Annotated in this window: 47 protein-coding genes, 5 tRNA genes and 1 pseudogene (2 of these 53 cut by a window edge); 34 read left to right on the top strand and 19 right to left on the bottom strand. The window is 72.8% G+C overall.

The window, feature by feature from the left end; all coding sequences use genetic code 11:
• Together clpB and ABZX96_RS12905 are read left to right on the top strand one after the other, a co-directional pair.
• Positions 1 to 2,576, top strand: partial view of an ATP-dependent chaperone ClpB gene (gene clpB / locus ABZX96_RS12910; protein ID WP_355542392.1) — the 3' portion only. The gene continues 55 nt to the left of window position 1, outside the view; the window shows 2,576 of its 2,631 coding nt (coding positions 56–2,631); its start codon lies beyond the left edge, outside the window; its stop codon occupies positions 2,574 to 2,576.
• 271 nt (positions 2,577 to 2,847) lie between these two features.
• The gene (locus ABZX96_RS12905; RefSeq protein ID WP_355542389.1) at positions 2,848 to 3,384 is read left to right on the top strand and encodes a YbjN domain-containing protein; all 537 of its coding nucleotides are present in this window, start codon (positions 2,848 to 2,850) and stop codon (positions 3,382 to 3,384) included.
• 264 nt (positions 3,385 to 3,648) lie between these two features.
• Here the strand turns inward: ABZX96_RS12905 and ABZX96_RS12900 are convergent, their stop codons facing one another.
• Together ABZX96_RS12900 and ABZX96_RS12895 are read right to left on the bottom strand one after the other, a co-directional pair.
• Complete coding sequence (locus ABZX96_RS12900; RefSeq protein WP_355542386.1) at positions 3,649 to 5,178, bottom strand: glycosyltransferase family 39 protein; 1,530 nt, start codon at positions 5,176 to 5,178, stop codon at positions 3,649 to 3,651.
• Positions 5,179 to 5,607: 429 nt separating this feature from the next.
• Complete coding sequence (locus ABZX96_RS12895; RefSeq protein ID WP_355542383.1) at positions 5,608 to 6,141, bottom strand: VOC family protein; 534 nt, start codon at positions 6,139 to 6,141, stop codon at positions 5,608 to 5,610.
• Positions 6,142 to 6,979: 838 nt separating this feature from the next.
• Here ABZX96_RS12895 and ABZX96_RS12890 point away from each other — a divergent pair.
• Entirely contained in the window at positions 6,980 to 7,219 is a 240-nt protein-coding gene (locus tag ABZX96_RS12890; protein WP_355542380.1) for a hypothetical protein, read from the top strand.
• A 147-nt stretch (positions 7,220 to 7,366) separates the two neighbouring features.
• Here the strand turns inward: ABZX96_RS12890 and ABZX96_RS12885 are convergent, their stop codons facing one another.
• Complete coding sequence (locus ABZX96_RS12885; RefSeq protein ID WP_355542377.1) at positions 7,367 to 8,590, bottom strand: pyridoxal phosphate-dependent aminotransferase; 1,224 nt, start codon at positions 8,588 to 8,590, stop codon at positions 7,367 to 7,369.
• Positions 8,591 to 9,764: 1,174 nt separating this feature from the next.
• On the opposite strand from ABZX96_RS12885, the gene ABZX96_RS12880 reads away from it, so the two are divergent.
• The 13 genes from ABZX96_RS12880 to ABZX96_RS12820 all read left to right on the top strand — a co-directional run bounded on the left by ABZX96_RS12880 (position 9,765) and on the right by ABZX96_RS12820 (position 25,651).
• Positions 9,765 to 10,283, top strand: coding sequence for a DUF2617 family protein (locus ABZX96_RS12880; protein WP_355542374.1), 519 nt, complete (start codon positions 9,765 to 9,767; stop codon positions 10,281 to 10,283).
• A gap of 273 nt (positions 10,284 to 10,556) precedes the next feature.
• Entirely contained in the window at positions 10,557 to 12,335 is a 1,779-nt protein-coding gene (locus ABZX96_RS12875) for a spermidine synthase (protein ID WP_355542504.1), read from the top strand.
• Positions 12,336 to 12,845: 510 nt separating this feature from the next.
• On the top strand, positions 12,846 to 13,703 hold the full coding sequence (locus tag ABZX96_RS12870) for an SRPBCC domain-containing protein (RefSeq protein ID WP_355542371.1): 858 nt from the start codon (positions 12,846 to 12,848) through the stop codon (positions 13,701 to 13,703).
• Positions 13,704 to 13,988: 285 nt separating this feature from the next.
• Entirely contained in the window at positions 13,989 to 14,834 is an 846-nt protein-coding gene (locus ABZX96_RS12865) for an aldose 1-epimerase (protein ID WP_355542368.1), read from the top strand.
• A 102-nt stretch (positions 14,835 to 14,936) separates the two neighbouring features.
• A complete protein-coding gene (gene pyrE / locus ABZX96_RS12860; RefSeq protein ID WP_355542365.1) occupies positions 14,937 to 15,479 on the top strand; it encodes an orotate phosphoribosyltransferase in 543 nt (180 codons plus the stop codon).
• Positions 15,480 to 15,897: 418 nt separating this feature from the next.
• Positions 15,898 to 16,920: a class II fructose-bisphosphate aldolase gene (gene fbaA / locus ABZX96_RS12855; protein ID WP_355542362.1), complete on the top strand. Its 1,023-nt coding sequence runs from the start codon at positions 15,898 to 15,900 to the stop codon at positions 16,918 to 16,920.
• Positions 16,921 to 17,082: 162 nt separating this feature from the next.
• Positions 17,083 to 18,813, top strand: a complete 1,731-nt coding sequence (locus ABZX96_RS12850; RefSeq protein WP_355542359.1) for an MFS transporter — start codon at positions 17,083 to 17,085, stop codon at positions 18,811 to 18,813.
• Between the two features lie 201 nt (positions 18,814 to 19,014).
• Complete coding sequence (locus tag ABZX96_RS12845) at positions 19,015 to 19,428, top strand: DUF3151 domain-containing protein (protein WP_355542356.1); 414 nt, start codon at positions 19,015 to 19,017, stop codon at positions 19,426 to 19,428.
• Positions 19,429 to 20,228: 800 nt separating this feature from the next.
• The gene (locus ABZX96_RS12840; RefSeq protein WP_355542501.1) at positions 20,229 to 21,023 is read left to right on the top strand and encodes a tryptophan 2,3-dioxygenase family protein; all 795 of its coding nucleotides are present in this window, start codon (positions 20,229 to 20,231) and stop codon (positions 21,021 to 21,023) included.
• A complete protein-coding gene (gene kynU, locus ABZX96_RS12835) occupies positions 21,016 to 22,500 on the top strand; it encodes a kynureninase (RefSeq protein ID WP_355542353.1) in 1,485 nt (494 codons plus the stop codon). Before ABZX96_RS12840 ends, kynU begins: the two co-directional genes overlap by 8 nt.
• 146 nt (positions 22,501 to 22,646) lie before the next feature.
• Positions 22,647 to 23,528 carry an alpha/beta hydrolase fold domain-containing protein gene (locus ABZX96_RS12830; protein WP_355542498.1) on the top strand — a complete coding sequence of 294 codons (882 nt, stop codon included), beginning with the start codon at positions 22,647 to 22,649 and terminating at the stop codon, positions 23,526 to 23,528.
• 171 nt (positions 23,529 to 23,699) lie between these two features.
• Positions 23,700 to 24,998: a histidine kinase gene (locus tag ABZX96_RS12825; RefSeq protein WP_355542495.1), complete on the top strand. Its 1,299-nt coding sequence runs from the start codon at positions 23,700 to 23,702 to the stop codon at positions 24,996 to 24,998.
• Between the two features lie 8 nt (positions 24,999 to 25,006).
• On the top strand, positions 25,007 to 25,651 hold the full coding sequence (locus ABZX96_RS12820; protein WP_355542492.1) for a response regulator transcription factor: 645 nt from the start codon (positions 25,007 to 25,009) through the stop codon (positions 25,649 to 25,651).
• A 94-nt stretch (positions 25,652 to 25,745) separates the two neighbouring features.
• Here ABZX96_RS12820 and ABZX96_RS12815 read toward each other — a convergent pair whose 3' ends face one another.
• Positions 25,746 to 25,988, bottom strand: a complete 243-nt coding sequence (locus ABZX96_RS12815) for a hypothetical protein (protein WP_355542350.1) — start codon at positions 25,986 to 25,988, stop codon at positions 25,746 to 25,748.
• Positions 25,989 to 26,033: 45 nt separating this feature from the next.
• Positions 26,034 to 26,750, bottom strand: a complete 717-nt coding sequence (locus ABZX96_RS12810; RefSeq protein WP_355542347.1) for a DUF6082 family protein — start codon at positions 26,748 to 26,750, stop codon at positions 26,034 to 26,036.
• 201 nt (positions 26,751 to 26,951) lie between these two features.
• Here ABZX96_RS12810 and ABZX96_RS12805 point away from each other — a divergent pair, with 201 nt between their 5' ends.
• Complete coding sequence (locus tag ABZX96_RS12805; RefSeq protein WP_355542345.1) at positions 26,952 to 28,175, top strand: cytochrome P450; 1,224 nt, start codon at positions 26,952 to 26,954, stop codon at positions 28,173 to 28,175.
• A gap of 305 nt (positions 28,176 to 28,480) precedes the next feature.
• Here the strand turns inward: ABZX96_RS12805 and ABZX96_RS12800 are convergent, their stop codons facing one another.
• A complete protein-coding gene (locus ABZX96_RS12800; RefSeq protein WP_355542342.1) occupies positions 28,481 to 30,121 on the bottom strand; it encodes an ABC transporter permease in 1,641 nt (546 codons plus the stop codon).
• Positions 30,118 to 31,188: an ABC transporter ATP-binding protein gene (locus ABZX96_RS12795; protein ID WP_355542339.1), complete on the bottom strand. Its 1,071-nt coding sequence runs from the start codon at positions 31,186 to 31,188 to the stop codon at positions 30,118 to 30,120. The genes ABZX96_RS12800 and ABZX96_RS12795 overlap by 4 nt, the downstream gene beginning before the upstream one ends.
• A gap of 91 nt (positions 31,189 to 31,279) precedes the next feature.
• On the opposite strand from ABZX96_RS12795, the pseudogene ABZX96_RS12790 reads away from it, so the two are divergent.
• Positions 31,280 to 31,762: pseudogene (locus tag ABZX96_RS12790) on the top strand (MarR family transcriptional regulator); the annotation flags it as partial.
• Positions 31,763 to 32,145: 383 nt separating this feature from the next.
• Here the strand turns inward: ABZX96_RS12790 and ABZX96_RS12785 are convergent.
• Positions 32,146 to 33,360: a diacylglycerol kinase family protein gene (locus tag ABZX96_RS12785; RefSeq protein WP_355542336.1), complete on the bottom strand. Its 1,215-nt coding sequence runs from the start codon at positions 33,358 to 33,360 to the stop codon at positions 32,146 to 32,148.
• 164 nt (positions 33,361 to 33,524) lie between these two features.
• Between ABZX96_RS12785 and ABZX96_RS12780 the strand changes: the two genes are divergently transcribed.
• The 3 genes from ABZX96_RS12780 (at position 33,525) to ABZX96_RS12770 (ending at position 36,087) form a co-directional block, all read left to right on the top strand.
• Positions 33,525 to 34,811 carry an adenylosuccinate synthase gene (locus ABZX96_RS12780; RefSeq protein ID WP_355542333.1) on the top strand — a complete coding sequence of 429 codons (1,287 nt, stop codon included), beginning with the start codon at positions 33,525 to 33,527 and terminating at the stop codon, positions 34,809 to 34,811.
• 191 nt (positions 34,812 to 35,002) lie between these two features.
• A complete protein-coding gene (locus ABZX96_RS12775; protein ID WP_355542330.1) occupies positions 35,003 to 35,176 on the top strand; it encodes a hypothetical protein in 174 nt (57 codons plus the stop codon).
• Between the two features lie 272 nt (positions 35,177 to 35,448).
• Complete coding sequence (locus ABZX96_RS12770) at positions 35,449 to 36,087, top strand: hypothetical protein (RefSeq protein WP_355542327.1); 639 nt, start codon at positions 35,449 to 35,451, stop codon at positions 36,085 to 36,087.
• A gap of 86 nt (positions 36,088 to 36,173) precedes the next feature.
• On the opposite strand, the gene ABZX96_RS12765 is transcribed toward ABZX96_RS12770, so the two are convergent.
• Positions 36,174 to 37,421 (bottom strand): HAMP domain-containing sensor histidine kinase, encoded by a 1,248-nt coding sequence (locus tag ABZX96_RS12765; RefSeq protein ID WP_355542324.1) that lies wholly within the window; start codon positions 37,419 to 37,421, stop codon positions 36,174 to 36,176.
• 377 nt (positions 37,422 to 37,798) lie between these two features.
• On the opposite strand from ABZX96_RS12765, the gene ABZX96_RS12760 reads away from it, so the two are divergent.
• From ABZX96_RS12760 to ABZX96_RS12720, 9 genes are all read left to right on the top strand, one after another.
• Positions 37,799 to 37,981 carry a hypothetical protein gene (locus ABZX96_RS12760; protein ID WP_355542321.1) on the top strand — a complete coding sequence of 61 codons (183 nt, stop codon included), beginning with the start codon at positions 37,799 to 37,801 and terminating at the stop codon, positions 37,979 to 37,981.
• Positions 37,982 to 38,130: 149 nt separating this feature from the next.
• Positions 38,131 to 38,982, top strand: a complete 852-nt coding sequence (locus tag ABZX96_RS12755) for a Scr1 family TA system antitoxin-like transcriptional regulator (protein ID WP_355542318.1) — start codon at positions 38,131 to 38,133, stop codon at positions 38,980 to 38,982.
• Positions 38,979 to 39,191 carry a DUF397 domain-containing protein gene (locus tag ABZX96_RS12750; RefSeq protein WP_355542315.1) on the top strand — a complete coding sequence of 71 codons (213 nt, stop codon included), beginning with the start codon at positions 38,979 to 38,981 and terminating at the stop codon, positions 39,189 to 39,191. The genes ABZX96_RS12755 and ABZX96_RS12750 overlap by 4 nt, the downstream gene beginning before the upstream one ends.
• A gap of 248 nt (positions 39,192 to 39,439) precedes the next feature.
• Positions 39,440 to 39,778, top strand: a complete 339-nt coding sequence (locus tag ABZX96_RS12745) for a hypothetical protein (protein ID WP_355542312.1) — start codon at positions 39,440 to 39,442, stop codon at positions 39,776 to 39,778.
• Positions 39,775 to 40,038 carry a hypothetical protein gene (locus ABZX96_RS12740; protein ID WP_355542309.1) on the top strand — a complete coding sequence of 88 codons (264 nt, stop codon included), beginning with the start codon at positions 39,775 to 39,777 and terminating at the stop codon, positions 40,036 to 40,038. Before ABZX96_RS12745 ends, ABZX96_RS12740 begins: the two co-directional genes overlap by 4 nt.
• 271 nt (positions 40,039 to 40,309) lie before the next feature.
• Positions 40,310 to 41,137, top strand: coding sequence for a VTC domain-containing protein (locus ABZX96_RS12735; RefSeq protein ID WP_355542306.1), 828 nt, complete (start codon positions 40,310 to 40,312; stop codon positions 41,135 to 41,137).
• Between the two features lie 183 nt (positions 41,138 to 41,320).
• A complete protein-coding gene (locus ABZX96_RS12730) occupies positions 41,321 to 42,679 on the top strand; it encodes an aspartate aminotransferase family protein (protein WP_355542303.1) in 1,359 nt (452 codons plus the stop codon).
• A gap of 392 nt (positions 42,680 to 43,071) precedes the next feature.
• Positions 43,072 to 43,749, top strand: coding sequence for a GntR family transcriptional regulator (locus tag ABZX96_RS12725; protein ID WP_355542300.1), 678 nt, complete (start codon positions 43,072 to 43,074; stop codon positions 43,747 to 43,749).
• 313 nt (positions 43,750 to 44,062) lie between these two features.
• A complete protein-coding gene (locus ABZX96_RS12720) occupies positions 44,063 to 44,713 on the top strand; it encodes a hypothetical protein (RefSeq protein ID WP_355542297.1) in 651 nt (216 codons plus the stop codon).
• A gap of 143 nt (positions 44,714 to 44,856) precedes the next feature.
• Here ABZX96_RS12720 and ABZX96_RS12715 read toward each other — a convergent pair whose 3' ends face one another.
• On the bottom strand, positions 44,857 to 45,600 hold the full coding sequence (locus ABZX96_RS12715; protein WP_355542294.1) for an SLATT domain-containing protein: 744 nt from the start codon (positions 45,598 to 45,600) through the stop codon (positions 44,857 to 44,859).
• Between the two features lie 296 nt (positions 45,601 to 45,896).
• On the opposite strand from ABZX96_RS12715, the gene purD reads away from it, so the two are divergent.
• From purD to ABZX96_RS12695, 4 genes are all read left to right on the top strand, one after another.
• Positions 45,897 to 47,162 (top strand): phosphoribosylamine--glycine ligase, encoded by a 1,266-nt coding sequence (gene purD, locus ABZX96_RS12710; RefSeq protein ID WP_355542291.1) that lies wholly within the window; start codon positions 45,897 to 45,899, stop codon positions 47,160 to 47,162.
• A gap of 611 nt (positions 47,163 to 47,773) precedes the next feature.
• Entirely contained in the window at positions 47,774 to 49,771 is a 1,998-nt protein-coding gene (locus tag ABZX96_RS12705) for a hypothetical protein (RefSeq protein WP_355542489.1), read from the top strand.
• A 304-nt stretch (positions 49,772 to 50,075) separates the two neighbouring features.
• Complete coding sequence (locus ABZX96_RS12700) at positions 50,076 to 51,554, top strand: N,N-dimethylformamidase beta subunit family domain-containing protein (RefSeq protein WP_355542289.1); 1,479 nt, start codon at positions 50,076 to 50,078, stop codon at positions 51,552 to 51,554.
• 245 nt (positions 51,555 to 51,799) lie between these two features.
• The gene (locus tag ABZX96_RS12695; protein ID WP_355542287.1) at positions 51,800 to 52,699 is read left to right on the top strand and encodes a phosphoribosylaminoimidazolesuccinocarboxamide synthase; all 900 of its coding nucleotides are present in this window, start codon (positions 51,800 to 51,802) and stop codon (positions 52,697 to 52,699) included.
• A 102-nt stretch (positions 52,700 to 52,801) separates the two neighbouring features.
• Here ABZX96_RS12695 and ABZX96_RS12690 read toward each other — a convergent pair.
• The 9 genes from ABZX96_RS12690 to ABZX96_RS12650 all read right to left on the bottom strand — a co-directional run.
• Positions 52,802 to 52,874: transfer RNA gene (locus ABZX96_RS12690), tRNA-Gly, on the bottom strand.
• A gap of 34 nt (positions 52,875 to 52,908) precedes the next feature.
• A complete protein-coding gene (locus tag ABZX96_RS12685; protein ID WP_355542486.1) occupies positions 52,909 to 53,553 on the bottom strand; it encodes a response regulator transcription factor in 645 nt (214 codons plus the stop codon).
• A 113-nt stretch (positions 53,554 to 53,666) separates the two neighbouring features.
• Positions 53,667 to 55,052: a histidine kinase gene (locus tag ABZX96_RS12680; protein WP_355542285.1), complete on the bottom strand. Its 1,386-nt coding sequence runs from the start codon at positions 55,050 to 55,052 to the stop codon at positions 53,667 to 53,669.
• A gap of 92 nt (positions 55,053 to 55,144) precedes the next feature.
• Positions 55,145 to 55,960, bottom strand: coding sequence for an ABC transporter permease (locus tag ABZX96_RS12675; protein WP_355542283.1), 816 nt, complete (start codon positions 55,958 to 55,960; stop codon positions 55,145 to 55,147).
• The gene (locus ABZX96_RS12670; protein WP_355542281.1) at positions 55,957 to 56,979 is read right to left on the bottom strand and encodes an ABC transporter ATP-binding protein; all 1,023 of its coding nucleotides are present in this window, start codon (positions 56,977 to 56,979) and stop codon (positions 55,957 to 55,959) included. The genes ABZX96_RS12675 and ABZX96_RS12670 overlap by 4 nt, the downstream gene beginning before the upstream one ends.
• Positions 56,980 to 57,236: 257 nt before the next feature.
• A tRNA-Gly gene (locus ABZX96_RS12665) sits at positions 57,237 to 57,309 on the bottom strand.
• Positions 57,310 to 57,384: 75 nt separating this feature from the next.
• Positions 57,385 to 57,456 (bottom strand) — tRNA-Gly (locus ABZX96_RS12660).
• 44 nt (positions 57,457 to 57,500) lie between these two features.
• A tRNA-Gly gene (locus tag ABZX96_RS12655) sits at positions 57,501 to 57,572 on the bottom strand.
• 44 nt (positions 57,573 to 57,616) lie between these two features.
• A tRNA-Gly gene (locus ABZX96_RS12650) sits at positions 57,617 to 57,671 on the bottom strand; it runs 117 nt beyond the window's last position.

Below are 57,671 nucleotides of genomic sequence, written 5' to 3'. Positions count from 1 at the left end.
GGGCGGTGACCTCGGGGCACGCGGACATGACGTCCGCGCACCTGCTGCTCGCCCTGCTCGCCGGGCAGGACAACGAGAACATCATGGATCTGCTGGCGGCCGTCGAGGCGGACGCCGCCGCGCTGCGTTCGGGGGCCGAGCGGCAGCTCGCGGCGCTGCCCAGCGCCCAGGGGTCCACGGTCGCCCCGCCGCAGCCCGACCGCGACCTGCTGGCCGTGATCGCGGACGCGTCGCAGCGGGCCAAGGAGCTGGGCGACGCCTACATTTCCACCGAGCACCTTCTGATCGGCATCGCCGCCAAGGGCGGCCGGACCGGGGAGCTGCTGGACGATCAGGGCGCGTCCGCCAAGAAGCTGCTGGACGCGTTCGAGAAGAACAGGAACGGGCAACGAGTGACCACGCCGGACCCGGAAGGCACGTACAAGGCGCTGGAGAAGTTCGGCACGGACTTCACGGCCGCGGCGCGCGAGGGCAAGCTCGACCCGGTCATCGGCCGGGACCAGGAGATCCGCCGCGTGGTGCAGGTGCTCTCGCGGCGGACGAAGAACAACCCGGTGCTCATCGGCGAGCCCGGCGTCGGCAAGACCGCCGTCGTGGAGGGGCTGGCCCAGCGCATAGTGAAGGGTGACGTCCCCGAGTCGCTGCGCAACAAGCGGCTGGTGGCGCTGGATCTCGGCGCGATGGTGGCCGGGGCCAAGTACCGCGGCGAGTTCGAGGAGCGGCTGAAGACCGTCCTGGCCGAGATCAAGTCCAGCGACGGGCAGATCATCACGTTCATCGACGAGCTCCACACGGTCGTCGGCACCGGCGCCGGCGGCGACTCGGCGATGGACGCGGGCAACATGCTCAAGCCCATGCTGGCCCGCGGCGAGCTGCGGATGGTCGGCGCGACGACGCTGGACGAGTACCGCGAGCGCATCGAGAAGGACCCGGCGCTGGAGCGGCGCTTCCAGCAGGTGCTGGTCGCCGAGCCGAGCGTGGAGGACACCGTCGCCATCCTGCGCGGCCTCAAGGGCCGGTACGAGGCGCACCACAAGGTGCAGATCGCCGACTCCGCCCTGGTCGCCGCGGCGACCCTCTCCGACCGCTACATCACCTCGCGGTTCCTGCCGGACAAGGCCATCGACCTGGTGGACGAGGCCGCGTCCCGGCTCCGTATGGAGATCGACTCCTCGCCCGTGGAGATCGACGAGCTCCAGCGCGCGGTGGACCGGCTCAAGATGGAGGAGCTGGCGCTGCGCAACGAGACCGACGCCGGTTCCGTCCAGCGGCTGGAGAAGCTGCGCAAGGACCTCGCCGACAAGGAGGAGGAGCTGCGCGGCCTGACCGCCCGCTGGGAGAAGGAGAAGCAGGGCCTCAACCGCGTCGGCGAGCTCAAGGAGAAGCTGGACGACCTGCGCGGCCAGGCCGAGCGCGCCCAGCGCGACGGCGACTTCGACACCGCCTCCAAGCTGCTCTACGGGGAGATCCCCGGCCTGGAACGGGAGCTGGAGGAGGCCGCCCGGGTGGAGGCCGAGCAGGAGGCGTCCAAGGAGTCCATGGTCAAGGAGGAGGTCGGCCCGGACGACATCGCGGACGTGGTGGGCTCCTGGACCGGCATCCCGGCGGGCCGCCTGCTGGAGGGCGAGACGCAGAAGCTGCTGCGGATGGAGGACGAGCTCGGCAAGCGGCTGATCGGGCAGGCCGAGGCGGTGCGCGCGGTCTCCGACGCCGTACGCCGCAGCCGGGCCGGGATCGCCGACCCGGACCGCCCCACCGGATCGTTCCTCTTCCTCGGCCCGACCGGCGTCGGCAAGACCGAGCTGGCCAAGGCGCTCGCGGACTTCCTCTTCGACGACGAGCGGGCGATGGTCCGCATCGACATGAGCGAGTACGGCGAGAAGCACAGTGTGGCCCGGCTCGTCGGCGCGCCCCCCGGGTACGTCGGTTACGAGGAGGGCGGCCAGCTCACGGAGGCGGTGCGCCGCCGCCCGTACAGCGTGGTCCTGCTGGACGAGGTGGAGAAGGCGCACCACGACGTCTTCGACGTCCTCCTTCAGGTGCTGGACGACGGGCGGCTGACGGACGGCCAGGGCCGGACGGTGGACTTCCGCAACACCCTCCTCATCCTGACCTCCAACCTCGGCTCCACCTTCCTGATGGATCCGCTCCTGAAGGAGGACCAGAAGAAGGACAAGGTGCTGGAGACCGTCCGCACCTCCTTCCGTCCGGAATTCCTCAACCGGCTGGACGACCTGGTGGTCTTCCACCCGCTGGGCACCGACCAGCTCCAGCGCATCGCGCGCATCCAGATCGACCACCTCCAGCGCCGTCTGGCCGACCGCCGCCTGACGCTGGATGTCACGGACCGCGCGCTGACCTGGCTGGCCTGGCTCGGGCAGGAGCCGGTCATCGACCGCCCGCAGGGCGCCCCCGACCTGTCGTACGGGGCCCGGCCGCTGCGCCGCCTGGTCCAGACGGCCATCGGCGACCAGCTCGCCCGCGCGATCCTGTCGGGCGAGGTCCTGGACGGGGACACCGTGCGGGTGGACGTGAGCGAGGACGGCGAGCGGCTGACGGTGGAGGGGAAGCGCTGAGGCGGTGAGGGAGGGGGTGGGCCCCGCGTGAGGGGGCCGCTCCGGCCCTCGGGGCGGGACCTGTTCCGGATCTCGGGGCGGGCCCGCTCCGGCTCTCGGGGCGGGGGCTGTTCCGGCGGGGGTCCCGTGTGCGCGGGCCGGTTCCGGTACCGGCCTTGGCCCCCGTGGCGGGCCGTTCGTACCGACACCGCGGCTTCGGCGGCGCACGGGGTTGCCAGGACGGGGCGGGGATGGTGGAGGATGGCGGGGACCATACGAAGGGAATTCCACGGTGAGCATCGACCCGTCCTCGATTCCGAATTTCGGGGGCCAGCCCGAACCCCAGCCGTCGGGGCCTGATGGTCCCGTCGTGCCCGACCAGGACCTGGTCAAGCAGCTCCTGGACCAGATGGAGCTGAAGTACGTCGTCGACGAGGAGGGAGACCTCGCCGCGCCGTGGGAGCAGTTCCGCACGTACTTCATGTTCCGCGGTGAGGAAGAGCAGCAGATCTTCTCCGTCCGCACCTTCTACGACCGCCCGCACGGCATCGACGACAAGCCGAAGCTGCTGGAGGCGATCGACGACTGGAACCGCCGCACCCTGTGGCCGAAGGTCTACACCCACACCCACGACGACGGCACCGTCCGTCTGATCGGTGAGGGTTCGATGCTGATCGGTACCGGCGTCGCGCTGGAGCACTTCGTTTCGAGCACGGTCAGCTGGGTCCGCGCGTCGATCGAGTTCGACCGGTGGATGGCCGAGCAGCTCGGCCTGGAGGTCGAGGGCGAGGGCGACTCCGACGAGAAGCCGGGCGACGACCAGGCGTGAGCCCGGGGCCGACCGGTACCCCAGGCGGTACGCCAGGGTGCCGACCGGCCATCGGGCGACGGGCCCCCGGGAGAGCGTGTTCCGCTCCCCGGGGGCCCGTTTGCGCGCCGGTGCGCGAGGGCGTGCGCCGCTGCTTCGGTAGGGCGTGCGCCGTAGCTTCGACAGGGCGTGCGCTCCGGCTCGTAGGGGGCTGCGCGAGCTCCGGCCCTCCGGCTCGTAACGCCGTACGTGGACCCGGTCCGTGACCTCGCGCGTACGTCCGGCTCACAAGGGAACGGACGAGACGGTGAGCAGGTAGAGCCCGTAGCCCAGGGACAGCGCGGCCAGCGCGCCCCCGGTCACCATGACCGTGCGTCGGTGGGCTCTCGTCAGCGTCACCGCGACGGGGAGCAGCAGCGGGAAGGCCGGGACCAGGAACCGGGGTTTGGACGCGAAGAACTCCGTGCCGCCCAGCGCCATGACCAGCAGCGCCCCGCTGTAGACGAGCAGCGCCGGCGGCGGCCGGTCGAGCACCAGCAGCGCGAACAACAGCAGGGCCGCCGCGCAGATCGCCACGACCATGTAATGGGCCAGCACGTCCTTGTGCAGCACCAGGTGCTTGACGGACCGCAGGGCGTCCACGCCGAAGTCGAAACGGGACCCCCAGCGCGCCTGCACCCGGAAGTATCCGAGCGGCCCTTCGCCGGTACACCGGCCGACCCACAGGGTGTAGCCGAGCCATCCGACGGGCGCCAGCAGCGCCGCGACCAGGACGCGGGCGGGGGACGGCGGCGCGCCGGACGGCCGTCGCGCGCGGGGGCGCGGAGGCACTTCGCGGGGCGGGGAATCCGTACGGAGGGCCGCCCCGCGGAGACCGGATGCGGAATCCGCCGTGCGGAAGGTGGGCGCCGGGCCGGGCCTCGTGTCCGTGCGGAGGGTGGGCGCCGGACCGGGCCTCGTGTCCGTACGGAGGGTGGGCGCCGGGCCGGATCCGGTATCGCGCCTTCGCACCCACGCCCATCGGTCAGGCCGTACCGTCCCCCGCCACAGTTCGACGGCCGCCGCCGCCATCACCGCCGCCGCGACGGCCAGGGCGCTGGGGCGGGCGAGGCCGGCGAGCGCGGCCAGCGCGCCGGCGACCAGCCAGCGCCGGGTGAGCAGGGCGTACAGCGACCAGGCGCCGAGCGCGGTGAGCAGGTTCTCGGTGTAGCTCAGCGATTGGACGACTGCCTGCGGCAGCAGGGCCCACAGCGCCACCAGGATCGTCGCGGTGCGCCGTCCGCGCAGGTGCGCGCCGACCGCGAAGATCCCCCAGGCCGCCACGGCCGCCGCCATCCAGGAGACGAGCAGCCCCGCGTCGACGCCCCGCAGCGGCAGCACCCGCGTCACGGCCCGGACGAGCCAGGGATAGAGCGGGAAGAAGGCCAGGTCCGCGTCGGGTATGCGGGGCCACGCCGGGGCCGGGGCGCCGTAGCCGTGCCGCATGATGCTCAGGTACCAGCGGGAGTCCCAGGACGTCCCCAGGAGGTTGCGGGGATGGCGCCCGATGCGCCAGGCCCACAACGTCGTGCACAGCACGCCGGCGCACCGGACGGCCACGAACAGCGCGAGAGCGGGCGCAGCGCCGCGCAGGGCCGCGCGCAGACGGCCACACGCGCCGCGTATCGAACCGGGCGCGCTCCCCGCGCCCGGCCTTCCGGCCTTCGCCCCGGATGCGCCAGCCGTCCCAGTCGTCCCGGTCACGCCAGTCGTTCCGGTCGTCCCGGTCGCGCCGGTCGCCCCGGTCGCGGCGTCGACGGTCTCGGCGGCGGACACGGGCACCTCCGGTACGGGCGGCAGCGGGTACCGGAACCGCGCCCGGAGGCGCCCCGGCACCCACGACTTTGGGCGGCCGACGCGCCGCCCGCGACCGGCGGACGGCCGACCGGGTGGCCCGCGCGGCCATCGGTTCGGGGCCTGGGCAACGGCCATCGGCCCAGGGCAGCGGCCACCGGTCCTGAGCCGGGAGCGGGCAACGTCCGCGACCGTCGGCCCGGAGCCGGGGAACGGGCAACGTCCACAGCCACCGGCCCGAGATCGGAGCAACGGCCACCGTTCCCGAGCCGGAAGCGGGCACCATCCACAGCCACCGGCCCGGAGCCGGGGATCGGGCACCGTCCGCAGCCACCCGCCCCGAACTGGGGCAGAGCCCCCCACCCACGGCCACCGACCCGGACACGAAGCGCCACCCACCACCCGCACCCCTCAGTGCCGGAAGCCGTCCCCCGGTCGCCACCGGCGCAGTTCCGTCCGCTGCTCGTACGGCATCGGGTCGGGGTGGCTCAGCAACTCGATGGTGCTGCCCCAGGGCGTACGGCAGTAGGTGAAGACGTTGCGCGGCGCGGACTCGGGGCCGGGGAGGGGCTGCGGCTCGGCCAGTACCGTGCCGCCCGCCGCGCGGACCGCCGCGCACGCCGCCGGAACGTCGTCCACGTACAGGGCGAGGTGCTGCCACCCGACGTCGCACGGGAGCGCCGGTTCGCGCTGCCGCGGCCCCCGGAACTCGAACAGCTCCACGCCGGGCCCGCCCGGCAGCCGCAGCATCCGGATGGCCACTTCCTCCGTCCCCTCCGGGACGCCCAGTCGCGCGGTGGTCTCCGGGCCGCCCTTGGGCCCCTGCCCGCGCGGCAGCGTGTCGTAGAGCACCTGGGCGTCCAGCGCGCGGACCAGGAAGTCCGTGGCGGCGTCGAGGTCCGGCACGGTGACGCCGACGTGGTCGATTCCCCGGGTCACGGGCATGGTCGACTCCTTCCCACGCCCAGGATGACCGAAGGCCCGCGCCCCGGCCTCCGGGCGGGCGCCCGCGTGGCCCGCGCACCGGAGCGGCGGCCCGTCAGCCGCACGCCGAAGCGCAGGGTGCGGAGGTCCCTCACGGCAGTCGCCCGTCCTCGCGAGCGGGTCCACGGCGGTCCCGTCCGCAGGGCGACGCGTCATCTACCCAAAGTAGTGATCTCGTCCGTTGTTTGACGGCGGCCCAGCGAGGTAGCCCGATGGCAGTGAGCACCTCGAACGACAACGGCACCTACGGTCGGCGGACCGGCGCGCGACGGGTGGCCGCACGGTATGCGGACTCCCTGGCGCGCCGCTTCCGCGCGTCCGCACTCGCCCGCGCGCCCATCGCCGCCTCCCGGACGTCTTCGGACGAGGCCGGATGCCCGTACGGCGTCCGCGTCCCCCGGCACAAAGACGCGGGCACACGGGCCCGCGACCTCCCCACCGTCCCCGCGCGAAAGGGCCGCGCCCGGCGGGCCCGCGTGGGAAACCGGGCGTGCGCCGGCAGCGGGGCGCGCGGTCGCGGCATGGCGGGGCCGCTGAGGGAAATACTGGGTCCGCGACCGTCGTGCACCGCCGCCACGGACGGCCCGCGGCGCCGGGCCGGACACGCCGCACGGGGCCCGCGGCGGGCGCCGTCCGCCGCGGGGAGCGCGGCGGCCTTCCCCAGGGCGGGCGGTTCCGGCAGGACGGACGGTCCCGGAGCGAGCCGGGGCGACCGGCTCGGGGGGCCGGGTGGCGCGGCGCTCCAGAGCATCAACCGTCGGTCCCGAGCCGTCATCTCGGGAGTGAGAGGAGCCGTGAAGTGAGTCCGCGTGCGGAGGAGTCGCCGGGGCTCGTGGTCGGGAAGTGCGCCCGGGACACGAAGCGCGATCGCGTCGGTGAAGTGATGGACGTGTCCGGTTCCCGCGTCTGGCTGCGGCCGGTCGGCGGCGGCCGGGAGTGGGAGGCGGAACGGGCGGCGGTGGAACCGCTGACCCCGAGAGAGGCGCTGAGCGTCAAGGTGGCGGAGGCCAACGCCGCACACCGCTGGGAGGCGCGGTGAGCGGCGCGGCGGTCGCGGGCCGGGCGCACTGAGGGGGCCGCACCGCGGCACAGCCTCGCGCCCGTCGGCGTGCAAAAGGGCCACGCCGCCAGAGCCATGGCTTCCCCGGCCCGCTTCCCCGGCCCGCTTCCCCGGCTTGGCGAACGGTCACTCCGCCAGGGCCTTGAGGCGGCTCACCGCCTCCTCCAGGACCGTCGTCCGCTTGCAGAAGGCGAACCGTACGAACGGGGCGCCCTGGTCCTGGTGGTCGTAGAAGACGGCGTTGGGGATGGCCACGACGCCGACCCGCTCGGGGAGCGCCCGGCAGAAGGCGAATCCGTCGCCGCCGTGGGAGGTCGCGTCGCCCAGGGGCCGGATGTCGGTGGTGACGAAGTACGTGCCGGCCGGCCGGAAGACGCGGAAACCGGCCCCGGCCAGGCCGTCCGCCAGCAGGTCGCGTTTGGCCCGCAGGTCCTCGCGGAGGGCCGTGAAGTAGCTGTCGGGGAGGGCGAGCGCCTCGGCGACCGCGTACTGGAACGGCCCGGACGACACGTAGGTGAGGAACTGCTTGGCGGAGCGGACGGCGCTCAGCAACTCCGGTGCGGCGGTGACCCATCCGACCTTCCAGCCGGTGAAGGAGAACGTCTTGCCCGCCGACCCGATGGTGACCGTGCGCTCCCGCATCCCCGGGAACGAGGCGAGCGGGATGTGCTCGCCCTCGAAGACCAGGTGCTCGTACACCTCGTCGGTGACGACCAGGAGGTCGCGTTCGACGGCGAGGCGGGCGACGGCGGCGAGTTCGTCGTGGCTCAGGACGGTGCCGGTGGGGTTGTGCGGGGTGTTGAGGAGGATGAGGCGGGTCCGGTCGGTGACGGCGTCGTGCAGTTCGTCCAGGTCGAGGACGTAGGCGCTGTCCCCGGCGCCGTCCACGCCGCCGTTCTCGTCCGCCGGGCGCAGGGTGACGGGGACGCGGGTGCCGCCCGCCATCGCCACGCACGCCGCGTACGAGTCGTAGTACGGCTCCAGGGCGATCACTTCGTCCCCCGGCTCCACCAGCGCGAGCAGGGAGGCGGCGATCGCCTCCGTCGCGCCGGCGGTGACCAGGACCTCGGTGTCGGGGTCGTAGGAGAGCCCGCGGTGGCCGTAGAAGCGGTGCTGGTGGTCGGCGACGGCGGTGCGCAGTTCGGGGATGCCCGGGCCCGGCGGGTACTGGTTGCCCCGGCCGTCGCGCAGCGCGCGCACCGCGGCCTCCCGGACCTCCTCGGGGCCGTCGGTGTCGGGGAACCCCTGACCCAGGTTGATGGAGCCCGTGCGAACGGCGAGCGCGGACATCTCGGCGAAGATCGTGGTACCGAACTCGGCGAGGCGGCGGTTGAGCGGCGGTCGTCCCATGGGCGCCATCCTGCGCCGAACCTCTGGACTTCCTCAACTGTGCTTTGGGCTCAGCGGACCGGGGGCATCACGACCGCACGGTGACACGGCCACGTGCACCGGAGCGATGGGGGCCTGCGGGGGGCTTCCGTGTGGCGTCATCCGGAGCGGATGCGCTTCGGGGGAACGGGAGGAGAGGGCTGTGATGGGTTTCGTGTTCTTCGTGGTCATCTGCGTGGTGGTGGCGAGCCTTGTGTCCGCGGCCGTCCGCAACGATTCCGTGAGCCGGCGCCGGTCCCGCAGCCGGAAGAGCCGCGGGGGTGAAAGCCCGGGTTGGTGGGCGTCCGGGGGCGGAGGGGGCAGCCATCACCACCACGGGGGGAGCGGGTGCGGGGGCGGGTCGTCCTGCGGGAGCTCGTCCTGCGGCGGGGGCTCGTCGTGCGGGGGCGGCGGCGGTGGTGGTGGAGGCGGGGGTGGCTGCGGCGGTTCCTGAACCGGGGCGGGGGCGGAACGGCGGGGGAGCCTGAAGGACGTACGCGCGGGCGGGCCGGTGGCGAAGTCCCCGGCGAGGCGCGTGGTGAGGGCGGCGGGGAGCCCGAAGGGCGTACGCGCGGACGGGGGCGTCCGGGGTGACTGGGGCGCTGGGGTGACCGGGGAGCCGGAGGTGGCCGGGCGGTCGGTGGCAGGTGGGCGGCGGACGCCCGTGACGAGGCCCGGGCCGGAGCCCGTGTCGATACCTGTGCCGATACCTGTGCCGGGACCCGTTTCGGAAACGATGGCTTCCGAAACGCGTCCCGGCATATGCGCGGACGGTATACGTCGGAACGGTAAATCATGCGGTCCGCCAACGTCGGTGTCGTCCGCCGGAATTGGGTTTCCTTTTTGGTGGCGGGCAACCGCTCCCAAATACACATGCGCGCGGCTCATGCTTGATTGCATATGCGGCTGGTGGTGCCAACGTGCGCTGGGCGTGGGGTTGTTGAACAACTGAACTGAGTGGCCCTCTGAGGGATGGAAACCCGTCGAAGATGGGTAAAAACGCTGTGAGCCACGCGGGTTTCATGATTCCCTCTCTCTCAGGAGAATTCCAGTTCTCACCCCCACGTGGGCACGATTCGGCAGACAGTCGTTATCCCTGAACCTCTTCCCGGGGCGGGCCGGCCCACCAACCACTGCGTGCTTGCGGAGCCGATCCATGCTCACCACCCTGAAGACGGCCTATACCGACACCCGTGCCACCGATCTGGCCTGGGCGTTGGGCCGGGAGCCGCTCCCCGCCCTCGCCGTGCTGAATCTCGAACTGGACGGGGCGGAGGTGCAGTTGAGGCTTTTGGGGGCCTCCCACCAGGTGCTGCTGGAGGAGGAGCGCGGCACGTGCTCGGAGACGGTCGCCTGCATGCAGGACAGCAGCACACCGCTCCCTTTGGGGGTGGCGAAACGCATCGGCGACTGGGAGTACGAATTCGCCGCTCACGTGGAGACGCTGTCCCGAGGGTCGTTCGTCGGGCGGGCGCAGGAGCTGCTCGCCCTCGTCGCCGAACATCCACACGGGCTTGCCGGAACGTTCCCTGGATCGCCGCACGCCTTCACGGCCATGCTGGCGCAGCGCGAACGCGGCCAGGTGCGCTGGCGGACGTGGCACGCGTACCCGCAGGAAGGGCGCCTGGTGGCGACCCGCACGCGGGTGGGGGTGCGGGCGGTGGCGGCCTTGTAGAGGCGTTGGGGTCGGCGGGGCCGGCCCGGACGGCGGCCGTGGGCGAGTGCTGAGCGGTGGCGGCCGGGTGCTGCCGATTTGTCGGCGTCGCGGGGTGTGCGGGCGCCGATCGGATTCCTCGCCCGCCGCCCGGCCGTGCTTCAAGGCGCCCGTGTGCGCGTCGCACGGAACCCGTGTGGGTGACAGAAGGCCACGGAAAGGTAACGTAGCGTTCGCGCAGTGACCGACCCGCCAGAACCCGTCCCCTCCGGCGCTCCCGGGCCTTTGGAGGTCATGGCGTCGGCACGGCTGCCCGTACCGGCCGGGATCGGTCGTCTGCTCATCCTCCTCGTCGTCTTCGTCTGCGCCGCCTGCGGCCTGGTGTACGAACTCGAACTGGTCGCCCTGTCCGCCTACTTGGTCGGGGACTCCGTCACGCAGGCGTCCGTGGTCCTGTCGGTCATGGTCTTCGCGATGGGAGTCGGCTCGCTGCTCGCCAAGCGGCTGCGGTGCCGGGCCGCCGTCGGGTTCGGGGTGATCGAAGCGCTGCTGGCCCTGGTCGGTGGCGGTTCGGCGATGGCCTTGTACGCGTGTTTCGGCTGGTGGGGGGAGTCGCGGTCGGCGCTCGTGGGCTTCTCGCTGGCGATAGGGGTGCTGATCGGGGCCGAGGTGCCGCTGCTGATGACGCTCATCCAGCGGGTCCGGCGGCAGGACGCGGGCGGGGCGGTGGCCGACCTCTTCGCCGCCGACTACGTCGGCGCGCTGGTCGGCGGGCTGGCCTTCCCCTTCCTCCTCCTGCCGGTGCTCGGGCAGTTGACGGGCACGCTGCTGACCGGGTCGGTCAACGTGGTGGCGGGTGGCGCGCTGGTGCTGTGGCTGTTCGGCGGCGACCTGACCGTCCGGTCCCGGTGGGTGCTGGTCGTGGCCAACGCGATGGTGCTCGTCCTGCTCGCCGCCGGGGCGGTGCTGGCGACGCCGTTCGAGCGGGCCGTGCGGGAAGCGGTGTACGGGGCCCAGGCCCGGGTCGCGGTGCGCAGCGACGTACAGGAAGTGGTCATAACCGGGGACGCGAAGGGGCAGGGGCCGGCCTGGGGTTCTGCTGGGCGGGCGGGCGTGGGTGCCGGGGCGCGCCGGGTGCGGGGGCCGCGCGCGGAAACGGGGTGGGGGCAGGGGCACGTGCGTCCGCTGGCCCTGTATCTGGACGGGCGGCTGCGGGTGAGCGCGGACAGCGAGTACCGCTACCACGAGGCGCTGGTGCACCCCGCCATGGCGGCCGGGCCGCGCGGCAGGGTGCTGGTGCTGGGCGGCGGGGACGGGCTGGCCACCCGCGAGGTGCTGCGCTGCCGGGGGGTGCGCTCGGTGACGGTCGTGGAGATCGATCCGGACGTGGTGCGGCTGGCGCGTACGGACCCGGGACTGTCCGCCCTCAACCGCCACGCGTTCGCCGACCCCAGGGTGCGGGTGGCGACCGCCGACGCCTTCGACTGGCTGCGCGAGCGGGCGCGGCGCGGCGGTGGCGGCCCGTACGACGTGGTGATCTCCGATCTCCCCGACCCCGGGATCTCGGTGAGTACCAAGCTGTACTCCCAGGAGTTCTACGGCTTGGTCCGGCGGGCGCTGGCGCCGGGTGGCCGCCTGGTGGTGCACGCCGGGCCGCCGCTGCTCCGGCCGCGCTCGTTCGGGACGGTCGTCGCCACGCTCCGGTCCGTGGGGCTGGGCACGGTGGCGTACGGGGTCCCCGGCCGGCGGCCGGACTTCTCGGGCGGGCCGGACCGCTCCGCCCGGGCGGGGGCGGAGGCGGGGGACGAAGCCGAGCCGGACGGGGACGCCGGGCGGGCCGGTTTCCCGTCGCCGGGCGGCGGTGCGTACGCGGACCGGCCCGGGGAGCGGTACGCGTACTGGGGGTTCGTCCTGGCCGGGCGGGGGGCGCCGCGGTTGGCGCTGGCGCCCGACGCCCCGGCGCTGCGGTCCCTCACGCCCGCCTCGCTGCGGGCCGCGGGGGAGCTGCTCGCGCGTCTGCAGACGGGCTCGCCGCTGCCGTCGACGCTGGTGCACCCGCGCTATGGGGAGTGAGTGGCGCTGGGGCGAGCGGGTGGCGCTGGGGCGAGCGAGTGGCGCTGGGGCGAGCGAGTGGCGGGGCGGGAATCGCGGGTCGAGGCGGTGGGTGGATGGGGGCGGGGGCAGCGGGTCAGGTCGGTGGTCGGTTGGGGGCGGAGGTACCAGGTCGGGTCGGTGGCTGGGCGAGGGCGGGGCAGCGGGTCGGGTCGGTGGCCGGACGGGGCCGGGGACCGCAGGTCGGGTCGGTGGCCGGTCGGGGGCGTGGACGCCAGGTCGGGTCGGTGGTTGGACGGGGGCGTGGACGCCAGGTCGGGTCGGTGGTTGGACGGGGGCGTGGACGCCAGGTCGGATCGGTGGCCGGTCGGGGGCGGGGACACCAGGCCGGATCGGTGGCCGGACGGGGCCGCGGTCGGTGCCGGAGTGGCTGTGGAGGTGTGGGGGAGTGGGGGTGCGCGGCGTTTGGCGGCAGAAAGTTTGCACGGGACCGGGCGCGGGTGTCAGGGGCGCTAGGTAGGCTCCCATGCCATGGAGCATGAGGTGCACGTTCCGTTTCCCCTGGCGACCGTCCGGCAGGCGCTCACCGACCCGGAGCGGGTGACGCGGTGCGTCCCGGGCCTCCAACTCGACGCCGACGCCGCCCCCGGCACGCCGCAGGGGCGGCTGCGCCTGCGCATCGGTAGCTCGACCATCACCTACCGCGGCACCCTGACCCTGACGGCGTCGGACCCGTCCTCGGACACCGTCACCGTGCAGGCACGGGGCACGGAGGCCCGGGGCGACGGGTCCGCCGAGGCGTCGTTGACGGTGCGGCTCAAGGCGTCGGCCGCGCCCGAGACCGACGGCACCACCTTGGTGTGCACGGGAACGGTCCGCAGTGAAGGGCGGCTGGCCGAGGCCACCGAGCAGGTCGCCGAGGCGGCGGGCCGCCGCCTCCTGGACCGCTTCGCCGCGAACCTGACGGCGGACCTCACCGACTTCCCCGTGGAGGACGAGCCCGCGGCGGGCCGCCCCGACGACGCCGACGCGCCGGTCACGAACGCCGACGCGGACGAGCCGCCGGCGGCCGGTCCGCCCGTGTCCGGCGGGCCGGGCGCGGCCGACTTCTCACGGGTCTTCGACAGTGAGGTGCCCCCGCCCTCGCTCGACCCGCTCGCCGAGGAGGAGATCGCCGGGATCGCCCCGGCCGAGGCCGCGCACGCCCGCCGCACGATGATCGGGCGCAGCGCGGAGGAGGTCGATCACGCCCCGCCCCGCGGCCGGTACGCGCCGGTCGCGGCGCCCCAGAGCAGCACCCCGTCGGTGCTGCGGTGGGCGGCCCCGGCCGCCGCGGTCGCGCTGGCGTCGGCCGTGGTGGTGGGGCGGGTGCTGCGGCGGCGGCGCTGAGGGCGCTTGCGCCGCCCCGCCCGTGCCCGTGCCCGTGGAGGACGGTGGCGGGCACCGGCCTTGATGGACGGGAGCGGGCGCGGGCCCGGGTGCCGCGCCCTTGGCGCTGAGGACGGGGTGCGGGCACCAGCCGTGACGGCCGAAGGCGCGGGCGCGGGCTGTTGAGGACGAGTGCGGGCACCGGCCGTCGCAAACCGATGTGGGCACCGGTCGTCGCAGACCGATGTGGGCACCGGCCCCGGAGGACGGCGCGCCGGGTGCGGGGTGGCCGGTTAGGGTCGGGGCGTGAGCTCCGACAACGACACGACGGCGCCGCAGGCGCCCGCCCACGCCGTGCGGCTCGCCGCGGGCGACACCGAACTGACCGTGCACCCGGACAACGGCGGCCGGATCGCCAGCCTCCGCGTCGCGGGGACGGAACTGCTCCGGCAGGGCGCCAAGTACGGCTGTTTCCCGATGGTCCCGTGGTGCGGCCGGATCGAGCACGGGCGGTTCCGCAACGGTGGCGAGGTGCACCAGATGCCGGTCAACTCCCCGCCGCACGCCATTCACGGCACGGGGCGCAACCTCGCCTGGCGGGTCGCCCGCGCGGACGCGACGTCGGCCGCCCTCACGTACGACCTGTCCGACCCCGCCGCCCCCTGGCCGTACCCGGGCACGGTGACGCAGGACGTCCGGCTGGCCGAGGACGGCGGCTCGGTGACCCTCACCATGGCGGTCGAGTCGCGGCACGACTCCTTCCCGGCGCAGGCGGGCTGGCACCCCTGGTTCGTACGCCACCTGGGCGGCGAGGGCGAGGGCATCCGGATCGACTTCGCGCCGGAGTGGCAGGAGGAGCGCGGCTCCGACCACCTGCCGACCGGGCGGCGCGTCGACCCCCGCCCCGGTCCCTGGGACGACTGCTTCGGGATGCCGCGGGGTGTGGACGTCACGCTCACCTGGCCGGGCCGGATGGAACTGAAGGTCACCAGCGCCGCCGAGTGGGTCGTCGTGTACGACGAGCAGGAGGAGGCGGTCTGCGTCGAGCCGCAGTCGGGCCCGCCGAACGGTCTCAACACGCAGCCGCGCCTGGTCACCCCCATCGAGCCGCTGGAGATCTCCACGACGTGGAGCTGGCGCACCCTGGCCTGACACCGCGGGCCGGGACGCCCGCCGCGAGCCCTCGGGTGTCCTTGCCGCGGGTGCTCCGGGCGTCTCCGGCCCGGGCGTCGTGGCTGGCCTAAGCTCGTGCGCATGACCGACGACGCACGCGGCGAGCTGCTGCAACAGATCAAGAACAAGGCCGTGGTCCACGGCAAGGTGATCCTCTCCTCCGGCAAGGAGGCCGACTACTACATCGACCTCCGCCGGATCACCCTGGACGGCGAGGCGGCGCCGCTGGTCGGACAGCTCATGCTGGACATCACCGCGGACCTCGACTACGACGCCGTCGGCGGGCTCACCCTCGGCGCCGACCCGGTCGCCACGTCGATGCTGCACGCCGCCGCCGCGCGCGGCCGTCGGCTGGACGCGTTCGTCGTCCGGAAGGCCCAGAAGGCGCACGGCATGCAGCGCCGGATCGAGGGCCCGGACATCAAGGGCCGCCGGGTGCTGGTGGTGGAGGACACCTCCACCACCGGGGGCTCGCCGCTGACCGCCGTCGAGGCCGCCCGCGAGGCGGGCGCCGAGGTCGTCGCGGTCGCCACAATCGTGGACCGCGGGGCCGCCTCCGCCATCGCGGACGCCGGTCTGCCGTACATCACGGGGTACCAGCTCGGCGATCTGGGCCTGGCCTGAGCGAGGGCGGGACGGCCGATGGACGGAGCCGTGATCGGCTCGGCGTCCGCCGCCTGGTCCGGGGGCCGACGGAACCCGTGCGTCATAGGTGCCCGGCGCGGCGATCCCGGCCCGGCCTGGCCGGTTCTGAGCGGCGGCCGACGGTGAGGTCGCTCGCGTCGGCGTGAGCCGGATCGCGGGCGTCGTTCGTGGGGCTATACCGCCTGACCTGGGTGTTTATGGAGGAGGTGCCCTGTTTCACGTGAAACAGGGCACCTCCTCCTCGTCTGTTTCACGTGAAACAGGCCACTCGCTGCCCGGCCGTGGCGCACGCGCGATGTGGAGCAATCGGCCGAGTCTGGGAAGATGAGGGCGGCGATGTCGTCGCCCCCTGGTCAGGGCCCAGAACGCACACCCGCACATCACAAGGAGCGGACAGATGCCCATCGCAACTCCCGAGGTCTACAACGAGATGCTCGACCGGGCGAAGGCAGGCAAGTTCGCCTACCCGGCGATCAACGTGACCTCCTCGCAGACCCTGCACGCGGCCCTGCGTGGCTTCGCCGAGGCTGAGAGCGACGGCATCATCCAGATCTCGACCGGTGGCGCGGAGTTCCTGGGCGGCCAGTACAACAAGGACATGGTGACCGGCGCCGTCGCGCTCGCCGAGTTCGCGCACGTCGTGGCCGCCAAGTACGACATCACCGTCGCGCTGCACACCGACCACTGCCCCAAGGACAAGCTGGACGGCTACGTCCGCCCGCTGCTGGACATCTCCGCCGAGCGTGTCGCCAAGGGCCAGAACCCGCTGTTCCAGTCCCACATGTGGGATGGCTCGGCCGAGACGCTGGCCGACAACCTGGCCATCGGCCAGGAGCTGCTGGCCAAGGCCGCCGCCGCCAAGATCATCCTTGAGGTCGAGATCACCCCGACCGGTGGCGAGGAGGACGGCGTCAGCCACGAGATCAACGACGAGCTGTACACCACGGTCGAGGACGCGCTGCGCACCGCCGAGGCCCTGGGCCTGGGCGAGAAGGGCCGCTACCTGCTCGCCGCCTCCTTCGGCAACGTCCACGGCGTCTACAAGCCGGGCAACGTCGTGCTCCGCCCCGAGCTGCTCAAGGACCTGCAGGAGGGCGTGGCCGCCAAGTACGGCAAGCAGAACCCGTTCGACTTCGTCTTCCACGGCGGCTCCGGCTCCACCGAGCAGGAGATCGCCACCGCGCTGGAGAACGGCGTCGTGAAGATGAACCTGGACACCGACACCCAGTACGCCTTCACCCGCCCGGTCGCGGACCACATGTTCCGCAACTACGACGGCGTGCTGAAGGTCGACGGCGAGGTCGGCTCCAAGAAGACCTACGACCCGCGCACCTGGGGCAAGCTGGCCGAGGCGGGCATGGCCAAGCGCGTCACCGAGGCCTGCGCCAACCTGCGTTCCACGGGCACCAAGATCAAGTAAGCGCTGCCTGACGCTTCCTGCGTCGCGCTCGCCGCGCGGTTCCCGCGCTTGCTGCGCCCGGCCGGGGTTTCCCGGCCGGGCGTTTCGCATGCGCGGGGCGGCTGCCCGGCCGGGCCCGTTCCTCCCCGTGCGGGGCGGCCCTCCGGCAGGCATGCTCGCGGTATGGGTGGTACGGCGCGCACCACGGACGAGGACGGGTACGGGGACAAGGGCACGGGTGGGCGTGGGGCGGACGTGCCCGGGGCCATCCGGTTGTCCGGCCCGCGCGGGCGCTGGGTGGTGCTGACGGCCGTCCTCGGATCGGGCATGGCGATGCTCGACAGCACGGTCGTCAACGTCGCGCTGCCGCACATCGGTGACGACCTCCACGCCGACCTGGCCGTTCTCCAGTGGACCGTCAACGCCTACATGCTCACCCTCGCCGGACTGATCCTGCTGGGCGGTGCGCTCGGCGACCGCTACGGCAGGCGGCGGGTGTTCGTGGTCGGGGTGGTCTGGTTCGCGGTGGCCTCGTTGCTGTGCGGGCTGGCGCCGAATGCCGGGGTGCTGATCGTCGCCCGCGCGCTGCAAGGCGTCGGCGGGGCGCTGCTCACCCCCGGTTCGCTCGCCGTGCTCCAGTCGGTCTTCCATCCGGACGACCGGGCGCGGGCGGTCGGTGCCTGGTCCGGGCTGGGTGGCGTGGCCGCGGCGGTCGGGCCGTTCGTCGGCGGCTGGCTGGTGGACGGGCCGGGCTGGCGGTGGGTGTTCTTCCTCAACGTGCCGCTGGCGGCGGTCTGCGTGCCGGTGGCGCTGCGTCACGTACCGGAGACCCGGGAGCGGCGCGCCACGGCCCACGGACGGTTCGACGTGCCGGGCGCGGTGCTGGGCGCGCTGGCCCTGGGCGCGGTGACGTACGCGCTGATCGCGGCGCCGGGCCGGGGCGCGGCGCCGCAGGTGGTCGTCCCGGCGGTGGCCGGGGTGGTGCTCGCGGTGGTCTTCGTCCGCGTCGAACGCCGCCGGGCGGACCCCATGCTGCCGCTGGAGATCTTCTCCTCCCGCCAGTTCACCGCCGTCAACGCGGTGACCGTCTGCGTGTACGCGGCCTTCGGCGGCTTCTTCTTCCTCGCCGTGCTCCAGCTCCAGGTGGTGGCGGGGTACTCGGCGCTGGCCGCCGGCACCGCGCTGCTGCCCACGACCCTCTTGATGCTGCTGCTGTCCGCGCGCTCCGGCGAACTCGGCCGCCGCATCGGCCCGCGCGTCCCGCTCACGGTGGGCCCGCTGCTGTGCGCCGGCGGGATGCTGCTGATGACGCGGGTCGGGCAGGGCGCCTCGTACCCGGCCGACGTCCTGCCCGCGCTGCTGGTGCTGGGCGCGGGGATGGTGACGCTGGTCGCGCCGCTGACCTCGACGGTCCTGGCCTCGGTGGACGTCGACCGCGCGGGCCTGGCCAGCGGCATCAACAACGCGGCGGCGCGGGCGGCCGGGCTGGTCGCGGTGGCCGCGCTGCCGCTGCTGGCGGGCATGGGGCCGGACGCGTACCGCTCCGCCGACGAGTTCGGCGCCACCTTCCGGCGGGCCATGCCGCTGTGCGCGGGGGTGCTGGTGGTCGGGGCGGTCATTGCCTGGCTGGGCGTACGGACGGGGGAGCTGCGGGGGACGGCCGGGAACGGGGAGGAGCCGGGGGAATCGGCCGCGTCCGAGGAGGGAGGCAGGCCGTCGGGTGAGGTGGGCGGTCGGGCCGCGGGGGAAGAGAGAGGCCGGACGGGAGAGCGGTCGGCGGGCGGGGAAGGGGCGGGAAAGGCGCCCGAAGGGGGTGGGGCGCGGACCTGCCGTCCGGAGTGCGGCTATCACTGCGCGGTGGCCGCGCCACCGCTGGAGCCGGGGGAGCCGGGGAAGGGCCCACGGGGCGGGTAGCGGTGGTGGGTGCGGTGGCCGGGCCTCCGGTCGGCGTGTCTTCCGGTGGCCGGGCCCTTCCTGCGGCCAGGGCTCCCCGCCCGCTTCCGTCCGAGCTCCGCCCGTGGCACCACCCCCTACACCTCCCGACAGAGCCCACACGCCCCATGGCGTCACCCGGGCCGGGGCCGGGGCGGTGGGGGGACCAGGCAGACTTGAGCCATGGCCATTCACGAGAATCTGCTCGGGGGACCGCCCCCGACCCACCTGCCCGACGACCCCGAGCCGCGCGAACTGCTCGCCTCGGGCGCCGCCCCGGCCGATGTCGCGGCCAAGTACCCGACCTCTTCGCTGGCTTGGGCCCAGCTCGCGGACGACGCCTTCCAGGCGGGCCGGACCGTCGAGTCGTACGCCTACGCCCGTACCGGCTACCACCGTGGCCTGGACGCCCTGCGCCGGGCCGGGTGGAAGGGGCACGGACCGGTGCCCTTCGAGCACGAGCCCAACCGCGGGTTCCTGCGGGCCCTGCACGCGCTGGCCCGTGCGGCGCAGGCGATCGGCGAGCAGGACGAGTACGAGCGCTGCACCGCCTTCCTGCGGGACTCCTCGCCGACGGCGGCGGACACGCTGTCCTGAGCGGCGTCCCGTCCCGGAACGGCGACCTGCCGCGGGGCTGCCCGCGCCCGTAAGCCCGGCGCCGAAGCCCAGGCCGAGGGAGGCCCGGGCGCCGAAGCCCCAGCATTAGAGAAGCCCGGGGGCCGGAGCCCCAGGCCGAGGGAGGTTCGGCGGCCGAAGCCCCGGATTCAGGGCAGCTCGGCCGCCGAAGCCCCAGGCCGAAGGAGGCCCGCCGGAGGGAGGCACGGCCCCCCGATTCCCGCTCGCCGAGCCCGCCCCGCCCGCCGTAAGCGGCGCGTCCGGCGGGCGAATGATCCGCTGACAAGAGCCGGCCGCGTGATCGCGGTCGGCTCTTGCGCGGCGCGGGGGAGAGCGCACATGATGCCGGTGGGCCGCAAGATTGCCGGCCCGAGGGGACCGGGGCTCCCGCGCCTAGGGGAAGGAGCAGACCGCTACCCGGACGCACGCACATCGAGGAGTTCCTCATGTCGCAGCACTCCGATGGGTCGAGAACCGGACGCGCGTCAGGGCCCGAGCCCACGCCCCCGAGACCCGAGCGGTCGAACCACCCGGCGTCGGATCCCGCGCCGCAGCGCCCCACCGCCCGGCCGGAGCCGGGCCCGTCCGACGCACAGGGAGCGGACCCCGCCGACCCGTCCCCGATACGGCCGCCGGAGACCGGCACCCCGCACCGTGCACCGGAGACCGGCACCCAAAACCGCGCATCGGCACCGGTGACCGGCACCGCACCCCCCGCCGCCACAGCGGAAGCCCAGGGACACACCGAGCCCGACCCCGCCCCCCTCAGCCCCGACCTCACCATCGGGAGCGAGAGCACCACCCCGTACGACGACTACGTCCGGGCGGATCTCCTCACCCACCTCCAGCACCCGCTCTCCGACGACCCCGGGGAGATGGCCTTCCTGGTCACCACCCAGGTCATGGAGCTGTGGTTCACGGTCATCGCGCACGAGTGGCGTACCGCCGCGCAGGCGCTGCGCGGGGACGACCTGGCCGTCGCGCAGGACGCGCTGCGGCGTTCGACGTACCAGCTCGAAGCGCTGAACGCCGCGTGGAAGCCGCTCGCCCGGCTGACGCCCGCGCAGTTCAACGCCTTCCGCGGCGCGCTCGGCGAGGGCTCCGGTTTCCAGTCGGCGATGTACCGGCAGATGGAGTTCCTGCTCGGGGAGAAGTCGGCGTCGATGCTCGTGCCGCATCGCGGAGCGCCGCGCGTTCACGCAGAGTTGGAGAAGGCCCTGCACGAACCGAGCCTGTGGGACGAGGTGGTGCGGTTGCTGGCGCGCCGAGGCCACGCCATACCCGCTTCCGTGCTGGACCGCGATCTGACCGTGAAGTACGAGCCGCACCCGGCCGTCGAGGCGGCGTGGACGGAGATCTACGCCGGTCCGCAGGACGGTGAACTGGTCCGGCTCGGTGAGACGTTGACCGATGTGGCCGAACTCGTCTGGCGCTGGCGCAACGACCACCTGGTGGCGACCCGCCGCGCGATGGGGGCCAAGCCGGGCACGGGTGGCTCGGCGGGCGTCGCCTGGCTGGAGAAGCGCGCGCGGAAGAACGTCTTCCCGGAGCTGTGGACGGCGCGGAGCCATGTCTGACCCCGTCCGTACGAGCATGCCCGACCCCGTCGGTGTGAGCATGTCCGACCCGGTCGGTGTGAGCACGTCCGAACCCGTCCGTACGAGCATGCCCGACCCCGTCGGTACGAGCACGTCCGACCCCCTTCCGTACGAGATGACGGAGCCGATCTCCCCGATGGCGAAGCCCGACCCGGAAACCGCGCACGCGACGACGAAACCCCACCCGAGCCCGACGGTCCCGAACGCCGAGCCGACGACCCCCGCCTCCCACCTCGGCCGCGCGGCGGAGCGCCACGACGCCGCCGACCCGCTCGCCGCCCTGCGCGCCCGTTTCGTCCTCGACGACGCCGTGTACCTGGACGGCAACTCGCTGGGCGCGCTGCCCCGCGCCGTTCCCGGCCGGGTCGCCGAGGTGATCGCCCACCAGTGGGGCGAACTGCGGATCCGCTCCTGGACGGAAGCGGGCTGGTGGACCGCGCCGGAGCGGATCGGGGACCGGATCGCCCCGCTCGTCGGCGCCGGGCCGGGGAGCGTCGTGGTGGGCGACTCCACCAGCGTCAACGTCTTCAAGGCCGTCGTGGGCGCGGTGCGCATGGCGGCGCCCGGCCGGGACGAGATCCTCGTGGACGCGGCGACCTTCCCCACCGACGGCTACATCGCCGAGTCGGCGGCCAGGATGACGGGCCGCACGGTGCGTCCCGTGCACGCCGCGCGGATCGCGGACGAGGTGACCGAACGCACCGCGCTCGCCCTGGTCAACCACGTCGACTACCGCACCGGCGAGCTCAACGACCTGCCGGGCACCACGGCCGCGCTGCACGCCGCCGGGGCCTTGGCCGTCTGGGACCTGTGCCACAGCGCCGGCGCCCTGCCCGTCGGGCTGGCCGAGCACGGCGTGGACCTGGCGGTCGGCTGCACGTACAAGTACCTCAACGGCGGGCCCGGCGCGCCCGCGTACCTGTACATCCGCGATGACCTGCAAGAACGGTTCGACTCGCCGCTGCCCGGCTGGAACTCGCACGCCGAACCGTTCGGGATGGCGCGCGACTACACCCCGGCCGACGGCGCCCTGCGCGGCCGGGTCGGCACCCCCGACATCCTCTCGATGCTCGCGCTGGACGCGGCGCTGGACGTCTGGGACGGCGTCGACCTGTCCGCCGTACGCGCCAAGAGCCTGGCGCTGGGGGACTTCTTCCTGGAGTGCGTGCAGGAGTACGCGCCGCCCGGCCGGGTCCGCTCGGTGACGCCGCGCGCCCATGAGGCGCGGGGCAGCCAGGTCTCGCTGGAGTGTGACGGCGCCGGGGCGGTGATGACGGAGCTCATCCGGCGCGGCGTGATCGGCGACTTCCGCCACCCGGACGTCCTGCGCTTCGGCTTCACCCCGCTCTACACCGCGTTCGCCGACGCGGAACGGGCGGCGCGGGTGCTGGGCGAGGTGCTGCGGGACGGAGTGGGCCAGGCGGCGGACACCGGCCGGGGCCCGGCCGCACGGTGAGCCGGGGGCAGCGGTCACGTCCCGGCCGGGCGGTGAGTCAGGACCTGCGGTCACGCCCCGGCCGCTCGGTGGACCCGGACCGGGGGACGCGGCAGCCGGAGCCGCAGGCGGACCCGTCCCCCGAGCCCTGGCCGACGCGCGCGGCGGTGGCCGAGGAGGAGGCGGTCTTCCGGCTGCCGCCCGTCCCCCCGGACGGGACGCTGACGTACGGCCCGCACCCGGACCAGGTGGTGGACCTGTACGAGGCGCCGCCGGATCCCCGTACGCGTCCCCAGGGAGACGGCTCCCCGCCCGACCCCGCCGACGACGGCCCGCCGCCCGCCGCCGCCCCCCTCCTCGTCCTCCTCCACGGCGGCTTCTGGCGGGTGGCCTACGACCGCCGGTACCTCTCCCCGGCCGCCGCCGCGCTCGCCCGCGAGGGATGGCCGGTCGCCCTCGTCGAGTACCGGCGCGTCGGCGGCGGTGGCGGCTGGCCGCGGACGTACCAGGACGTGCGGGCGGCGCTCGCCGCGCTCGCCGGACGCGGTCGGCCGCTCGTCCTCGTCGGCCACTCGGCGGGCGGGCACCTGGCCCTGCTGGCGGCGGCCGACGCGCGTCACCCTCAGGACGAGGCCGAGCCCGCCCGCCCCCACCCGGCCCTGTCCCACGTCATCGCCGTCTCCCCCGTCGCCGACCTGGCCCGCGCCCACGAGCTGAACCTCAGCAACGGAGCGGTGGCCGCGTTCCTCACCGGCGGTGCCGGCCCCGACGGGCCACCGGCCAGTCCCCACCCCGACGGGCCGATAGGCCCCGACCCAGCCCGGAACACGCCCCCCACCACCCCCGTCACACTCCTCCACGGCCGTGACGACCCGGACGTCCCCACGGACCTCTCCCACCGCTATCTGCGAGCCGTCACCCGCACACCGCCGGACCCGGCCGCCCCCGCCCTGCGCCTCCACGAGCTGACCGGCGTCGGCCATTTCGCCCCCGTCACCCCCGGCACCGACGCCTGGCGCCTGCTGCTCGCCGCCATCCGTAGTACTTGAGACGGACCTCCGCAGATCCCCACTGGTGGGGACGCCCCGCGCCGCCGCGCTGCATACGGTGTGTTCGTGAACGAGAGGACCCAGAAGCGGTCGGCCGGTGGTGCGTGGTCGGACGGCGCGACGCGACGGAACAGCGGGAGCGGGTCGACCGGGCTGGATACGGAGGCCCGGATCGCCCATGGAGTGATCAACCGGTTCCGGCAGGATTTGATCACCGGTGCCTTCGTCTTCCATCCGCTGCCACCTGTGGACGGCTCGCGGATGGCGGCGGCGGGCTGGCGGTTCCCGTCCCGGTTGCGGCGTGGGCTGCGCTGGGCGCCGCACACCATCGTGTGCGGGCTGGCGGCGTTCGTCTTCCTGGTGACCGCCGGCTCGACGTACTCGGACGGGACGATCGGCACGCTGCTGAGCCTGATCTTCGGCCTGCTGATCTCCACGCCCATCGCGCTCACCTTGTTCCGGCCGGTGGGGGCCTTCTGGCTCTCGGTGGCCGTCCTCGTCCTGGGGATGCTGATCTCACTGGCGGCCCCGTTCGGCAACTCGTACGACGGCTACGGCGCGGTCACGAACATCCTCGTGATGACGCTGGTCGTGCTGCGCACCCGGCCGCGGCTGGCGCTGGAGATGTGGCTGGTCAGCGTGGTCGTCGGGACGGTCGTGGCGGTGCCGTCCGGGGAGGTGGACCGTGCTCTGGGGCCCCTCGCGGTGGTCTCCGGCATCCTCCTGATCACCGCCGCCGCGATCCGCGCCTGGCGCCAGGAGCGGCAGCACGTCGTGGAGACCGAGACCGTCACCGCCGAGGAACGCTCCCGCCGCACGCTGCTGGAGGAGCGCGCGACCATCGCCCGCGAGCTGCACGACGTGGTGGCCCACCACATGTCCGTCATCGCCATCCAGGCCGAGGCCGCCCCGTACCGGGTCAAGGACACCCCGCCCGAGCTGGCCACCTCGTTCGCCACCATCCGCGAGAACGCGGTGGCCGCGCTGACCGAGCTGCGCCGCATCCTGGGCGTCGTCCGTTCCGAGGACCCGGACGCGTTCGCCGACGCCGCCCCCGAAGCGCCCCAGCCCACGCTGGCCGACCTGGAATCGCTGCTCGGCAGCGTGCGCGGCGCCGGGCTGACCGTCGAAGCGGTGGTCACGGGCGCGGCCCGGCCGCTGCCGCAGGGCGTGGAGCTGTCCGCGTACCGCATCGTGCAGGAGGCGCTGAGCAACACGCTGCGGCACGCGCCGGGCGCCGAGGCGCGGGTGGAGATCTCCTACGTGCTCGGCGGGCTCGGGCTGCGGATCGTCAACGGCGCCCCGAGCCGGCTGGCCAAGCCCTCGCCGGGGGCCGGGCACGGGCTGCTGGGCATGCGGGAACGGGTGCAGATGCTGGGCGGCGAGATGACCGCCGAGCCCACCGAGGACGGCGGCTTCGAGGTCGCGGCCTTCATCCCGGTGGCGGCCACGGCGGGGGAGGCGGCGTGATCCGGGTGATGATCGTCGACGATCAGGTGATGGTCCGCGAGGGGTTCTCCGTCCTGCTGAACGCGATGCCGGACATCGAGGTCGTCGGCGAGGCGGTGAACGGCCGCGAGGCGGTGCGCAAGGTTTCCGAACTGCGTCCGGACGTGGTCCTGATGGACATCCGGATGCCCGAGATGAACGGCCTGGAGGCGACGCGCGAGATCGTCGCCGCCGACGCCGACGCCAAGGTGCTCGTCCTGACCACGTTCGATCTGGACGAGTACGTGTACCAGGCGCTCCGGTCCGGAGCGAGCGGCTTCCTGCTCAAGGACGCCTCGGCCGGGCAGCTCGCCGAGGGGGTGCGGATCGTGGCGTCCGGCGAGGCGCTGCTCGCGCCGACCGTCACCAAGCGGCTGATCTCGGAGTTCTCCAAGCTCGGCGCGCCCCGCCCGCCCGCGCAGGAACGCATCGGCGACCTCACCGAGCGGGAGACCGAGGTCCTGGTGCTGGTCGCGCAGGGCCTGTCGAACGGGGAGATCGCCGAGCACCTGGTGGTGGCCGAGTCGACGGTGAAGACGCACGTCAGCCGCATTCTGGTGAAGCTGGGACTGCGGGACCGCACTCAGGCGGCGGTCTTCGCGTACGAGGCCCGGCTGGTGACGCCGAGCGGGTGATCAGCGGGTGAGGGGGCGGCCGGGGGATGGGGTGGGTCCCGGCCCACGCCCCCGGCCGGCCGGACCCTTCACCTCTTGGCGAAGGACCGGTTCCTCACATGGCGGCGATGTCCTCCTTGGCGCGCAACAGGGTGTCCCGGGTGATCACGACGATCCGTTCGTAGTCGGCGCGCCGGGCGTCCGACGGGAGTGCCGGGTCGAGTTCGCTGGTCATGTCCGTACCGATGACGGCGATCCGGCCGTCGCTCAGCTCGAAGAGGTCCGGGCAGCTTCCGTTGCCGAGACTGCCGCGTTCCTGCGGAGTGGCGCCGAGGCGCCGCGTGATGGCGATAGACATGCAGCGCGAACGAGCCGGACCCGAAAAGGTCACGGCTCGTTGGCACTATCGGGTGACGACGACGGAACCGGCTTGCGCGTCCGCCTGTATGAGTGCTTCGTCGACGAGGTCCGCGAAGCGTCGCTCGTGCGACGCGGGGTCGAGATCGTCCCGCATCGTTCGCGCCGATTCCCAGTAGCCGCGGAATATCGGCGTGGCGGTGATGTAGCGCAGGTGCCCGAGGATTTCCCGGTCGTTCATCATTTCCAGCCGGTGGACCAGCAGCAGGTGCGAGTAGATGAGATTCGCGTAGAGATATTGCCGGTTGGTCCTGAACGGCATGCCGGGTGCGTAGTCGGGCCACACCGCGGCCAAATCGGGATCCTCGATGCTCATTTTGAGCAACTGCATGTGGAGTCGCCGGAGATCGGCTTCCGCGCTGCGGTGCAGCTCACCGGCCGATCGCCGCATTTCCTCCCGTTGAAGAGACAATTCGACGCGCTGCAGGCGCATTTCCTCACGTGCCAGCGACAGTTCTTCCCGCTGCAGCGAGGTCTCGGTGCGTTGCAGGCTGAGCGTCTTCGCCATGTAGAACAGCACCAGCACCGCGCTGGAGGACGCTGCCGCGCCGTACGCCTGACCGGCGTTTCCGCTGCCTGCCGACCTCAGGCCCGGTACCAGAGTCAGGACCAGGCTCACCAATGTGCAACCGGCTCCGGCCATGAGGACGTAGCCGATGGTTCGAATAACGCGTTCCGCCCTGCGTGGTTCCCTGATATTCACGAGAGATACCTCCGCCCGCCCCAAGGGCGCAATTACGCGGCGTGGGGCCCCTCAGCGCCGCCATCGCCGCTCGCGGTGGTTGTGCCCACTCCCCCTCGCATACAACCACACTCATTTCGCGTCCGGATCGGACCGCCGGCCGTCACGACCATGGAATGCCGCACTCACGCGCCCCTGGTCGCCGGAGTACTCTCCCAGAGCATGAGTGCTGACGACGCCGCTGTGGATGCCTTCACTCCGTGGAAGCAATCGTTCGTCGCGAATCCATACCCGGCGTACGCCCGCTTACGGAAAAGCGGCCGTGCGCACTACTACGCCCCCACCAGGCAGTGGCTCATCCCTCGGTACGAGGACGTCACCGCCCTGCTCCGGGACCGTCGGCTGGGCCGTACCTACCTGCACCGCTTCACCCACGAGGAGTTCGGCCGCACGCCGCCCCCCGCCGCCCATGAGCCGTTCCACCTCCTGAACGACAACGGGATGCTGGAGCTGGAGCCGCCCGACCACCCCCGCGTCCGCCGACTGGTCGCGAAGGCGTTCACGCCCCAGACGGTGGCCCGGCTGGCGCCGTCGGTCGAGCGGCTGGCCGACGGCCTCGTCCGGCGTTTCGTCGCCTCCGGCGGCGGCGACCTCGTCACGGCGGTGGCCGAACCGCTCCCGGTCGCGGTGATCGCCGAACTGCTCGGCATCCCACCGGACGACCGGGCACTCCTGCGCCCCTGGTCGGCGGACATCTGCGGGATGTACGAGCTGAACGCGACCGAGGAGGCGGCCAGGCGCGCCGTCCGCGCGTCCGTCGAGTTCTCGGCGTACTTACGGGAGTTGATCGCGCGGCGGCGTACGAGCCCCGGTGAGGACCTGATCAGCGCCCTGATCGCGGCCCATGACGAGGACGGTCGACTCAGTGAACAGGAGATGATCTCCACCTGTGTCCTGCTCCTGAACGCGGGCCACGAGGCCACGGTCCTGACCACCGGCAACGGCTGGTGGGCCCTGTTCCAGCACCCGCCCCAACTGGCCGCGCTGCGCGCCGATCCGTCGCTGCTCCCCACCACCGTCGAGGAGTTGATGCGGTTCACCGCCCCGCACCAGCTCTTCGCCCGCTGGGTCCTGGACGACATCGAGATCGACGGGACGGCCATCCCGCGCGGCTCGGAGGTCGCCCTCCTCTTCGGCTCCGCCAACCGGGACGAGTCCCGCTTCGCCCACGCCGACACCCTGGACCTTGCCCGCGCCGACAATCCCCACGTCGCCCTCGGCGCCGGCATCCACTACTGCCTGGGCGCCCCGCTGGCCCGCCTCGAACTGTCCGCCGTCTTCGGCGCCTTGCTCCGGCATGCCCCCGGCCTGCGGCTGGTCCGCGAACCGCGGTGGAGGCCGAGCTTCGTCCTGCGAGGGGTGGCGGAGTTGGTGGTGGAGGTGTGAGCCGGTGGCCTTTCGGGGGTGGGGGAGCTGTGGGTGCGGTGTGGCCGCGGGGACTCCCCACAGCCGTGATCATTACGCTGAGGGGCGGGGCGTACGGGGCCACGAGCGTGGGGCCGCCCGGTGCGCGGCTATGTGCACCCTGCCACACGTCAGTTGAGGCTCTACCCACACAACTGTCCACACCCTGTGGATAAGTTCGACGCTCTGGGGATGAACGGCCTCGCGGTGCACGGGCGTCGCGTCCCGCGGTGGGCGTGGAACTCCACTCGCGACGCGCGTACGCCTCGCCTCACGACCGCCGCGCATCACCCCATGTCCCGCCGCCGCAACCCCGCCAGCCCCACACCGACGAAGAGGGCCGCGAGGGCCAGCAGCCACAGGAACGGCGTGGCGTGCGCCTCCTGCCCCGGCAGCTTGGGGAGGTGGGAGAACGGCGAGAGGTCCATGGCCGCCTGCGGCAGCTTCAGCGCGGGGCCCATCCAGCCGATGGCCAGCGAGACGCCCACGGCGGCCCAGGCGGCGGGCGTCGCCCGCGGCAGCACGCCGAACAGCAGGACCGCGAAGCCGGTCAGCACCCATATCGCCGCCACCTGCGCCAGCGCGGCGCCGACCACCGGCCCGAGCTGCCCGGCCACGTCCTCCACCGCGATGCCGTACCCGATGCCCAGCGCCGTACCGCCCACGGCCATCACGGCGGCCGTGCCCAGGAAGGCGAGCACCAGGTGGCTCGCCGCCCAGCGCAGCCGTCCGACCGCCGTGGCGAGCACCGGCTCCGCCCGGTCACCGGTCTCCTCGCCGCGCAGCCGCAGCACCGAGCCCGTGGCGTAGACGGCGGCGACCATGCCCAGCAGGCCGATCATCGTGGCCAGGAAGGCTTCGGACAGGCCCTGCTGTCCGCCCATGCGCTCGATGATCTCGCGGGTCCGGCGATTGCCGCCGACCAGGTCGGCCGCGCCGTCGGCTATCCCGCCGAACACGGCACCGGCGAAGGCGAAGCCGAGCACCCAGCCCAGCACCGTGGCGCGCTGCAGCCGCCAGGCCAGGCCGAAGACGCCGCCGAGCCAGCCGGACGCGCGGGCCGGACCGGGCCGGGCCGGTATGAAGCTCATGCCCAGGTCCCGGCGGGCGGTGAGGGTGTAGGCGGCCCCGACCGCGAGCGCCGTGCCCGCGAGGAGCAGCCCGGCCGCCCACCAGCGCTCGCCCGCGTAGGGGCGTATGTGCTCGGCCCAGCCGAGCGGGGATATCCAGGTGAGCGGGGAGGACCCGTCCTGACCGGCCGCGTCGCCCGCGGCGCGCAGCACGAACGCCAGGCCCAGCACCGCGCCCGTCAGCCCCTTCGCGGCCCGGGCGCTCTCGGTGAGCTGGGCGGCGATCGCCGCCACGCCCGCGAACAGCAGACCGGTGCCACCGATGCCCAGGCCCAGCGCCAACGAGCCGGGCAGCGGGCGGCCGGCGGCCGTCAGGCCCGCCGTGATGATCAGGGCGAGCCCGGCGTTGGCCGTCAGCGCGGCCAGCAGCCCGGCCGTGAGCGGGGCGCGCCGCCCGACCATGGCGGCCGACAGCAGCTCCTGCCGTCCGGCCTCCTCTTCCTCGCGGGTGTGCCGTACGACGATGAGCAGGCTCATCACGCCCGCCAGCACCGCCGCGAACCCGCCCACCCGCCAGGCGACCAGCCCGCCCAGGGAGTCGCTGAACACCGGCCCGTACAGCGCGCGCAGCGAGCCGTTGCCGGCCATGGAGTGCGCCAGCTCGGCGCGCTTGGCGTCGGTGTCGTACAGGGCTTGCAGCGAGGACCCCACGCTCACCAGCGAGAAGCCCATGACCAGCACCCACGCCGGAATCATGAGGCGATCCCGGCGCAGCGCCAGGCGCAGCAGCGAAGCCGTGCCGGCCAGGTGGGCGGCACCGCCCCGAACGGTGGCGGGGTGCGTGGCGACGGCGGTCATCGCGGCCTCACCCCTTCCGAGGCGCGGTCGCCCCGGCCCGGGCCCCGGCCTGAGCCGGACGCCCGGCTGGCCATGTCGCCGGACCGAGCCGTATCGCCGCCCCCGGACGCACCCCCGTAGCGCCCGTCCCGCGCGTCACCGTCGCGGGTGTCGTCCCGGACGCCGTCCCGGAGGCCGTCCCGGACATCGTCCTGGTAATGCCGCAGGAACAGCTCCTCCAGCGTCGGCGGCGTGCTGGTCAGCGAGCGGACGCCGGAGGTGGTGAGCGAGCGGAGCACCGCGTCGAGCTTGTCGGTGTCCACCTGGAGGCGGACCCGGCGCCCTTGCACGTCCAGGTCGTGCACGCCCGGCAGGCGGGACAGCCCGTTGGGCGCGGCGGCCAGCTCGGCGGTCACGCTCGTACGCGTCAGGTGGCGCAGGTCGGCGAGGGAGCCGGACTCGACGGTGCGGCCCTTGCGGATGATGCTGACGCGGTCGCACAGCGCCTCGACCTCCGACAGGACGTGGCTGGAGAGCAGGACGGTGCGCCCGCGTTCCCGCTCCTCGGCGACGCACGTCTGGAAGACCTCCTCCATCAGCGGGTCCAGGCCCGAGGTGGGCTCGTCCAGGATCAGCAGGTCCACGTCGGAGGCGAAGGCGGCGACCAGGGCGACCTTTTGGCGGTTGCCCTTGGAGTAGGTGCGGCCCTTCTTGGTGGGGTCCAGCTCGAAGCGTTCGAGCAGGGTGTCCCGGCGGTGGCGGTCCAGGCCGCCGCGCAGGCGGCCGAACAGGTCGATGACCTCGCCGCCGGAGAGGTTGCGCCACAGGGTGACGTCACCGGGCACGTAGGCGATGCGGCGGTGCAGCGACACCGCGTCGCGCCAGGGGTCCTTCCCCATGAGCTGGGCCGCGCCGCGATCGGCGCGCAGCAGGCCCAGCAGAACCCGGATCGTCGTGGACTTCCCGGCCCCGTTGGGGCCGAGGAAGCCGTGTACCTCCCCGGCCTCGACAGCCAGGTCGAGGCCGTCCAGCGCGTGTGTCCGGCCGAAGGACTTGTGGAGACCGGACACGGAGATGGCCTTGGTCATGTTTTTGAAGCTACACTGTTTTCACAATCTTGTGAAGTTAAGAAAGCGATAAAATCTGGGCGGGCACTGGAGCAGGGGAGATGATGACGTCATGAGCGAGCAGGCACAGGGACAGCAGGGCACCGAGGAGGTCTCGCGGTTCGTCGAGCAGTTCGCCGCGCAACTGGCCGAGGCCGGGATGCCGCGGATGCCCTCACGCGTCTTCGCCGCCCTGCTCGCGTCGGACTCCGGCGTCCTCACCTCGGCCGACCTCGGCGAACGGCTCCGGATCAGCCCGGCGGCCGTCTCCGGCGCGATCAGCTACCTCACGCGCGTCAACATGGTCATCCGCGAGCGCGAGCCCGGCTCCCGGCGCGACCGCTACCGCGTGCGCAGCGACCAGTGGCACGAGTCGCTGACGCAGCGGGACAGCATCATGGCCCGCTGGGAGGCCACCCTCCGCGAGGGCATCGCCATACTCGGCGACGACACCCCGGCCGGCCGCCGGGTCGGCGAGACGCTCGCGTACTTCGAGTTCCTGGAAAACGAGCTGGCCGGAATGATGGACCGCTGGCGCGCCCACCGCGACGAACTCCGCGCGCGATACGCCTCGGGGCACGGGGCGGAGCGGCCGGATCAGCGGCCATCGGACGAGCCGACGCCGGACGCGGCCGACCCGGGTACGTCGCCCGCCCCCGCGCTGAACGGCGGAACGCCGGAACGCGACCGGGGGGCATACGGAGGCGATGACGCCCGCGAAGGCGACGAGGCCCACGGAGGCGACGACGCCCACGGACGCGACGAAGCCCACGGACGTGTCGGGCCGACCAACCGCCGCGAGGACCCCGCCCGCGCGTAAGACGCCCGTGCGTAAGGCCACACGGGAGCCCGCCCGCGCGTAAGGCCACACGCGGACCCGTCCGCGACCCGCCCGCGCGTAAGCCCAACACGGAAACCACCCGCCCGTAAGACGCCCCCTCACCTCCGCGGCAGCGTCAACCGCCACGCCCCCGGCTGCACCGTCCACGTACGCGTCCGGACCGGCCCGCCGACCACCACATCCGCCCGGTAGCGGAAGTCCGACCCCGACACCGTCACCGCCCGCGCCCGGGTGCGCACCGGATGCGCCGCCGGCGCCTGCCAGTGCACCACCACCTCGGCGTACCCACCGCTGGTCGCGGCATCGGCCGGAGTCCGCGCATCAAGATCCCCCGCGTCCTCCGTCCGGCCCTGCCCCTCACCCGACCGCCCGTCCCCGCTCGACCGCCCGTCCCCACCCGACCGCCCGTCTCCGCCCAGCCGTCCGCTCCCGCCCGACCGTCCGCTCCCATCCGGCCCCCGCCCCGCCGCCCCGGCGCGCGGCGACGCGCCCCCGCGCGGCCCGCCCGTCACGTCTTCGGTCACCGCCGCCCCCGGCCCGCCCGTCACCTCCCCGGCCACCGCCGCCCCCGGCCCCGCCTGCGGCGAACGGGCGGCCGGCACCACCGACACCCGCCGCACGGGCTGGTCCAGGTCGGCCAGGACCACGCCGTCCGCCTCCACGCGCAGCCGGTGGACGGGCGTCCGCTCGCGCCGCGCCCGGCAGGCGGCGGCCCCCGGGGAGGACCGGACCAGCCGCAGCACGTCACCGAGCCGGGCGGTGGCCGACGCCGCCAGCCGCGCCAGCGGCGAGCGGTCCGTACGAGCGGTCCGAGGGGGACGGGCGTCCGCCACCCACCACGGCCGGTCGCCGGCCGCCCCGGGCGCCGCCTCGGACGGCAGCAGCAGCCCGCCCAGCACGATGCCGTCCCGGTCGTCCAGCAGCAGGTCCATCCGGTGCTCGGTGCCGTCCAGGACCGTCCGCGCGGCGGAGACCGCGTCCGTCGGGACGCCCAGCGCCCGCGCCAGCGCGACCGCCCCCGGCGCGCCCACCGGGACCACCGACAGCGCCACCTGGGACAGCTCCCGTTCCCTGTGCAGCAGCTCGACGGCCCGCAGCAGCGCCCGGTCGTCCCCGATCACCACGGGGCGGCGATGGCCGCGGCGGGCGAGCGCCCGCGCGAACTCCTCCGGCGTGTCCGGAAGGCAGATCTTCGTGCTCGCGCCCGCGGACAGCACGTCCCGCGCGATCCGCACGGACTCGCCGTCCGTGGTGCGGGCGACCGGGTCGATGACCACCAGCAGTGAGCGCCCGGCGGGCTCTGGAGCCGACACCTCGGTCCTTCCTCAGGTAATCTCTCGGTGCAAGAGCCCCTGTCGCTGTTGCGCCAGGGGCTTCGTCTATCCGGGGCACCGGTTCGACGGCTCTAGCGATGTCGTACGTACGGAGTACGCATCACGCACGTTGGACATGCCCCGCCCGGAAGGGGTGTACGCCTGTGCCCGCACTTGTGCTGCTCGGTGCTCAGTGGGGTGATGAGGGCAAGGGAAAGGCCACCGACCTGCTCGGTGGGTCCGTCGATTACGTAGTGCGTTACCAGGGCGGCAACAACGCCGGTCACACGGTTGTCGTAGGCGACCAGAAATACGCGCTGCACCTTCTCCCTTCCGGCATCCTCTCGCCAGGGTGCACCCCGGTGATCGGCAACGGCGTCGTCGTGGACCCGGCGGTCCTGCTCTCCGAGCTGAGCGGACTGAACGACCGCGGCGTTGACACGTCCAAGCTGCTGATCAGCGGTAACGCGCACCTGATCACGCCCTACAACATCACCGTCGACAAGGTCACCGAGCGCTTCCTCGGCAAGCGCAAGATCGGTACGACCGGCCGCGGCATCGGCCCGACCTACGCCGACAAGATCAACCGGACCGGTATCCGGGTCCAGGACCTCTTCGACGAGTCGATCCTGCACCAGAAGGTCGAGGCGGCCCTCGACTTCAAGAACCAGATCCTGGCCAAGCTCTACAACCGCCGCGTGATCGTCGCGGACCAGGTCGTGGAGGAGATGCTCGGCTACGCGGACCAGATCAAGGACTACGTCGCCGACACCACCCTGATCCTCAACAACGCCATCGACGAGGGCAAGGTCGTCCTCTTCGAGGGCGGCCAGGGCACCCTCCTGGACGTGGACCACGGCACGTACCCGTTCGTCACCTCCTCGAACCCGACCGCGGGCGGCGCCTGCACGGGCGCGGGCGTGGGCCCGACGAAGATCAACCGGGTCATCGGCATCCTGAAGGCGTACACCACCCGCGTGGGCGCCGGTCCGTTCCCGACCGAGCTGTTCGACAAGGACGGCGAGGCGCTGCGCACCATCGGCGGCGAGCGCGGTGTGACCACCGGCCGCGACCGCCGCTGCGGCTGGTTCGACGCGGTGATCGCCCGTTACGCCACGCGCGTCAACGGCCTCACCGACTTCTTCCTGACCAAGCTCGACGTGCTCACCGGCTGGGAGCAGATCCCCGTCTGCGTCGCGTACGAGATCGACGGCAAGCGCGTCGAGGAGCTGCCCTACAGCCAGACCGACTTCCACCACGCGAAGCCGATCTACGAGACGCTGCCGGGCTGGTCCGAGGACATCACCAAGGCCAAGACCTTCTCCGACCTGCCGAAGAACGCGCAGAACTACGTGAAGGCCCTGGAGGAGATGTCGGGCGCCCCGATCTCCGCCATCGGCGTGGGCCCCGGCCGCGACGAGACGATCGAGATCAACTCGTTCCTGAGCTGACCCGCTGAGGCACGTACGACGGCGGCCGCCCCGGTACAGGGGGCGGCCGCCGTCGTGTGTCCGGGGCGTGGGGTGGGCGGCCATAGCTTGATCAGGAAGGTGAACAGGGAGCGCCCGCCGTGGGCGCTGCCCTTGTCGTCAACTGCCGCAAAACACACGTGACTCCCGATAACCCCTGTCATAGTTCAGTCATGGAGAAGGTCGCAACCGTAACGGCAGCAGCCATCGCCACAACCGCACTCATCGTCGGCGCCACCACCCCGGCGCAGGCGGAGCCTGGCTGGAACAAAAGAGTTAAGTGCCAGCAGACGGACCCGGCCGGCCGGAAGATTCCCACGCGCTTCGGCAACACCGTGCTCGGCTGAAACCATTTCTCCGGTCGTCACAACATCAAGACGTGCAAGGCCGTCAACAGCGCCATCTCCGATAAAGTCGACAAGAAGAAAGGAAATCGGCTGGAGTACTGGGCTGACGCCATCAACAACGGTCGCCACGTCAGAATCATTGTCATCGTCCAGTACTCTCAGAAGAGCGCTGACAACGAGTACGACGCGGGACACGGGCAAAAAATAGGCGTCATCACCGCCTACTGCCAACGCAAGACCAAGTGCCCCGACTGGATCAATCAGTGACACCCATGGACGAAGAGATCGCCGAGCAGCAGGCGGACATCACCCGCCTGCTGCTCCACCACATTCACGCCCCCCTCGCCGGTGACCAGCACATCCGGGGCGTTCTCCCGGTGTCGCCGGCCGCCGGAGCCATTCGTATTGTCACCGGTCCCGTGGGCGCCTGCGCCCCGGAGGAACTGATCGCTTACGAGATCCCCCTGCGCGGCGACAGCGACCTGCTGACGGCATACGACATCACCGGAATCCTGCGCACTCTGCTTACGGGCACACACTTCTACCCGAGCAGCCGCATCGGAACGGTGATGGGCATGAAGCTTGTCCATGTCGAACTCGCGGATGTGGCCCCGACCGCCTCGACAGCAGAGGATAAAGCGCTGCAAATTCTGCGCACCATTGCCTACCCCTTCGTCCCGGAAAGGCCCAGCACGCGGTTGCGCGGATTCCTGTTCACCGGCGAAGACCGGCTGCGTCTCTACCTCGATACGGACGACGCGCCGGACACCACTGCCGCAGACGTGCGGACGTCCGGTGCCGTCACCGCGTTGCTCGCGGCGCTGCCCTCTCTGATCACGGAGGACGAGCGCAAGGCGGAGGACGCTTCCGATCCGCACTGCTCCCGCACGGTGGATCTCACCGACTGGTAACAGCGCCACGATGGTTGATCGTGCCTGCCAGGGTGCCGACGCCGCACCCGGGCCGTACGGCGCACCTCCGGTGCCCTCCCCGGGCCTTACAGGGGCAGGACGACCCGCATGTGCAGGCCGCCGCCCTCGCGGGGCTCGGCGGTGATGGTGCCGTCGTGGGCGCGGACCACCGAGCGGACGATGGACAGGCCCAGGCCCACCCCCTTGTCGCTGCCGGTCCGCTCGGTGCGCAGCCGGCGGAACGGCTCGAAGAGGTTCTCCACCTCGTAGGCGGGGACGACGGGGCCGGTGTTGGAGACCACCAGCACCGCGCACCCGGCGCCCGGCTCGGTGGTGACCTCCACCCAGCCGCCCTCCGCGACGTTGTAGCGCACCGCGTTCTGGACGAGGTTGAGGGCTATGCGCTCCAGCAGCACCCCGTTGCCCTGGACGAAGACCTGCTTGCGGGCGCCGCGCAGCTCCACGCCCTTGGCCTGGGCCTCCCCCCGGGTCTGCTCCACCGCCTGGGAGGCCACCTCGGCCAGGTCCACCGGCTTCTTGTCCACGATCTTGTTCTCGCTGCGCGCCAGCAGCAACAGCCCCTCCACGAGCTGCTCGCTGCGCTCGTTGGTGGCCAGCAGCGTCTTGCCCAGCTGGGTCACCTCCGGCGACGCGCCGGGGTCGGCGAGCTGCACCTCCAGCAGCGTGCGGTTGATGGCCAGGGGGGTGCGCAGCTCGTGCGAGGCGTTGGCCACGAACCGCTGCTGGGAGTCGAAGGCCCGGTCCAGCCGGTCCAGCATCTCGTCGAAGGTGTCCGCCAGCTCCTTGAGCTCGTCGTCCGGACCGCCCAGCTCGATACGGCGGTGCAGGTCCGAGCCCGCCACCCGCTGCGCGGTCCGCGTGATCCGCCCCAGCGGCGAGAGCACCCGCCCCGCCATCGCGTACCCGAACGCGAACGCCACCACCGTCAGCCCCACCAACGCCAGCAGCGAACGATTCAGCAGGCTGTGCAGGGCCACGCCGCGCTGCCGCGCGATGCAGTCGTTGATGGCGTTGTTGACCTCGCGCACGGTGCCGGACGAGGACAGCGCCGGGCAGTTGACGCCGCTGATGCTGATCTCGTTGCCGTAGACGCTGAACGACGGGATGCCGTCCTTCAGGGCCTTGGTGGCCAGCGTGTAGATGATCGCGAGCAGCAGCACGCCGGCCATCAGGAACATGCCGCCGTACAGCAGCGTGAGCCGTATCCGGATGGTCGGCCGCAGCCCGAAAAGGGGCCGGAATGGCGGCTCGGGCTCCCAGGCGGGCTTCGGAGGGACCGGCTTCGGCGTGCGGGCGAGGGAGGGGGTGACCATCGCCCGTCAGCCCAGATGTCCGGGGACCGGCATACCGGCTAAGGCCGGAATTATGGAGGTACGCATCGCTGGTCCCCTCTCACGCACCTTGCAGCGGAATGAAGGTGTACGGGCTCATCCTGCGCAAACCTGCCGTAAACCGGCGGTAAATAAGGGCGTCGGGACGAGGAAGCCTGCCGCGCGGTAGCGTCAGTGGCATGCCGCAAGAGGTGTTCCCCGGTGGCGACGTCCCTGCCCTGCGCGCATTGGCTGAGGACTGGTCCCGTCGGCACGGTGAGCCCGGCCCCAGGAACATCCGGGCCGTGGCGACCACGCGGGATGCCGTCGTCAAAGCCCTGCAGGGGCCCGAAGCGGGGTCGTCGGCAGAGTCCGTTTAGGTGGTGACGATGGAAGGTGACTTCACCCTGACGGACAACGATGGGCGCCCCTTCCGTTTCGGTGTGTGGGTCGCACTTTTCGTTGAGCGTCCGGGCCTGCGGATCGCTGGCGTGAATCTACGGCCGGTCGGCCACGTCCCGGAGGTTGAATTCGGCGAGCTCGGTCCGTCGCGGGTGGTGTGAGGCGAAGGGAAACGGTGCACTCGTCACCGCGTGCGCCGATCTGGACCCAACCGCTCACGCGTGCGTGTTCGCGTGGTTACGCTGTGCGCCATGACGACCTTCTGCCCGGCGGGTCCCTCCGTTCGGGGTATGGCTGTTGGGGGAGGCTGATGGCGGCGAGGAAGCCTTCGACGGAGCGACAGCGACGGCTGGGAGCCGAGCTTCGGAAAATGCGCGAGCATGTCGGGCTGTCCATCAATGAGGCGGCAGCGATGCATCGGACCGACCGGACCACGGTCAGCAACACCGAGTCGGCCAGGTCGGGTGTGAGCGCGGATCGGGTTCGCGTGTGGTCGGCGAATTACTCATGTCCTGACGGCGCGTACATCGACGCGCTCGCGGAGATGGCCAGGCAGCGTGGTCCGTACTGGTGGGACGAGTACCGAGGCATCGTCGTCGCTGACGCTCTCGATCTCGCGGAAGTGGAGCATTACGGGCACGCGTTCAGGTCTGTGCAGATCACGCACGTCCCGGGGCTCCTCCAGCACGAGGACTACGCGCGGGCCGTCTTCGAGGAGGCGGTTCCTGCCCTGAGCGCCCGGGACTTGGACCAGCGACTTGCCTACCGCATGCGGCGCCGGGAGGTTCTTGACCGTGAGAAGCCTCCAGAGTGCGTCTTCTTGATCCACGAGGCGGCGCTGCGGATGCAGTTCGGCGGCCGGGCTGTGGCGAAAGCCCAGCTCCAACACCTTCTGGATCAGTCCGAGCGTGAGCACATAACTATCCGGGTCGTGCCGTTCGCCATCGGTGGGTTCCCAAGCGCTGGAAGCTCGACCCTCTACGTGTCAGGGCCGGTGCCGCAGCTCGATACCGTTCAGACGGACACACCGGTAGGTTCGGTTTTCCTCCATGCGGAGACGCATCTTGCCAACTACCGGACTGTTCTGGACCGTACCGAGGAACGATCTCTTGCTCCCGGGCCCTCGCGGGACTTCATCCGTGAAGTGGCGCACCAAGTATGAAGGCGTGGAAGAACGTGCACATTCAGTGGCGCAAGTCCTCGTACTCGACGGATGCCGACGGCACCAACTGCCTCGAAATCGCCGCGTACCACAGTGGCATCGCATTGCGGGAGAGTGAGGAGCCGGAGGTGGTTATCGCGATGACTCAGGAACAGATGCGTGGGTTCCTGGCGAACATTTATGCGGGAGGAATCGACGGCTCGATTTAGAACGCCTCGCTTCGTGCGGTGGCCCTCTCCTTGACAGGGAGCGGGCCATTTTTTACGTTCCTGATCGCTGGCATATGCCAATATCTAGCGGCGTCAAATCACATGTTGTTTAGCGAGCCATGCGGGGCTACGTTGGCCGCGAGCCTTTTAACTCTGTGCAGCCAAGACAGAGTTGAATCGGAAAAAGTGCGCCCCGGCGGTGCTACGAACACCCCGGGGCATGGCCAACGCTTAGCTGGAGCGTCAACATGAGCCACGTTATCGGGTTCGTCCTCAAACGAACACTCACCCGCATCCTCACCCTGCTCGGCCTCAAGTGGTGCCGTCTCACGCATCCGTCCGCCCGTATGGAACGACGGATCACCAAGCCGTCCGCCCCGCAACTCCGCACCGGCGCTCGCCGCCCCGACCCCTTCGGCCCCCCGACCATCGACCCACCCACCCCCCTCGTCCGCCCCTACCTCCTGGCCCACGAACAACAAGCCCGCCGACGAGCCCTCGCCCTCGCGCTCGACGGGATCGACATCGGCCCGTGGGTGATCCACGGGCACACCATCGGGATGCCCGCGGCGGGGGTGGCCGCATGATGGACGCACCGCGCGGCCTGCGGATCAGCCGCACCCCGAACGTGCCTGTTCTGCGGCAGGCGGACGGCAGCCTCGCCATCCGGCTGTGGCTGCGGAACGAGGGCCGGTACGACGCCGATGTGGATCTGCGGCTGAGCCCGGCCGAGGCGGAGGTACTGCATGCGCAGCTCTGCTTCGCGCTCGACGACGAGCCCGTGACGACGGCCGCCACCGACACGCCGGAGTGCCGCAAGCCCGTCCACGGGCCGAAGCTGAACTGATCGACGCGCGCGGATACGCGGGGTGGCACGGGATGTCGTGCCACCCCGCGTACGTCTGTTTCCGGCCACGCGACCGCACTTGGCGGACTTTCCTTTCCGTTTCCCGGAACCAAACGTTCCTGCTGTGCGTACTACTCGTAACAACCGCACCACGCACCGCACGCAAACGCGGCGCGCACACGGCACATAGGGCGCACAACGCCCCGCCGCGCGCCGTACGGATCCCGCACGATCACCCGTCCCCGTCCCCCTCCGTGTCGAAGGAGACCGAGTGATTCCCGCCGTACGAGCCCTGTCCCGCGCCGCCATGGCGGCCCGGCCCGTCCCCTTGTCCGATCCGCGGCTTCACGCCGCGCGGCACAGCCGGTCCGACGCCGGTTACCTCGTGCCCGTCGAGGTCTTCCGGGAGTTCGCGGAACGGCTGACCGATCCCCGCCGCAAGGGCGGGGCGCCGGCCGTGCTGTGCGTCAACGGACGCCGCTGGCCGCGCGCCCGTTCCGTGTACTACGACACCTGTGACCTGCGGTTCTTCCATGATGGGGCGGACGTCGGCGGCGGGCGGCTGGCCGTGCGGGAGCGGTCCTACGAGGACACGGGGGCGCGCCAGTTGGAGATCAAGGTCAGGCGGCCGGGAGGCACGGTCGTGGAGCGGTTGCCGCTGGCGCCGGGGGCCACGGCGCTGGACGACGGGCCGCGAGACGCCCTCACGGCGGCGCTGCGGGCGCACGGCGGGCAGGAATCCGCGCCCGCGCTGAGGCCGACCCTGGAGGCGGAACGGCAACGGGTGACCTTCGTGGCCGAGGGGCAGCGCGTGACCTGTGACGCGGGGATCACCTGCCGCGATCCGGAGACGGGCGAGGCCGTGCGCTCCGATGGCGGCCTGGTGCTCGTCCGCGTCAGGAGCGGCCAGGAGGCGGACGGTTCGACCGGGCCGCCCTCGGACGCGCATGGGCTGCTGCGGGAACACGGGTTGCGGCCCGCCGCATTCGGCACGTACCGGATGGGGCTGGGGGCGCTGCGGCCCGGCCTCCTCGCCGCCGACGCGCCGGAGCGTCCGGCGCTGCGCGCGGTCTTCCCGAGGGCCGTCGCGGGGGTGTGAGCACGGCCGCCGGGCGGTCTGGAGGTTCGTACAGGGGCTCGCCGCGCGCGTGGACAGACTGTCCGTGGGCGCGGTGAGCGCCATACAGACTGTCGGTACCGGTGAGCGTTCCGTGATCTCTAGGCTGAAAGCCCCCGCCGGATTGGTGATCCCGGCGGCCCCGAGCGATTCGAGGTAGTGACCGTGACCAGCAGGCAACCCGACCCCGCCACCGGTGCCGCCGTGAAGGCGGCCGACCGCGCGCACGTCTTCCACTCCTGGTCGGCCCAGGGGCTCATCGACCCGCTGGCGGTGGCCGGCGCCGAGGGCTCCTACTTCTGGGACTACGACGGCAACCGCTACCTCGACTTCACGTCCCAGCTGGTCAACACCAACATCGGGCATCAGCACCCGAAGGTCGTCGCCGCCATCCAGGAGCAGGCGGCGAAACTGTGCACCGTCGCCCCGGGGTTCGCGGTGGACGTGCGGTCGGAGGCGGCGCGGCTGGTCGCCGAGCGCACCCCGGGTGACCTGGACAAGATCTTCTTCACCAACGGCGGTGCCGAGGCTGTGGAGAACGCCGTCCGTATGGCGCGGTTGCACACCGGCCGTCCCAAGGTGATGTCGGCGTACCGCTCGTACCACGGGGCCACCGCCGCCGCGATCAACCTCACCGGCGACCCGCGCCGCTGGGCCTCCGACACCGCCTCCGCCGGGGTGGTGCACTTCTGGGGGCCGTTCCTGTACCGCTCGGCCTTCCACGCCACCACCGAGGAGGAAGAGTGCACCCGGGCGCTGCGACACCTTGAGGACACCATCGCCTTCGAGGGGCCGCACTCCATCGCCGCCGTCATCCTGGAGACCGTCGTCGGCACGGCGGGCATCCTGGTGCCGCCGCCCGGCTATCTGGCGGGCGTCCGCGAGATCTGCGACCGGTACGGCATCGTCTTCATCCTGGACGAGGTGATGGCCGGGTTCGGGCGGACGGGCCGCTGGTTCGCCGCCGACCACTTCGACGTCACGCCCGACCTCCTCACCTTCGCCAAGGGCGTCAACTCCGGCTACGTCCCGCTGGGCGGCGTCGCCATCTCCGCCGAGATCGCCGCGACCTTCGAGCAGCGGCCCTACCCGGGCGGCCTGACCTACTCCGGACACCCGCTGGCCTGCGCCTCGGCCGTCGCCACCATCAACGCGATGGCCGAGGAGCGGATCGTGGAGAACGCCGCCGAGATCGGCGAGAAGGTCATCGGGCCGGGGCTGCGGGAGATCGCCGAACGCCACCCGAGCGTGGGCGAGGTGCGCGGCATGGGCGTCTTCTGGGCGCTGGAGCTGGTGAAGGACAAGGAGACGCGCGAGCCGCTGGTCCCGTACAACGCGTCGGGCGCCGACAACGCGCCGATGGCGGAGTTCGCGGCGGCCTGCAAGCGCGGCGGCCTGTGGCCCTTCGTGAACATGAACCGCACGCACGTCGTCCCGCCCTGCACCGTGACGGAGGAGGAGGTCAAGGAGGGGCTGGCCGTCCTCGACGAGGCGCTGACGGTGGCGGACGCGCACACGGGGTGAGGGGTGCGCCGGATGAGGGGCGAGTCGGGGCCGGTTGGCCGGGGTCGTCCGCGCCGGTTCTCTGAGTACGCGCCCGAGCGTGCTCTGAGTACGGGCCGAACACGTCCCTGAGTACGGCCCGGGCGCATTCATGAGTACGGACTCCACCGCTTCCTGGGCGCTCCGGCGCATACGGCGCGTGCCCGGAAGCGGGTATACATACGGGCGCGAAGGGACGCGCGGGCGTGAAAAGGGGCGTGAGGCACGGTCTCAGGCCCCCGCATCCACCCGTTTCATCCTGTATGTCCCCTTCGTGTGCGCGCCGTGTGGCGTGGGTAGGCGCTCGCCTATCGTGAGGGCGACGGCCGCTCCTCTGCCACGCGGTCACCGGAGTGTTGAAGGAGACCGACACGATGCCCGCCGGCGGAGTCAGCGGAGTCATACAGCGCAGCACCTTGCGTCAGCAGATCGCCGACGCGCTGCGCGACGAGGTGCTGGCGGGGCGGCTCCCGGCGGGCCACCAGTTCACGGTCAAGGAGATCGCCGACCAGTACGGGGTCTCGGCGACCCCTGTCCGCGAGGCGCTGCTCGACCTGTGCGCCCAAGGACTGCTGGACGTCGAACAGCACCGGGGTTTCAGCGTGCACGCCTACACGGCGGCGGACTTCCGGGCCATGGTCGGTGCCCGCACGCTGATCGTCGAGGGCATCTTCCGCTCCGGCGCCGAGGAGGCGCTGCGGTCGACGGCCCCGGAGGTGCTGGTCTCCGTCCGGCGCCGCGGCGAGGAGGCCGAGCGCGCGGCCCGGGCCGGGGAACTGGACGTCCTCATCGGCTACGACCTGCGGTTCTGGCGCGAGGTGAGCGGCATCGTCCGCAACCCGTACATCACCGACTTCCTGGACCGCGTCCGCGTCCAGACCTGGGTCTTCGCCGTACCGCTGCTGCGGCGCCACACCGACCTGCGGGGGCGGCTGTGGGCCGGGCACGGGGCGCTGGCCGACGCGCTGGTCCGCAGCGACCTGTGCGCGGCCCAGGAACTGATCCGCGAGCACAACGAGCACTCCCTCGCGCTGGTCGGGGGAGCGGCCTGATCGGTGGATGCGCGGGGCCGGGGTCCGTCCGCGCGGGGCCGTGGTCCGGCCCGCGCGGGGCCGCTGTCCGGACCGATCGCGTGCCGGGGCGCGGTTCCGCTTTCGTGCCGGGCCGCACTCGGGTCCCGTGTTCCCGCCCCCGTCCCGGGTATCCGCCCGGCGCGCGGCCCGCCGGCCGCCGTTTCGCGCGCTCCCGAGGGGATCCGTCCCGGGCCCTCCCGCATTACGCTGGCCCGACCACCGGCCGCCCCCTCGCGCCGTACGCACGACCACACACCGAGCCGACACCCCACCCGAACGGAAGCGAGCACCCGTGGCCTGTGACCTGTGGCTGGTCCCCCTCGTCGACGTGCTGTGCCACAGCCCCGACAACCCCTTCTCCGAAGAGATCGCCGCCTACGACGAGGCGCTCACGGGCGCGGGGCTGCCCCCCGTCCCGGTCTTCAGCTACATGCCCGGCCTGTCCGGGGACGTCGCGCCGGTCGCGGGGTTCGACTACGACGCCCTGCACTTCCTGCGCCGGGCCTACCTGCTGCACCTGTGCGGCCTGGCCGTGACGCCCGTCGACGAACTGGGCGGCGACTACGAGCAGCTGCTGGAGATGTTCGAGGCCACCGCCCAGCAGTCGCACCTGGTCTGGCACTACGACCACGCGGGCGCGTACGTCCCGGTGGACTTCCCGCACCCGCTCAGCACCTCCGAACTGCTCGAACGCGGCGGCCCCTTGGGCTCAGCGCACGGGCTCCTGCGGGAACTGGAGGTCGTCGGCCCGGCCATCGGCATCGATCCGGCCCGTCCCCCCGCCGCGCCCGCGCCGCCGCCCCACCCCACCTCCTTGGAGGAGCCCGCGACCGTGCTGCCCATGGAGGACGGCCCGTTCGCCCGGGAGCGGCACGTGTGGCTGGGGCTGCACGCGGCGGCGACCCGCAGCCTGGGCCAGGGATCGATGATCGTCTTCAGCTGATTCAGTCGAGGCGGTGCGGCCCCGCGCGGGGGCCATCTCGCCAGGAGGGCCGGTTCCCGCTCGTGTCGGGAACCGGCCCTCCTGTACTGCGGCCCTCCCACGTAAACCGCTGCCTACGCCAAGAGTTGGCCGAAAGTCGCCCCTCAGCGCGGCGGCTCCGGGGGCCGCTGGCGCGGCATGTTGGGACGCGTCCCCGGTGGCAGCACGATCCGGCCGGGCGGCCCGGCGTTCTCCGAGCGTGGGGCCGGCGGCGCCGGGGGCGGCGGTGGCACGGGCGCGGTGCCGGTGCGAAACTGCGCCATCCAGTCGGCGGTCTCGTTCCGTACGAGCTCCGCCACGTCCTCGTTGAAGCGGCGCAGCACGCCCAGGCAGCGCTCGGCCGCCTCGCTCGCCGTGCCCTCCGTCGGGCCCAGGACCTCGCGCACGCTCTCCGACGCCCAGTCGAACTGCAACGTCTCCAGACGCTGTTGAAGCGCCTGCGCGGTCGCCACGTCACGCATCCAACCGGCGGTGACGCCGAAGAACCGGTCGCTGCCGACGCAGACCGCGGCGGCCAGCAGCGCCAGATAACCCCAGGTCGCGCCGCTCGGCAGCACGCCCGTCAGGGCGAACAGCGGCAGCAGGGCGCCGACCGCGACCCCGGCCGCGGCCCCGATCCGCAGCGCCCGCGCGGCGCGGCGTTTGGCGACGCGGTCGCGCAGATACCAGTCGATGGCGCGCAGCGCGCCCGCCTCGACCCAGCGGTACACCTCATCGAGGCGGTCGGCCGGCTCGGCCCAGTCGCCGAGCGGGAACGTCCGGCCCGGTAGATCGTGGCGGGCGCGGTCACGTTCCGGCCCGCCGTCCTCCCTAGGAGGCCCCTCGGGCTGCATGTCCGGCTGACTCACCCGTGCGCTCCCTCATGCGGATACCAGCGGTACGCGCGGGACGTACGGGACGGCCGTTGCGCGCCCCACCTTCCTACCGCCGAACGGTGGGCCCTATCCCAATGATCGCTGGATTTCCGCCCGGAAGTGGCCGGACATCCGGTATAAGCCCATCCCTCCTCTCACTCGAAAGAGGGCGGTCGGCAACAAACCGCCGTTCGCCCGCCGCCGAATCGGCTTCATCGGGCGAAAGGGCCACCACCAGGCCGGAGGGGCGCCGCGCGGGCCCCAGAGGGGCGACGACTAGGCTGCCGCGTGTGAAGGTCCTCGTCATCGGCGGCGGCGCCCGCGAACACGCCCTGTGCCGCTCCCTGTCCCTCGACCCCGACGTCACCGCGCTGCACTGCGCCCCCGGCAACGCCGGCATCTCCGAGGTGGCCACCCTCCACCAGGTCGACGCGCTCGACGGCGCGGCCGTCGCCGACCTGGCCGCCGGCCTCCAGGCGGACCTGGTCGTGGTCGGCCCGGAGGCGCCGCTGGTCGCCGGAGTGGCGGACGCCGTCCGGGCGCGCGGCATCGCGGCATTCGGCCCATCCGCCGAAGCCGCCCGATTGGAGGGGTCCAAGGCGTTCGCGAAGGACGTCATGGCCGCCGCCGGGGTCCCCACCGCACGTTCGTATGTCTGCACCACGCCCGCCGAGATCGACGAGGCGCTGGACGCCTTCGGGGCCCCGTACGTCGTCAAGGACGACGGGCTGGCGGCCGGCAAGGGCGTCGTCGTCACCGAGGACGTCGAGGTCGCCCGGGCGCACGCGCTGGCCTGCGACCGCGTGGTCATCGAGGAGTTCCTGGACGGGCCGGAGGTCTCTCTCTTCGCCGTGACCGACGGCGAGACCGTCGTCCCGCTGCGCCCCGCGCAGGACTTCAAGCGCGCCCACGACGCCGACGCGGGCCCGAACACCGGCGGCATGGGCGCCTACAGCCCGCTCCCGTGGGCCGACCCCAAGCTCGTCGACGAGGTGCTGGAGACGGTGCTGCGGCCCACCGTGGACGAACTGCGCCGCCGCGGCACACCGTTCTCCGGCCTGCTGTACGCGGGGCTGGCGATCACCTCGCGCGGCGTGCGGGTCATCGAGTTCAACGCCCGCTTCGGCGACCCCGAGACGCAGGTCGTGCTGGCCCGCCTCAAGACGCCGCTGTCCGGGCTGCTGCACGCCGCCGCGACCGGCACGCTGGCCGCCCTGCCGCCGCTGCGCTGGAGCGAGGACGCGGCCGTCACCGTCGTCGTCGCCGCGCACAACTACCCGGGCACGCCGCGCACCGGCGACCCCATCGAGGGCCTGGCCGAGGTCGCCGAGCAGGACGCGCCGCACGCGTACGTCCTGCACGCCGGCACCAAGCGGGACGCCTCCGGCGCGGTGGTCAGCGCCGGCGGCCGGGTGCTGTCCGTGACGGCCACCGGCCCGGACCTGGCCGCGGCCCGCGAGCGCGCCTACCGGGCGGTGGGACGCGTCCGGCTGGACGGTTCGCACCACCGGACGGACATCGCGGCGCGGGCGGCGGAGGACGCCGGGCGGGAGTAGCGGGAGTAGGACGAACGGGCGGAGGCCGCCGAACGGGGGCCGTCGGGAGGGGGCGGGGAGCCGCGAGGGTTCCTGCCCCCTCGTCCGTGCGGGCGGGCGGGAGCAGGGGCGCGGAGCCGCCCGGCCCCCGGGCCCGCGCGGAAGCGGGTAGCACGCGCGGAAGCAGCGATCCCGGCGCGGAAGCGGATTGCCCGCGCGGCAGTAGCGGCCCCGGCACGTAAGCGGAAAGCCAGCGCGGCAGCAGCGCCCCCCCCCCGCGCAGAAGCGGAGACCCTGGAGGGCCGCGCTCCGAAGCACAGAATCCCGCCCGGTTCCCGGCTTTGCCCAAAGCCATTCCATCGAGTGACCGCGCCGCTATCCGGCTGACGGAACCAGGCCCCCCAACTAGGGTTCGCCGCAAGCGTCCTGTGGCGCCGGTGCCGACCCACGGCACCGCCCTCCCGGCACGTGTGGCAAGTGGCTCACCGGCATTGCGATGTCAGTGGCCGGTGCCAGAGTGGTGCAGAGGTGAGCAACGCGCCGGTCGGCGTTCGCGTCCTTCGGCGGGGTTGCCCGGTTCTTCCGTCCGCGTTCTCTCGGCCCCGTCGCAAGGGCAGCAGGGGGTGTACAGGCTGGTGGCTGGTCCGGAAGCAGGCGCCCAGGCGGCGCGCGCCCAAGCGCTCGCGGTGCTCAGGATCCGCAGCGCCGCGCTGGGGGTCGCCCTGCTGCCCGCGGCCGTGGCCGTGGTGCTGCTGGTCGGCGGCGCCACCGGGCGCCTGGGCGATCCGGCCTGGACGGGCGGATGGGCGGTGGCCCGCTGGACGGTGACCGGCGTCGCCGTGCTCGTCCTGCTGCTGGCGGCGCTGGTGGCCGTCGTCGTCGCGCGGGCCCGGCCCGCGCTGAGCCCGTCCGTCCCGATAGCCGAGGAGTCGGCGCCCGACCTGTACCGCCTGGTGAGGGACCTCGCCGAGCGGCTGGAGGTGCCCGCCCCGTCCGCGATAGCGCTGACCCCCGACTGCGACAGCTGGCTGGAGGACCGTACGCACCGCGCGCACGGCCCCCGCCACGGCACCGGCCCGGCCGGGGGACGGGAGCGCCCGCTCGGCCGGGGCCGGGTGCCGCGGGCGCCGGTACTGGTCATCGGGTCGCCGTTCCTGTGGTGGATGCGGGTGACGGAGCTGCGCGCGCTGCTGGCCCCGGTGGTCGCCGGCACCGGCCCGTCCGCGAACCCGGACATAGCAGCCGCCCGCCGCTTCGTCCGCGGGCTGGACGCCGCGGTGGCGGTGTGCGCGCGGGCCGGTGGCCCGCTGCGCCGCCCCGCGGCGGCTTTCGTCGGCTGGACGGCGCGGCTGCTGCTGCGCGCCTGCCGCGACCACGCCGCGGAGATGGAGCGGGGCGTGGCGGCGGCGGCGTCCGAGCGTTCCCAGATGGTGGACTACGGCCTGCGGATCGTCGCCCAGGAGCAGGTCGGCCTGGCGTACGCGGGCTGGGACCGCCTCCTGACCAGGGTCGCGCTGCCCGCCTGGCGCATGGGCCGCTGGCCGTCCCGGCTGGACGCCGGGGTCGTCTCGGCGCTCACGGAGCTCTCCCGCCGGGACCGCCTCGCGGAGGGGTTCACCTCGCGGCTGGGCGAGCGGCCCGCCTGCGACCTCCTGGAGGAGCCGGGCGCCATAGACCGCGCCGCGTCCCTGCTCGCCGCCCGCCTCTTCCACGGCGGCCCGGCCGAGCCCGGGCCCGACTGGGCGCCGGTGGGCTGGCACCAGTATCCGGACGAGGTGGTCGACCGCAAGTGGCGGCTGGAGGCGGCCCGCCTGCATCGCGTCCTGGACGAGCTGCCGCCGTCCGCCGCCCCGTCCGGCGACGGACCGGCACCGGACGCCGGGACCACCGGCCGTACGGACGGCTCACCGTCCGCACCCGCGGAAGCGAACGAGGATCCGGTGACCCGGCCGCCGTCCCACGCGTACGCGAAGCCCGGTTTGCGGACCGACCCGGCCACGGACTCCGCACCCGCCACGGTGGACGTCGGGCGCACGGACGACGGACCCACGGACGCCACCTCCCATACCGACTCCGCCCCCCGGACCGCCACCGCCACGCGGCCGGACCACGGTCCCCGGCCGGACCACGGTCCCCGGCCGGACCACGGCCCCCGGGCGGACGCCGCCCCCACCCTCGCCCGCGTCATCGAGCGGCTGACCAGGGACGCCCGTGCCGCCGACGCCATAGCGGCCCGCCTCGGCGCCCAGGTGGCGCGCGAGGAGCAAGAGGACGCGGCGCGCAAGGCGGCGCGCGCTCCGGACACCCAGGGCGCCGGTTCCGGCGTCACGTGGGGTGACGGGCTGGCCGACGCCGGCCTGCCGCTGTTCCCGCTCCAGCCGCCCCGTTCGGACCGGGAACTGCTCTCCGACCACGTCACCGCCGTGGTCTGCTGCGCCGCCGTGGACACCGCGGGCGCGGCCCCGGGGCTGGACTGGCTCGACGGCCCCGTGCTGCTCGTCGGCGGTGAACGCGGTGCCGACCTCGGGTCGCCGGTGCTCAGCCTCGTCGACGACGGCGACGCCGGGCCGCTGCGCGACTGGCTGGGCAAGACCGGGGTACGTCCCGACAAACCGATCCGGCTCGTTTGACGCGCCGGGGGCGCGCGCCGCAGGGCGTGCGCCGGAAAGCCCGCAGGGCGTGAGGCGTCGCACGTGACCCGCGTGTACGGCACTCAGTGCCGCTCACGAGCACGTCTCATCCGCATCCCCCGGCTGAACGCTCCCCTCCAGTTCCTCAAAGGCGAACGCACGCCCGCCAATTCACAACGAAGGGTGACGGAAAGAGCGCGTAGTGTGATGTGCTGGGTTCGGCCGTGGTTGTTCAACTGAAGACGGATACGGACGGAAAACGGCGGCCGGACCGGTCGGCGGGGGCTTGGGAGGGGAGTGAGAGGTGGGGACGAAGCAGATCCGGCGCTGGGAGTCCGGCGCCCTGGCACACGCGGTCTCGGACCCGTTCGGGCAGGGTCCACTGCCCTGGCTGCGCGGCAGTGAGAACTACTTCGACTCCGGCCAGGTCGTCCCCTGGTACGTCGGTCCCGCGCACGCGGCCGGCGGCCGGCGGGTGCCGCCGCCCCGCTCCGGCGCGGGGCCCCGGACGGCGGACGACGTGCGCGGCCAGATCAAGGGATTCGCGAGCACCGGGGCGGTCACTCCGGGTGAGGCCATCGACTTCCACGTCTCCGTCGATCCGCCGCAGCCGTTCAGCATCGACATCTACCGGATCGGCCATTACGGCGGCGTGGGCGCCTCGAAGATCACCACGAGCCCCCGGCAGTCCGGCATCGTCCAGCCGCCGCCGCTCATCGCCGACCGCACGGTCTCCTGCCACCACTGGTGGCAGTCCTGGCGCCTCCAGGTGCCCGACTACTGGAACCTCGGCGCGTACGTGGCCGTGCTGACCACCGCCGACGGGTACCGAAGCCACATCCCCTTCACCGTCCGCAACGCCCACAGCGCCGACCTGCTGCTCCTCCTCCCGGACATCACCTGGCAGGCCTACAACCTCTACCCGGAGGACGGGAGCACCGGCGCCAGCCTCTACCACGCCTGGGACGAGAAGGGCGCCCTGCTCGGGGAGGGGGACGCCGCCACGACCGTCTGCTTCGACCGCCCGTACGCGGGCGCCGGTCTGCCGCTGCACGTCGGGCACGCGTACGACTTCATCCGCTGGGCGGAGCGCTACGGCTACGACCTCGCGTACGCCGACGCCCGCGACCTGCACGCCGGCCGCGTCGACCCGACGCGCTACAAGGGCCTGGTCTTCCCCGGGCACGACGAGTACTGGTCGGTGCCCATGCGCCGTACCGTCGAGCGCGCCCGGGACCTGGGCACGTCGCTGGTCTTCCTCTCGGCCAACACCATGTACTGGCAGGTCGAGCTCTCCCGGTCCCCCTCGGGTGCGGAGTCCCTGCTGAGCTGCCGCAAGCGCCAGGGGCCGGGCCGCTCCGCCCTGTGGCGGGACGCGGGCGAGCCCGAGCAGCGGCTGCTGGGCATCCAGTACGCGGGCCAGGTGCCCGAGCCCGCGCCGCTGGTCGTCCGCAACGGCGACCACTGGCTGTGGGAGGCGACCGGCGCGGGGGAGGGGGACGAACTCCCCGGCCTGGTGGCGGGCGAGGCGGATCGGTACTTCCCGCGCACCTGCCTGCCCGAGCACACCGGCCGCATCCTGCTCGCGCACTCCCCGTACCACGACGCCGAGGGCGCCCGCAGGCACCAGGAGACCTCGCTGTACCGCGCGCCCAGTGGGGCGCTGGTCTTCGCCTCCGGGACGTTCGCCTGGTCGCCGGCGCTGGACCGGCCCGGCCACGTCGACGAACGGATTCAGCGGGCCACGGCCAACCTGCTGGACCGCATCTGCAAGCGGGACTGAGGGATGGGGGCCGGGCCTCCGCAGGCCCGGCCCGGGGAGGCCGTGGGCCCGGCCCGGGGGTCCGTGGGCCCGTCATCGTCCGGACGAACCGGGGGACGAGGACCGGCCCCCGCTCCCGGGCACGTCCCCGCCCCGGCCCCGGGAAGCGCCCGCCCATTGGGCCCTTGGGGGACCCTGCGGCGCCATTCCCGGCCCCATGCGGAAGAATCGGAGCCGATTCCTGGATCAACCTACGCGGAGGCAGCGTGTCCGGTTTCGTAGAAAAGCCCGAGCCCGTGGAGGTGCCGGGGCTGACCCACCTCCACACCGGCAAGGTGCGGGACCTGTACCAGAACGCCGACGGTGACCTGGTCATGGTCGCCAGCGACCGCATGTCCGCGTACGACTGGGTGCTCCCCACCGAGATCCCCGACAAGGGGCGGATCCTCACCCAGCTCTCCCTTTGGTGGTTCGACCAGCTCGCCGACCTGGTGCCGAACCACGTCCGGTCCACCGAGGTCCCGGCCGGCGCCCCCGCCGACTGGGCCGGCCGCACGCTCGTCTGCACTCCGCTGACCATGGTCCCCGTCGAGTGCGTGGCCCGCGGCTACCTCACCGGCTCCGGGCTGGCCGAGTACGAGCAGACGCGCACGGTCTGCGGGCTGGCGCTGCCCGAGGGCCTGGTGGACGGCTCCGAACTCCCCGCGCCGATCTTCACCCCCGCCACCAAGGCCGCCGTCGGCGAGCACGACGAGAACGTCGCGTACGAAGAGGTGGCCCGCCAGGTCGGCGCGGAGGTCGCCGCCCAGCTCCGCCAGGCCACCCTGGCGATCTACTCCCGGGCACGCACCACCGCCCGCGAGCGCGGCATCATCCTGGCGGACACCAAGTTCGAGTTCGGCTTCGACGGCGACCGGCTCACCCTCGCCGACGAGGTCCTCACGCCCGACTCCTCGCGCTTCTGGCCCGCCGAGGAGTGGGAGCCGGGCCGCCCCCAGCCGTCCTTCGACAAGCAGTACGTCCGGGACTGGCTCACCTCCCGGGAATCCGGCTGGGACCGCGCGAGCGAGCAGCCGCCGCCCCCGCTGCCGCGGGAGGCCGTGGAGCGCACCCGCGCCAAGTACGTCGAGGCGTACGAGCGCCTCACGGGGCTGACCTGGTCCTGAGGCCGCTTCCGCCGGGCTCCTCCCTGAGGCGCCCGGCGGAGCCCGCCCCACGGGACGCACGAAGAAGGGCCCCGGTCATCGACCGGGGCCCTTCTCTCGCTGAGCGGACGACGAGGCTCGAACTCGCGACCTCAACCTTGGCAAGGTTGCGCTCTACCAACTGAGCTACGTCCGCCTGCCCCGCGCTGTTCTGCGCGGTGCGGACACCACTATAGCCAACCTTGGGCGCGTGCGATGCGCGCGGCGGCGTGACGGTTCTCCGCCGAGAGTTTCGCGGCGGCCGAGGAGAGGTAGTTGCGGACCGTTCCGGGGGACAGGCACGCGCGCTCGGCGATCTCCGAGATCGGCGCCCCGTCCTCCGCCAGCTCCAGCACCTCGGCCTCCCGGGCGGTCAGCGGGGAGTCGCCCGCGCTGATCGCGTCGGCCGCCAACTCCGGGTCGACGTAACGGTTCCCGGCGCGCACCGCGCGGATGATCTCGGCCAGCCGCTGCGCCGAAACGGTCTTCGGTACGAAGCCGCGCACCCCCGCCTCCAGCGCCCGCTTGAGGTGCCCGGGGCGCCCGTGACTGGTGACGATCATGGTGCGGCACTCCGGCAGTTCGGCGCGCAGGGATGTGGCCACCGCCACACCGTCCGCGCCCGGCATCTGGAGATCCAGGACGGCGACGTCCGGCCGGTGCGCCCGGGCCATCGCCAGCGCCTCGGGCCCGGTCGCGGCCTCGGCCACCACCCGCAGGTCGTCCTCCAGCGACAGCAGGGCGGCCAGCGCGCCCCGGATGAGGTGCTCGTCGTCGGCGAGCAGGACGCGGATGGGCCCGGAGGCGGCACCCTCGTCCCCGCCGGTCGCCCGCATCTCGTCAGGGCCGCCGTACGCACCCTGGGGCCCGTTCCCGCCGATGGCCTCTCCGTACGAGCCTCCGGGTCGTCCGTACGACCCTCCCGGTTCGTAAGAGCCTCCCGATCCGTTCACGCCGCACCATCCTTTCCAGCCGTACGGCCGATCTCGCGTCCGCGCCCCGAGTCGGCGGACGATGGCGTCCCGGCCTCCGCGACCGCCTCCGCGACCGCCGCCGGGCCGTCCGCCCCGGCCCCCGCCCCGTTCTCGTCCACCGCGTCCCGCACCGGCAGGCGGACCGCCAGCCGGTAGCCGCCGCCCGGCCGCCGTTCCGACTGCAGCGTCCCGCCCAGCGGCGTCAGCCGTTCGCGCAGGCCCTTGAGGCCGCTGCCCGCGCCGGTCCCGGCCGCCGGGCGGCCGTCCGGATCGGAGGGCTCCGTCACGCCGTCGTTCTCCATCTCCAGCGCCACCCGGTCCGGCTGGACCCGGGTCCGTATCGCGCAGGTCCGGGCGTCGGGGGCGTGCCGCAGTACGTTCGTGGTGCCCTCCCGGACGACCCAGCCCAGGGCCGACTGGACGGCGTCCGGCAGCCCCGTGCCGCCGTCGCCCTCGATGCGGCAGTCGATGCCGGCCGCCCGCAGGACGGAGCGGGCACCGGCCAGTTCCACCTGGAGGTCGGCCTTGCGGTAGCCGCGCACCACGTCGCGCACCTCGCGCTGGGACTCCTGCGCGATCCGCTGGACCTCCACCATCTGCTCGACCGCCTCCGGCCGGCCGCGCCGGGCGAGCCGCACCGCCAGTTCGCTCTTGAGGGCGATGACGGCCAAGTTCCGGCCGAGGACGTCGTGCATGTCCCGGCCGAAGCGCAGCCGCTCCTCGGCGACCGCCAGCCGGGCCTGCACCTCGCGGGCGTCCTCCAGCTCCCAGGTCAGGGACAGCGACCAGGCGGAGGTGCGCATGATGAAGCCGATGAAGCAGCCGGCCCCCGGCACGACGATGAGGGTGCTGGCCACCACTCCGCCGATGGCCCCGACGGCCGCGAAGGCCCCGGCCAGGAGCCCCGCCAGCCCGGCGACCGCCGCGGCGAACCACCGCATCGGCATCAGGAGGCAGAAGGGGCCGCCCAGCATGGCGACGAGGTACGCCAGCGAGACGGAGAACGACGCCGGCTTCAGCCCGTGCGTCCCCACCAGCGTGATGTCGAGCGCCAGGCAGGCGGCGGACAGGACGACCAGGGAGACGAGCTGGCGCCGCGTCGCCCGGCCCTTGCCGAGGTACTGGTCGAGCGCCCGCTGCGTGGCGACGATGCCGACGACGGCCTGCGCCGCCGCGCACACCAGGAGCGCCGCGCCCAGGGTCAGCGGCAGGGGCTCGCGGACCAGGTCGCTGCCCATCGGGAGGAGCACCCAGCCCAGCAGCAGCGGCCACGGCAGCACGTTGAACATGGCGCGGGAGAAGGTATCCAGCTTGGAGATCCTGCTCCGGTCCCGCCACCTGCGCATCCGACGGTTGATCACGTCGTACTCCCCGTTGTCCGTCCTCGCCGCCCGTGCGCGCCGCAGCGCCGGGACCGGCACCCGGCCCCGGCGCGACGCGCCACCGGCGTCCGCTACCGCCGCGGCTCCCAACGGAACCACCGACGCACAGCAAACACCCCGAGCCCGATCCAGACCAACCCGATGACCAGGTGTTTCAGCGTCTCCCCGAGGCTCGCGCCACCGGCCCAGCCGTCCCGCAGCAGGGCGATCACGGGGGACAGCGGCAGCAGCCCGAGCACCCGCGCCACCTCGTCCGGCATGACCTCCATCGGCACGTACATGCCGGAGGCCACCAGCGACAGCATGATCATGGGGAACGGCGTGAGCTGCGCCGCCTCGGTGGTCCGGGTGACGGCCGCGGAGGCGGCGGCCAGCGTCACCATCAGCACGAGGCCGATCAGCAGGCCCGCCACCATCAGGTGCGGCGCCTTCGGCATCCCCACCTTGAAGTACGGCCCGCCGACGAAGACGTACAGGACGGTCTGGGCCAGGGCGATGAGCACGGCGGGCAGCGCCGTCCCGGCCAGGATCTCCACATCCGTCGGCTCGCCGACGCGCAGCCGCTTGAGCACCAGCTCCTCGCGCCGGGTGACGAACACGCCGACGAGGTTGCTGTAGACCGCGAACAGCAGCGCCATGCCGATCGCGGCGGGCAGCAGCACCGTGCCGATCGACAGCCCGGTGCCCTGGAGCTTGAGCTGGTCGTTCAGCGCCCCGTACATGCTGAAGGTCAGCATCACCGGCAGGAACAGGGCGGTGAACAGCGCGGCCTTGCTGCGCCCCAGCAGCGTCAGCTCGGCCCGTGCCAGGGCCTTGAGCCGCGCCGCCGGACTCGTCGTCGTCCGTGTGTCCGTCCCCGTGACGGCGTTCATCGTGCCCGCGCTCACGCGTCCCCCTCCAGCCCCTTCGCGATCTGCAGGAACGCCTCTTCCAGCGTCGCCGAACGGACATCGAGCCCGCGCAGTTCGATTCCCTTGTCCTGGGCCCACACCAGCAGTCCGGTCGCGGCCCGCTGCAGTTCCTGGGTGTGCAGCCGCACCACCCCGCCCGGCGCCAGCTCGTGACCGGTGATGCCCAGCTCGGGCAGCGGCGGCAGGTCGCCGACGAGGAAGCCGGGCGGCAGCTCGAAGGAGATGCGGGACGGCTGGGTGGCCACCACGTCCGCGACCCGGCCCTCCGCCGCGATCCGCCCCTGGTGCATGATCGCCAGCCGGTCCGCCAGCTCCTCGGCCTCTTCCAGGTAGTGGGTGGTCATCAGCACCGTCGTGCCGCCGGCGCGCAGCTCGCGCACCAGCTCCCAGGTCCGGTGCCGGGCCTCGGTGTCCAGGCCGGTCGTGGGCTCGTCCAGGAACAGCACCTCGGGCCGCCCCAGCAGCGCCAGCGCCAGGTCCAGCCGCCGCCGCTCACCGCCGGAGAGCTGCTTGACCCGCACGTTCCCGCGCCCGCCGAGCCCGACGAGTTCCAGTGCCTCCCCGGCGGGCCGCGCGCCGCTCGTGCAGCCGGCCCACATCCGGACGGTCTCCAGCACCGTCAGCTCGGACGGGAAGCCGCCCTCCTGGAGCATCACGCCGACCCTCGGCCGGACCTTCGCCCGCTCGGTGAACGGGTCGTGGCCCAGCACCCGCACCCGGCCGTCGGTCGGCGCGGCCAGCCCCTCCAGGAGCTCGACGGTGGAGGTCTTGCCCGCACCGTTCGTGCCCAGCAGGGCGAACAACTCCCCCCGTGCGACGGAGAAGTCGATGCCGCGCACCGCCTCGAATACCTTGCCGTTCCTTTCGGACGCGTGGTCTTTCGCGCCCCTTGCGTCTCGGCGCGGTGCCCGGCCCGGTTTCCCGCCCGGCGCCCCATAGCGCCTGCGCAGTCCCGTGACCTCTATCACACGCTCGCCGGAATCCCCGTACGTCATGTCTCCAGGCTTTCGCGCGGCGGGCGGCCGGGGGAGTGCGGCTTGTCATCACCCCAGATGACAAATGTCAGGATGCGGCGCCGGTCACACCCGGCGGGAAGTCGGCCGGAAGGCATCCGGCCGCGCGGCCGGAAACCCGTGGCCGGTCCCTTTCCCTGAAAACCGGCCCGTGCGGCCGGAAATCGCGCCGTGTGCACCCGCGAACACCGCCATACACAAAAGAACCCCGGTCACGAGGACCGGGGTTCTTTTCCCTGAGCGGACGACGAGGCTCGAACTCGCGACCTCAACCTTGGCAAGGTTGCGCTCTACCAACTGAGCTACGTCCGCATCGCATCCACTCGGCTTTCACCGGGTGGCGCGGAAACCACTCTACCTGATCCAGAGGACTGGTCGAGCAGTCGGAGCGGGTGACAGGGATCGCACACTGCGCCTCCCCCTTGGAAAGGGGGCGCTCTACTACTGAGCTACACCCGCGTGACTCCTCTCCGGCCGGTCCGTGGACCGGTGGAGTGGATCAGAGCGGGTGACAGGAATCGCACACTGCGCCTCCCTCTTGGAAAGAGGGCGCTCTACTACTGAGCTACACCCGCATGTCTCCTCTCCGGCCGGTCCGTGGACCGGTGGAGTGGATCAGAGCGGGTGACAGGAATCGCACACTGCGCCTCCCTCTTGGAAAGAGGGCGCTCTAC

Source organism: Streptomyces sp. NPDC003077 (genome assembly GCF_040611095.1).
In the GTDB taxonomy this organism is placed as follows: domain Bacteria; phylum Actinomycetota; class Actinomycetes; order Streptomycetales; family Streptomycetaceae; genus Streptomyces.
Note: the sequence above shows the minus strand (reverse complement) of the source record. Positions and strands in the feature narration are given on the sequence as shown.

What these genes read in the sequence shown, in the direction of transcription:
- pyrE (WP_355542365.1), top strand. Translation starts at nt 14,937, where the DNA reads ATGACCGACGACGCACGCGGCGAGCTGCTGCAACAGATCAAGAACAAG.
- ABZX96_RS12740 (WP_355542309.1), top strand. Translation starts at nt 39,775, where the DNA reads ATGATGGACGCACCGCGCGGCCTGCGGATCAGCCGCACCCCGAACGTG.
- ABZX96_RS12795 (WP_355542339.1), bottom strand. Translation starts at nt 31,188, where the DNA reads ATGACCAAGGCCATCTCCGTGTCCGGTCTCCACAAGTCCTTCGGCCGG.
- ABZX96_RS12685 (WP_355542486.1), bottom strand. Translation starts at nt 53,553, where the DNA reads ATGCGGGCGACCGGCGGGGACGAGGGTGCCGCCTCCGGGCCCATCCGC.
- kynU (WP_355542353.1), top strand. Translation starts at nt 21,016, where the DNA reads ATGTCTGACCCCGTCCGTACGAGCATGCCCGACCCCGTCGGTGTGAGC.
- fbaA (WP_355542362.1), top strand. Translation starts at nt 15,898, where the DNA reads ATGCCCATCGCAACTCCCGAGGTCTACAACGAGATGCTCGACCGGGCG.
- ABZX96_RS12765 (WP_355542324.1), bottom strand. Translation starts at nt 37,421, where the DNA reads ATGGTCACCCCCTCCCTCGCCCGCACGCCGAAGCCGGTCCCTCCGAAG.
- ABZX96_RS12895 (WP_355542383.1), bottom strand. Translation starts at nt 6,141, where the DNA reads ATGCCCGTGACCCGGGGAATCGACCACGTCGGCGTCACCGTGCCGGAC.
- ABZX96_RS12880 (WP_355542374.1), top strand. Translation starts at nt 9,765, where the DNA reads ATGCTCACCACCCTGAAGACGGCCTATACCGACACCCGTGCCACCGAT.
- ABZX96_RS12800 (WP_355542342.1), bottom strand. Translation starts at nt 30,121, where the DNA reads ATGACCGCCGTCGCCACGCACCCCGCCACCGTTCGGGGCGGTGCCGCC.
- ABZX96_RS12870 (WP_355542371.1), top strand. Translation starts at nt 12,846, where the DNA reads ATGGAGCATGAGGTGCACGTTCCGTTTCCCCTGGCGACCGTCCGGCAG.
- ABZX96_RS12850 (WP_355542359.1), top strand. Translation starts at nt 17,083, where the DNA reads ATGGGTGGTACGGCGCGCACCACGGACGAGGACGGGTACGGGGACAAG.
- ABZX96_RS12885 (WP_355542377.1), bottom strand. Translation starts at nt 8,590, where the DNA reads ATGGGACGACCGCCGCTCAACCGCCGCCTCGCCGAGTTCGGTACCACG.
- ABZX96_RS12750 (WP_355542315.1), top strand. Translation starts at nt 38,979, where the DNA reads ATGAAGGCGTGGAAGAACGTGCACATTCAGTGGCGCAAGTCCTCGTAC.
- ABZX96_RS12805 (WP_355542345.1), top strand. Translation starts at nt 26,952, where the DNA reads ATGAGTGCTGACGACGCCGCTGTGGATGCCTTCACTCCGTGGAAGCAA.
- ABZX96_RS12755 (WP_355542318.1), top strand. Translation starts at nt 38,131, where the DNA reads ATGGCGGCGAGGAAGCCTTCGACGGAGCGACAGCGACGGCTGGGAGCC.
- ABZX96_RS12815 (WP_355542350.1), bottom strand. Translation starts at nt 25,988, where the DNA reads ATGTCTATCGCCATCACGCGGCGCCTCGGCGCCACTCCGCAGGAACGC.
- ABZX96_RS12770 (WP_355542327.1), top strand. Translation starts at nt 35,449, where the DNA reads ATGGACGAAGAGATCGCCGAGCAGCAGGCGGACATCACCCGCCTGCTG.
- ABZX96_RS12875 (WP_355542504.1), top strand. Translation starts at nt 10,557, where the DNA reads ATGGCGTCGGCACGGCTGCCCGTACCGGCCGGGATCGGTCGTCTGCTC.
- ABZX96_RS12845 (WP_355542356.1), top strand. Translation starts at nt 19,015, where the DNA reads ATGGCCATTCACGAGAATCTGCTCGGGGGACCGCCCCCGACCCACCTG.
- ABZX96_RS12820 (WP_355542492.1), top strand. Translation starts at nt 25,007, where the DNA reads ATGATCGTCGACGATCAGGTGATGGTCCGCGAGGGGTTCTCCGTCCTG.
- ABZX96_RS12725 (WP_355542300.1), top strand. Translation starts at nt 43,072, where the DNA reads ATGCCCGCCGGCGGAGTCAGCGGAGTCATACAGCGCAGCACCTTGCGT.
- ABZX96_RS12745 (WP_355542312.1), top strand. Translation starts at nt 39,440, where the DNA reads ATGAGCCACGTTATCGGGTTCGTCCTCAAACGAACACTCACCCGCATC.
- ABZX96_RS12775 (WP_355542330.1), top strand. Translation starts at nt 35,003, where the DNA reads ATGGAGAAGGTCGCAACCGTAACGGCAGCAGCCATCGCCACAACCGCA.
- ABZX96_RS12670 (WP_355542281.1), bottom strand. Translation starts at nt 56,979, where the DNA reads ATGACGTACGGGGATTCCGGCGAGCGTGTGATAGAGGTCACGGGACTG.